Annotated in this window: 45 protein-coding genes, 1 other RNA gene and 2 pseudogenes (1 of these 48 running past the window's edge); 26 read left to right on the top strand and 22 right to left on the bottom strand. The window is 61.7% G+C overall.

Annotated features, from left to right (window positions below; genetic code table 11):
• Positions 1-1,884 carry the 3' portion of a response regulator gene (locus AC1KVG_RS14010; RefSeq protein ID WP_481094802.1) on the top strand. Its footprint begins 75 nt before the window's first position, so 1,884 of the gene's 1,959 nt are visible here — the last part of the coding sequence; the start codon falls outside the window, past its left edge; it ends in the stop codon at positions 1,882-1,884.
• Positions 1,885-2,217: 333 nt separating this feature from the next.
• Here the strand turns inward: AC1KVG_RS14010 and AC1KVG_RS14005 are convergent.
• Positions 2,218-2,293: non-coding RNA, sX9 sRNA (locus AC1KVG_RS14005), on the bottom strand.
• An 81-nt stretch (positions 2,294-2,374) separates the two neighbouring features.
• On the opposite strand from AC1KVG_RS14005, the gene AC1KVG_RS14000 reads away from it, so the two are divergent.
• Positions 2,375-4,744 carry a TonB-dependent receptor gene (locus AC1KVG_RS14000; protein WP_481094801.1) on the top strand — a complete coding sequence of 790 codons (2,370 nt, stop codon included), beginning with the start codon at positions 2,375-2,377 and terminating at the stop codon, positions 4,742-4,744.
• Between the two features lie 109 nt (positions 4,745-4,853).
• On the opposite strand, the gene trxC is transcribed toward AC1KVG_RS14000, so the two are convergent.
• The 6 genes from trxC to AC1KVG_RS13970 form a co-directional block, all read right to left on the bottom strand.
• A complete protein-coding gene (trxC, locus tag AC1KVG_RS13995; RefSeq protein ID WP_481094800.1) occupies positions 4,854-5,300 on the bottom strand; it encodes a thioredoxin TrxC in 447 nt (148 codons plus the stop codon).
• A gap of 181 nt (positions 5,301-5,481) precedes the next feature.
• A complete protein-coding gene (locus AC1KVG_RS13990) occupies positions 5,482-5,847 on the bottom strand; it encodes a DUF1428 domain-containing protein (RefSeq protein WP_176340687.1) in 366 nt (121 codons plus the stop codon).
• A 240-nt stretch (positions 5,848-6,087) separates the two neighbouring features.
• Positions 6,088-7,221: a hybrid sensor histidine kinase/response regulator gene (locus AC1KVG_RS13985; RefSeq protein WP_481094799.1), complete on the bottom strand. Its 1,134-nt coding sequence runs from the start codon at positions 7,219-7,221 to the stop codon at positions 6,088-6,090.
• Positions 7,218-7,802, bottom strand: coding sequence for a chemotaxis protein CheB (locus AC1KVG_RS13980; protein WP_481094798.1), 585 nt, complete (start codon positions 7,800-7,802; stop codon positions 7,218-7,220). The genes AC1KVG_RS13985 and AC1KVG_RS13980 overlap by 4 nt, the downstream gene beginning before the upstream one ends.
• On the bottom strand, positions 7,799-8,647 hold the full coding sequence (locus AC1KVG_RS13975) for a CheR family methyltransferase (protein ID WP_174705847.1): 849 nt from the start codon (positions 8,645-8,647) through the stop codon (positions 7,799-7,801). Before AC1KVG_RS13975 ends, AC1KVG_RS13980 begins: the two co-directional genes overlap by 4 nt.
• Positions 8,620-11,784: a response regulator gene (locus tag AC1KVG_RS13970; RefSeq protein WP_481094797.1), complete on the bottom strand. Its 3,165-nt coding sequence runs from the start codon at positions 11,782-11,784 to the stop codon at positions 8,620-8,622. Before AC1KVG_RS13970 ends, AC1KVG_RS13975 begins: the two co-directional genes overlap by 28 nt.
• A gap of 158 nt (positions 11,785-11,942) precedes the next feature.
• Between AC1KVG_RS13970 and AC1KVG_RS13965 the strand changes: the two genes are divergently transcribed.
• Both AC1KVG_RS13965 and AC1KVG_RS13960 read left to right on the top strand, forming a co-directional pair.
• Entirely contained in the window at positions 11,943-13,094 is a 1,152-nt protein-coding gene (locus AC1KVG_RS13965) for a two-component system sensor histidine kinase NtrB (RefSeq protein WP_481094796.1), read from the top strand.
• Positions 13,087-13,455, top strand: coding sequence for a response regulator (locus tag AC1KVG_RS13960; protein ID WP_006450601.1), 369 nt, complete (start codon positions 13,087-13,089; stop codon positions 13,453-13,455). Before AC1KVG_RS13965 ends, AC1KVG_RS13960 begins: the two co-directional genes overlap by 8 nt.
• Positions 13,456-13,486: 31 nt before the next feature.
• On the opposite strand, the gene AC1KVG_RS13955 is transcribed toward AC1KVG_RS13960, so the two are convergent.
• Positions 13,487-14,836 (bottom strand): glycoside hydrolase family 16 protein, encoded by a 1,350-nt coding sequence (locus tag AC1KVG_RS13955; RefSeq protein ID WP_481094795.1) that lies wholly within the window; start codon positions 14,834-14,836, stop codon positions 13,487-13,489.
• A 214-nt stretch (positions 14,837-15,050) separates the two neighbouring features.
• The gene (locus AC1KVG_RS13950) at positions 15,051-15,326 is read right to left on the bottom strand and encodes a DUF2798 domain-containing protein (RefSeq protein ID WP_023903163.1); all 276 of its coding nucleotides are present in this window, start codon (positions 15,324-15,326) and stop codon (positions 15,051-15,053) included.
• A 136-nt stretch (positions 15,327-15,462) separates the two neighbouring features.
• On the opposite strand from AC1KVG_RS13950, the gene AC1KVG_RS13945 reads away from it, so the two are divergent.
• Entirely contained in the window at positions 15,463-16,434 is a 972-nt protein-coding gene (locus tag AC1KVG_RS13945; protein ID WP_481094794.1) for a LysR family transcriptional regulator, read from the top strand.
• 255 nt (positions 16,435-16,689) lie between these two features.
• Here the strand turns inward: AC1KVG_RS13945 and AC1KVG_RS13940 are convergent, their stop codons facing one another.
• Positions 16,690-18,273 carry an alpha-N-arabinofuranosidase gene (locus tag AC1KVG_RS13940; RefSeq protein ID WP_481094793.1) on the bottom strand — a complete coding sequence of 528 codons (1,584 nt, stop codon included), beginning with the start codon at positions 18,271-18,273 and terminating at the stop codon, positions 16,690-16,692.
• A gap of 348 nt (positions 18,274-18,621) precedes the next feature.
• On the opposite strand from AC1KVG_RS13940, the gene AC1KVG_RS13935 reads away from it, so the two are divergent.
• Together AC1KVG_RS13935 and AC1KVG_RS13930 are read left to right on the top strand one after the other, a co-directional pair.
• Positions 18,622-20,301, top strand: coding sequence for a serine hydrolase domain-containing protein (locus AC1KVG_RS13935; RefSeq protein ID WP_481094792.1), 1,680 nt, complete (start codon positions 18,622-18,624; stop codon positions 20,299-20,301).
• A 493-nt stretch (positions 20,302-20,794) separates the two neighbouring features.
• Positions 20,795-21,844, top strand: coding sequence for an aldose epimerase family protein (locus AC1KVG_RS13930; RefSeq protein ID WP_481094791.1), 1,050 nt, complete (start codon positions 20,795-20,797; stop codon positions 21,842-21,844).
• Between the two features lie 52 nt (positions 21,845-21,896).
• Here the strand turns inward: AC1KVG_RS13930 and AC1KVG_RS13925 are convergent, their stop codons facing one another.
• On the bottom strand, positions 21,897-22,688 hold the full coding sequence (locus tag AC1KVG_RS13925; RefSeq protein ID WP_006451596.1) for a cytochrome C assembly family protein: 792 nt from the start codon (positions 22,686-22,688) through the stop codon (positions 21,897-21,899).
• A gap of 151 nt (positions 22,689-22,839) precedes the next feature.
• Here AC1KVG_RS13925 and ffh point away from each other — a divergent pair, with 151 nt between their 5' ends.
• The 8 genes from ffh (at position 22,840) to rplS (ending at position 29,746) form a co-directional block, all read left to right on the top strand.
• Positions 22,840-24,216, top strand: coding sequence for a signal recognition particle protein (gene ffh, locus AC1KVG_RS13920; RefSeq protein ID WP_023903200.1), 1,377 nt, complete (start codon positions 22,840-22,842; stop codon positions 24,214-24,216).
• 484 nt (positions 24,217-24,700) lie between these two features.
• Positions 24,701-25,531: a DUF2314 domain-containing protein gene (locus AC1KVG_RS13915; protein WP_481094790.1), complete on the top strand. Its 831-nt coding sequence runs from the start codon at positions 24,701-24,703 to the stop codon at positions 25,529-25,531.
• A gap of 7 nt (positions 25,532-25,538) precedes the next feature.
• Positions 25,539-26,630: an NAD(P)H-dependent flavin oxidoreductase gene (locus AC1KVG_RS13910; RefSeq protein WP_481094789.1), complete on the top strand. Its 1,092-nt coding sequence runs from the start codon at positions 25,539-25,541 to the stop codon at positions 26,628-26,630.
• A complete protein-coding gene (locus AC1KVG_RS13905; protein ID WP_481094788.1) occupies positions 26,621-27,418 on the top strand; it encodes an aminotransferase class IV family protein in 798 nt (265 codons plus the stop codon). Before AC1KVG_RS13910 ends, AC1KVG_RS13905 begins: the two co-directional genes overlap by 10 nt.
• 110 nt (positions 27,419-27,528) lie before the next feature.
• Positions 27,529-27,789, top strand: a complete 261-nt coding sequence (gene rpsP, locus AC1KVG_RS13900; protein WP_006449156.1) for a 30S ribosomal protein S16 — start codon at positions 27,529-27,531, stop codon at positions 27,787-27,789.
• A 41-nt stretch (positions 27,790-27,830) separates the two neighbouring features.
• A complete protein-coding gene (gene rimM / locus AC1KVG_RS13895) occupies positions 27,831-28,343 on the top strand; it encodes a ribosome maturation factor RimM (RefSeq protein ID WP_055818725.1) in 513 nt (170 codons plus the stop codon).
• A 77-nt stretch (positions 28,344-28,420) separates the two neighbouring features.
• Positions 28,421-29,191: a tRNA (guanosine(37)-N1)-methyltransferase TrmD gene (gene trmD / locus AC1KVG_RS13890; protein WP_481094787.1), complete on the top strand. Its 771-nt coding sequence runs from the start codon at positions 28,421-28,423 to the stop codon at positions 29,189-29,191.
• 147 nt (positions 29,192-29,338) lie between these two features.
• Positions 29,339-29,746, top strand: a complete 408-nt coding sequence (gene rplS, locus AC1KVG_RS13885; RefSeq protein WP_006449159.1) for a 50S ribosomal protein L19 — start codon at positions 29,339-29,341, stop codon at positions 29,744-29,746.
• A 161-nt stretch (positions 29,747-29,907) separates the two neighbouring features.
• Here rplS and AC1KVG_RS13880 read toward each other — a convergent pair whose 3' ends face one another.
• On the bottom strand, positions 29,908-31,383 hold the full coding sequence (locus AC1KVG_RS13880) for an MATE family efflux transporter (protein WP_481094786.1): 1,476 nt from the start codon (positions 31,381-31,383) through the stop codon (positions 29,908-29,910).
• Between the two features lie 320 nt (positions 31,384-31,703).
• Between AC1KVG_RS13880 and AC1KVG_RS13875 the strand changes: the two genes are divergently transcribed.
• Positions 31,704-32,111, top strand: coding sequence for an RNA-binding S4 domain-containing protein (locus AC1KVG_RS13875; protein WP_481094785.1), 408 nt, complete (start codon positions 31,704-31,706; stop codon positions 32,109-32,111).
• 316 nt (positions 32,112-32,427) lie between these two features.
• On the opposite strand, the gene katG is transcribed toward AC1KVG_RS13875, so the two are convergent.
• From katG to mutS, 3 genes are all read right to left on the bottom strand, one after another.
• Positions 32,428-34,674: a catalase/peroxidase HPI gene (gene katG, locus AC1KVG_RS13870; RefSeq protein ID WP_481094784.1), complete on the bottom strand. Its 2,247-nt coding sequence runs from the start codon at positions 34,672-34,674 to the stop codon at positions 32,428-32,430.
• Between the two features lie 372 nt (positions 34,675-35,046).
• A complete protein-coding gene (locus tag AC1KVG_RS13865; protein WP_481094783.1) occupies positions 35,047-35,664 on the bottom strand; it encodes a DUF937 domain-containing protein in 618 nt (205 codons plus the stop codon).
• A gap of 294 nt (positions 35,665-35,958) precedes the next feature.
• Complete coding sequence (gene mutS / locus AC1KVG_RS13860) at positions 35,959-38,514, bottom strand: DNA mismatch repair protein MutS (protein WP_481094782.1); 2,556 nt, start codon at positions 38,512-38,514, stop codon at positions 35,959-35,961.
• A 267-nt stretch (positions 38,515-38,781) separates the two neighbouring features.
• On the opposite strand from mutS, the gene AC1KVG_RS13855 reads away from it, so the two are divergent.
• Both AC1KVG_RS13855 and AC1KVG_RS13850 read left to right on the top strand, forming a co-directional pair.
• On the top strand, positions 38,782-40,695 hold the full coding sequence (locus AC1KVG_RS13855; RefSeq protein ID WP_481094781.1) for an integrase: 1,914 nt from the start codon (positions 38,782-38,784) through the stop codon (positions 40,693-40,695).
• Entirely contained in the window at positions 40,688-41,503 is an 816-nt protein-coding gene (locus AC1KVG_RS13850) for a nucleotide-binding protein (protein ID WP_481094780.1), read from the top strand. Before AC1KVG_RS13855 ends, AC1KVG_RS13850 begins: the two co-directional genes overlap by 8 nt.
• 207 nt (positions 41,504-41,710) lie before the next feature.
• Here the strand turns inward: AC1KVG_RS13850 and AC1KVG_RS13845 are convergent, their stop codons facing one another.
• Positions 41,711-42,733, bottom strand: coding sequence for a TauD/TfdA family dioxygenase (locus AC1KVG_RS13845; RefSeq protein ID WP_481094779.1), 1,023 nt, complete (start codon positions 42,731-42,733; stop codon positions 41,711-41,713).
• 101 nt (positions 42,734-42,834) lie between these two features.
• On the opposite strand from AC1KVG_RS13845, the gene AC1KVG_RS13840 reads away from it, so the two are divergent.
• The 4 genes from AC1KVG_RS13840 (at position 42,835) to AC1KVG_RS13825 (ending at position 51,352) form a co-directional block, all read left to right on the top strand.
• Positions 42,835-43,527: a hypothetical protein gene (locus AC1KVG_RS13840; RefSeq protein ID WP_156364938.1), complete on the top strand. Its 693-nt coding sequence runs from the start codon at positions 42,835-42,837 to the stop codon at positions 43,525-43,527.
• Between the two features lie 1,092 nt (positions 43,528-44,619).
• Positions 44,620-47,433, top strand: coding sequence for an RHS repeat domain-containing protein (locus AC1KVG_RS13835; RefSeq protein ID WP_481094778.1), 2,814 nt, complete (start codon positions 44,620-44,622; stop codon positions 47,431-47,433).
• 23 nt (positions 47,434-47,456) lie between these two features.
• Positions 47,457-50,945: an RHS repeat-associated core domain-containing protein gene (locus tag AC1KVG_RS13830; RefSeq protein ID WP_481094777.1), complete on the top strand. Its 3,489-nt coding sequence runs from the start codon at positions 47,457-47,459 to the stop codon at positions 50,943-50,945.
• Complete coding sequence (locus tag AC1KVG_RS13825; protein WP_481094776.1) at positions 50,942-51,352, top strand: hypothetical protein; 411 nt, start codon at positions 50,942-50,944, stop codon at positions 51,350-51,352. Before AC1KVG_RS13830 ends, AC1KVG_RS13825 begins: the two co-directional genes overlap by 4 nt.
• Positions 51,353-51,371: 19 nt before the next feature.
• Here the strand turns inward: AC1KVG_RS13825 and AC1KVG_RS13820 are convergent, their stop codons facing one another.
• Genes AC1KVG_RS13820 through AC1KVG_RS13810 form a run of 3 tightly spaced genes read right to left on the bottom strand, consistent with a single transcriptional unit; the run spans position 51,372 to position 52,870 of the window.
• Positions 51,372-51,752 (bottom strand): hypothetical protein, encoded by a 381-nt coding sequence (locus tag AC1KVG_RS13820; protein ID WP_481094775.1) that lies wholly within the window; start codon positions 51,750-51,752, stop codon positions 51,372-51,374.
• A complete protein-coding gene (locus AC1KVG_RS13815) occupies positions 51,749-52,063 on the bottom strand; it encodes a hypothetical protein (protein WP_104552748.1) in 315 nt (104 codons plus the stop codon). The genes AC1KVG_RS13820 and AC1KVG_RS13815 overlap by 4 nt, the downstream gene beginning before the upstream one ends.
• Positions 52,064-52,108: 45 nt before the next feature.
• Complete coding sequence (locus tag AC1KVG_RS13810; protein ID WP_481094774.1) at positions 52,109-52,870, bottom strand: hypothetical protein; 762 nt, start codon at positions 52,868-52,870, stop codon at positions 52,109-52,111.
• A gap of 51 nt (positions 52,871-52,921) precedes the next feature.
• Between AC1KVG_RS13810 and AC1KVG_RS13805 the strand changes: the two genes are divergently transcribed.
• The 3 genes from AC1KVG_RS13805 to AC1KVG_RS13795 all read left to right on the top strand — a co-directional run bounded on the left by AC1KVG_RS13805 (position 52,922) and on the right by AC1KVG_RS13795 (position 55,705).
• A complete protein-coding gene (locus AC1KVG_RS13805; RefSeq protein WP_228423395.1) occupies positions 52,922-53,323 on the top strand; it encodes a helix-turn-helix domain-containing protein in 402 nt (133 codons plus the stop codon).
• A gap of 160 nt (positions 53,324-53,483) precedes the next feature.
• Complete coding sequence (locus tag AC1KVG_RS13800) at positions 53,484-54,557, top strand: CHAT domain-containing protein (RefSeq protein WP_481094773.1); 1,074 nt, start codon at positions 53,484-53,486, stop codon at positions 54,555-54,557.
• A gap of 164 nt (positions 54,558-54,721) precedes the next feature.
• Positions 54,722-55,705 (top strand): hypothetical protein, encoded by a 984-nt coding sequence (locus AC1KVG_RS13795; RefSeq protein WP_481094772.1) that lies wholly within the window; start codon positions 54,722-54,724, stop codon positions 55,703-55,705.
• Positions 55,706-55,805: 100 nt separating this feature from the next.
• On the opposite strand, the gene AC1KVG_RS13790 is transcribed toward AC1KVG_RS13795, so the two are convergent.
• Positions 55,806-56,570 (bottom strand): hypothetical protein, encoded by a 765-nt coding sequence (locus tag AC1KVG_RS13790; RefSeq protein ID WP_481094771.1) that lies wholly within the window; start codon positions 56,568-56,570, stop codon positions 55,806-55,808.
• Positions 56,571-56,700: 130 nt separating this feature from the next.
• Positions 56,701-56,901, bottom strand: a pseudogene (locus AC1KVG_RS13785) (integrase); the annotation flags it as partial.
• Between the two features lie 75 nt (positions 56,902-56,976).
• On the opposite strand from AC1KVG_RS13785, the gene AC1KVG_RS13780 reads away from it, so the two are divergent.
• On the top strand, positions 56,977-57,246 hold the full coding sequence (locus tag AC1KVG_RS13780) for an EexN family lipoprotein (RefSeq protein WP_481094770.1): 270 nt from the start codon (positions 56,977-56,979) through the stop codon (positions 57,244-57,246).
• Positions 57,247-57,368: 122 nt separating this feature from the next.
• On the opposite strand, the pseudogene AC1KVG_RS13775 reads toward AC1KVG_RS13780, so the two are convergent.
• A pseudogene (locus tag AC1KVG_RS13775) lies at positions 57,369-57,671 on the bottom strand (hypothetical protein); the annotation flags it as partial.

Below are 57,671 nucleotides of genomic sequence, written 5' to 3'. Positions count from 1 at the left end.
CATCATCAGTTCGTGGTCGAAGAGGCCGGCACCGGCACCGATGGCCTGGCCAAGCTGGCCACGCACGCCTTTGCCGCAGTGGTGCTGGACGTCAACCTGCCGGACATGAGCGGCTTCGACATCGTGCGCAGCTTGCGTGCCGCCCCGCGTACCGCGCTGCTGCCGGTGGTGCATGTGTCGGCCGCATCGATCGCCACCGGCGACATGGCCACCGGGCTGGATGCCGGTGCCGATGCGTACCTGATTCATCCGGTCGACCCCAGCGTGCTGGTCGCCACGCTGCGCACGCTGTTGCGCGCCCGCAATGCCGAAGATGCATTGCGGATCAGCGAGGCCCGCTTCCGCGAGATCTTCGAGCACATCAGCGCGCCGATCGCCGTGGTCGATTCCAGGCTGCACACGCACGAAGCCAATGCGGCCTTCCAGCGCCTGATCGGCAGCGCCACACCCGGCGATGCGATCCAGGCGGCGGGGCTGGACCAGGCGACAACCGTGCACGCCCTGACCACCGCGCTGGCGCAACGCGCGCGCTGGAGCGGCACGCTGTCGATCATCCGCGATGGCAAGCTGTGCGAAACCGAGTGGCGGGTGTCGCCGTATCGCGAGCCGGATCTGGGCTTGTTGCTGGTCGAGGACGTGACCGAACAGCGTCTGCGCGAGCGCGAACAACGCCAGGAACTGGACACCGCCACCACCGAGCTGGCGCACCAGATCGCCGAGCGCCAGCGCACCGAAATCCAACTGCTGCAGGCGCAGAAGATGGAAGCGCTGGGAAATCTCACCGGCGGCATCGCGCACGACTTCAACAACCTGCTGACCAGCATCATTTCCGGGCTGGACATGATCCAGCTGGCGGTGGAATCCAACCGCATCGAGCGCGTGCCGCGGCTGGCGGAAATTGCCACCGGCTCGGCGCATCGCGCGGCCGCGCTGACCCAGCGCATGCTCGCGTTTGCACGCAAGCAATCGCTGGATGCCCAGGCGTTCGACATCAACGCACGCGTGCGCTCGCTGGAAGACATGCTGCACCGTTCGATCGGCGAGAACATCGTGCTGGAACTGGATCTGGCGCAGACGCCGCTGGTCGCGGTGGCCGATGCCAACCAGCTCGAAAATGTGGTGCTCAACCTGGTGATCAATGCACGCGATGCATTGAAGGGCAAGGGCACCATCCGCATTCAAAGCGCCGCCTACACCGCGCGCAACGATCCGGAACTGGACGATGGCGATTACGTGGCGGTGAATGTGATCGACAATGGCAGCGGGATCGAGCCGGCCATTCTCAATCAGGTGTTCGAGCCGTTTTTCACCACCAAACCCATCGGCGAGGGCACCGGCCTGGGCTTGTCCATGACCTATGGGTTTGCGCGTCAATCCGGCGGCACCGCGCGCATCACCAGCACCGTGGGCCGTGGTACCACGGTGGCCTTGCTGTTGCCGCGCGGGCTTACGGCAAGCGAGGTGGCGCCAGCACCGCCGCCCAGATCGCCGCGTCACCGTCACGAGCGCATCCTGCTGGTGGACGACACCGATGTGGTGCGCATGATGGTGAGCGAGGTGCTCAGCGATGCCGGCTACCACGTGACCGAAGCCGAAAATGCCAATGGCGCGCTGGAGCAATTGCGTGCCGGGGTGGAGATCGATCTGGTGGTGTCGGATGTGGGCCTGCCCGGCATGAACGGGCGCGACATGGCCGATGTTGCGCGCGCGCTGCGGCCCGGCTTGCCGATCCTGTTCATCACCGGCTACGCCGAAAACGCAGCCACGCGGCAGGAATTTCTGGCCGAAGGCATGGCCTTGCTGCCCAAGCCTTTCAGCCTCAACGATCTGCTCAACATGGTTGGGCAGATGCTCGACAGCAGTGTGCTTGCGGCCCGCGCGTAACGCCGGTGGTGTGCTTGTCCGCGCTCAGCGCGGAGTGTTTATTTCCTCGCGCCTAGCGCGACTTGTTTATTTTCCCGCGCTTAGCGCGAATGGGCATACGGGCCAAAGGTGGCGCACAAAAAACCGCCTGCCGTCAGCACACGGCCAGTGCGGGCATGCCGTTTCGCCATGCCACCCGCGTGCAACGGCATGGGAGTAGACCTAGCGGCATGTGCGCGGCGGCACGCTTGCCATAGAGCTGCAACATTGCTGACATATCGTGCGCGCGGCGCCACCTTGCGCCTTCGTCCGGCATGCCTGTGCCGACGGACGTCACCTCACTCTACTTAGAGCGGCTAACAAACGTAGCGAGCGGTCGTCAGGTGGGTGCAGACGGCGCGCAGGAACCGGAGTGTACGAGTGGGTACATGAGGATTCCGAGCACCGGCTACGCCCGTCTGGCGGCCGCGCAGTAGTTTGTTAGCCGCTCTTACTCCAAGGATCACCTCGTATGTCGTTGTACTTGTCTATCTCCGCGTCCCTGACGTCCGCCGCCACGCACGCACCTGCACGCCGTTGCGCCGCCTTGCAGCGCACGCCGCTGGCGCGCGCCTGTGCCGGCCTGTTGCTTGCTTCGATGGCCGCCGCCGCATCTGCGCAGCAAACGCCGACGACCCAGGGCGAGGGCAGCCCGACCGCGCTGGATACGGTCACCGTCACCGCCGAGCACCGCGAGCAGAACCTGCAGGAGGTGCCGGTGTCGGTGGGCGTGGTGCAGGGCGCGGCGATGCGCGAGTTCACCGCAGGCGGCGACGACACCTTGCTGGCACTGTCCGGTCGCGTGCCGGGCTTCTATGCCGAGACCACCACCGGGCGCATCTTCCCGCGCTTCTATATCCGTGGTCTGGGCAATATCGATTTCTATCTCGGCGCTTCGCAGCCGGTGTCCATCATCCAGGACGATGTGGTGCTGGAACACGTGGTGCTCAAATCCAACCCGGTGTACGACGTGGACCAGGTCGAAGTGCTGCGCGGCCCGCAGGGCACCTTGTTCGGCCGCAACACCACCGCCGGCATCGTCAAGTTCGACACGGTCAAGCCCGGCGACACCTATACCGGCCGCGTCGATGCCAGCTATGGCAGTTACAACACCGTGTCGCTGGATGGCGGCTTCGGTGGGCCGATCAACGACGTGCTGTCGTTCCGCGTCTCGGCCTTGTATCAACACCGCGACGATTGGGTGGACAACACCTTTGCCGGCAGCAGCGCCGATGGCACGCGCACGCCGCGCAAGGATGCGATGGGCGGCTACAACGACCGTAATGCGCGCCTGCAGGTGCTGCTCAAGCCCAATGACGCGTTCTCGCTGCTGGGCTCGGTGCATACGCGCGACTACGACGGCACTTCGACGTTGTTCCTGCGTAATGCGGTGACGCGCGGTAGCGACAAGGTCGACGTGCCGCGCGACCGCGTGGCCTACGACGAGGCGCACGACAACCCGCAGGCGTATCAAACCGACGGCGGCTCGATCAAGGCGATCTACGACTTCGGCGGCGTGTCGCTGACCTCCATCACCGCTTACGAAACCACCTCCGGCTACAGCCGTGGCGACACCGATGGCGGCGCAGCGGCCAACTACCCGGTCAACGGCGTGCCGAACGGCTTCGGCCAATCGATGGGGCAGATCCGCGATCTGGATCAGTACACCCAGGAACTGCGTCTGGCCAGCGAAGGCGACGACGCACTGCAATGGCAGGTGGGCGCGTTCTACTTCGATGGCCGCGACACCACCGATTTCTATCAGCGTGCGTTTTTTCTGCAGACCGCTGCGCGCAACCCCAACAACTGGGTGCGGCTGCGCAACACCAACACGTCATGGGCCGGCTTCGGTCAGCTCAGTTACAAGGCCACCGATGCGCTCACCCTGACCGCCGGCATCCGCCAGACCAAGGACACCAAGGAAACCCGTCTGCTCAAGACCGCCGACACCGTAGCTGGTGCGGTGACATACCGTGGCCGTCGCGACGTGCGCATGTCCGACACCCAGCCCAGCTGGGACCTCAGCGCGATGTACGAAATCAACCCCGAGCTGAGCGTGTATGCACGCGTGGCGCGCGGCTTCCGCGGCCCCACCATCCAGGGCCGCAGCGCGGTGTTCAATTCGGATTTCACCACCGCCGATTCGGAAACCATCCTGTCCTGGGAGGCCGGCATCAAGAGCAGCCTGTTCGACAATCGCCTGCGTCTGAATGTCAGCGGCTTCACCTACACCGTCGATGACATCCAGCTCAACGGCAACGATTCGGACGGCAACGGCGTGCTGTTCAATGCCGACAAGGCCAAGGCCTACGGTCTGGAAGCGGACCTGGACTGGCGCCCGATCTCCAACCTGTCGCTGACCGCCGGCCTGAGCCTGCTGCATAGCGAAATCCAGGACAAGCGCGTGTTTGCGCAGGCCTGCGCGCTCAACGGCGTGGTGGTGTGCACGGTCAACGACCCGACCATCCGCGTCGGCGCCAACACCTTTGCGCAGATCGACGGCAACCCACTGCCCAACGCGCCAAAGTACAACCTCAACCTGGCCGCGCGTTACGACATCCCCGTGGGTAACGACGGCGCGTTCTTCGTCTCCACCGACTGGAACAAGCAGGGCGAAACCAGCTTCGTGCTGTACGACTCCACCGAGTTCCGCGCCGACGGCAATTTCGAAGGCGGCCTCAAGCTCGGTTACACCGGCGGCTACGGTGCGTGGGAAGTGGCGGCGTTTGCGCGCAACATCACCAACGAAAAAAACGTCAAGGGTGTGATCGAAAACTACATGGCGGCGGTCTACAACGAGCCGCGCATCGTGGGCGTGTCGGTCAACGTCAACTGGCAATGAGTCGCTGATCGACTGACTGCATCACCGCATCACGGCGACCTGCGCGTCGCTGTGATGCGTGTGGCAACCACCAAGCCCGCGGCGTGCAGTACGCAGCGGGCTTTTTGCGTCAACGGCTGCGCAACACCGACTGCACCCAACTGACGATCTGCGTGCTGCTCACTGCACCGGAATGACGGCCCAGCTCGCTGCCGCCGCGGATGACCAGCAAGGTGGGAATGCTGCGGATGCCAAAACGCGTGCCCAGCGCCGGATGCAGATCGGTATCCACTTTTGCCAGACGGACCTGCGGTTCCAGCAGCGGGGCGGCTGCGGCGAATTGCGGCGCCATGCTCAGACACGGCCCGCACCACGGTGCCCAGAAATCCACCACCAACGGCAGCTCGCTGCGCACCGCATGCTTGTCGAAATCGATAGTGGACAGCGCTATCGGCGCACCTAGAAATAGCGGCTGATGGCAGCTGCCGCAGTTGGGCGCATCGCGCAGACGCGCTTGCGCGATGCGATTCATCGCAGTGCAGCTCGGGCAGGCCACCAGCAGCGGCGCAATGGTCATCGGCGATCTCCACAGGCAAGAGAGACGGTGCATCGCATGTCGCGCCGGTGGCGATCTGCGCGTGCGTGGGCGGTTGTCAGTGTAGCCATGGCGACGCAAGGCCTGCGTGCGGGGGCGATGACTGCGGGGCTGCACGCCTGATGGCAGGTGCGTCCATTCCTGCCGCCAGGCGGTGTAACGATCAGGCCGACCGGCCCAGGTCCAGCACCGGCACGAAGCCACCGAAGATCATGCGCTTGCCGTCGTAAGGCATCGGATTGACCGCAGGGTCCATGCGCGGGTCGTCCATCATCTTCTGCATGCCGGCATCGCGCGTGGCCTTGTCCGGCCATTCGATCCAGGAGAACAGCACGGTTTCGTCCGCGGCCGCCTCGACCGCGCGATAAAAGTCGGTCTGCTGTCCGTGCGGCACGTCATCGCCCCAGCACTCCACCACGCGCAACGCGCCGTATTCCATGATCATGCTGTCGCCCATGCGGGCGTGCTCCAGGAACTTGTCCTTGTTGGCAGTGGGCACCGCAAGGACGAAACCATCGATGTACGACATGAACCACCTCCGCTGGCATGACGCACGGCGTGCGCCTTGTAGAAACGACGAACAGGCGGGGCAGGGAGCGACACGCAGATCGGCGCGTGGCGCGGTCTACGTGAAAGCCTATCTGCACGGATGGGCTCGCTCGTCGTCACCGCCATGGATCGGACGATCCGTGCGCGCAACTGCCAGCGTGCTGCGTCCCCGCACCTGAGAGTGCCGACCCAGCATAGCGGGCCGACGCCCTCATGGCCGTTATGACGCAGCCAGGTTACGCCGTCGCAACGTCGCTTCGAACACCACATCGCCGTCTTCGTTGCGTGCCTGCAGCGAGCCGCCATGCGCCTTGACGAACTGATCTGCGATAAACAAACCCAGGCCCAAGCCCTGGCTTGCGTGGAAGCTGGCCTTGAATGGCTCGAACAGACGCGGCATCAGACTGTCGGGGATGTGGCCGGCGTTGCGCACCGACAAACGCAGTGTGTCGCGCTGGCGTCCGTCCAGGTGCACGCGCACCGGCTGGCGCGCGCCATGCAGCACTGCGTTGCCGACCAGATTGGAGACCACCTGTGCCAGCCGATCGCCGTCGCCGTCGCCGTGCAGATCGCCTTCGCTACGCAGGTCGATCGGCGTGTGCGGATTGGCCTGCGCCACCTCGTTCACCACGCTATGGGCCACCTCGCCAAGATTGCAGGGGCCGAACTGCATCGACAGCCCGTCGGTGCGTAGGCGCGAGAAATCCAGCAGCTGCTCGACCATGCGTGCCATGCGATGCGCGCTGTTTTCCAGATGTTCCAGCGTGCGTGCGGCCGAGCCTTCGGTGGCCACATCCAGGCTGAGTTTGTCGGCGCACAGCAGAATCACCGACAGCGGTGTACGCAAGTCGTGAGTCAGCACCGCCATCATTGTTTCGTTGAGGGTGAGCGCACGTTCCAGCGATGTATTGCGCGCCTTGAGCAGGCGCCGTTGCTGATACAACTCGATGAACACGTTGACCTTGCTCAGAATCACGTGCGGCTCGATGGGCTTGTGCAAAAAATCCACCGCGCCGGTTTCGTAACCTTGGAACGCACGCATCGGGTCGTTCGGCGAGGCCGTCAAAAAAATGATCGGCACATGCCGGGTGCGCTGCGAGCCGCGCATCAGTTCGGCCAGTGAAAAGCCGTCCATTTCCGGCATATGCACATCCAGCAATGCCAACGCCACATCGTGTTCGAGCAACAGCTCCAGCGCCTGCGCGCCGGAGGCCGCGCATAGTACCTGGATGCCGTCGCGCTGCAGCAGCGCTTCCATCGCCACCAGATTCTGCGGTACGTCGTCCACGATCAGCAGCTTGGCCGGTTCGGTGGTACTGCTGTCTGCAGCCAGGCCGGTCGCGGTGAGATTCATCGGTGGAAAGCCTCCAATCGGCTGCAGATCGCCTGCAAGGTGAGCACCGCATCGGCACCGGCGTGGGCGATGGCGGAGGCGGGCATCAAGGGAGACGCCGCATCGTCGGGCAGCTGGATCCAGGCGGTGCCGCCGACCGCGCGCACCGCCGCCACGCCAGCGCTGCCATCGCTGCTGGCGCCGGTGAGCAGGATCGCCAGCAGCCGTTGCCCGAAGACATCGGCGGCCGATTCGAACAAGGGGTCGATCGCCGGGCGCGAGAACAGCACCGGCGCATCCATCGACAACGCCAAGCTATCGCGGTTTTCTACCAGCAAATGATAGTCGGGCGGGGCGATGGTCACAGTGCCGGCGAGCAGCGGTTGCTTGTCCTCTGCCTCGCGCACCGGCAAGGCGCAGCGTGCATCCATCAATTCGGCAAGATGGCTGGTGCGGTCGCGTGGCAGATGCAGCACCACCAACACCGGCATCGGCAACTCCGCAGGCAGGCTGGACAGCAACGCCTGCAACGCCATCACACCGCCGGCCGATGCACCGACCACGATCGCCTCGAAGTGCTGCCACCCATGCGCGCCGCTCATGCCGCCTTCCGAAACAGACGTTGCTCGCGGGCCACGGTTTCGAAGGCCTGCGCATGCGCGCCGAACTGCAGCGATTCCTTGCTGCCCAGACCCAGAAAACCACGGTGCACCAGCGCGTCATGGAACAGACCCACCGCGCGATCCTGCAGGGTGCGGTTAAAGTAGATCAGCACATTGCGGCACGACACCAGATGCACTTCGGAGAACACCGTATCGGTGGCCAGGCTGTGATCGGCAAACACGATGTGGCGCTTGAGGCGGCGATCGAACACCGCGCCGTCGTAGGCGGTGGTGTAGTAATCGGACAAGGACCCGCGGCCGCCGGCCTCCAGATAATTGCGGCTGAACTGCGCAATCCGGTCGATGCCGAAGGCGCCGGCTTCGGCCATGCCCAGCGCTTCGGGATTGATGTCGGTGGCGTAGATCACCGCTTTTTCCAGCAGGCCTTCTTCGTGCAGCAGGATCGCCAGCGACCAGACTTCTTCACCGGTGCTGCAGCCGGCCACCCATAGTTTGATCGAGGGGTAGGTGCGCAATACCGGCACCGCATGCTCGCGCAAACAGCGGAAATAGGCCGGGTCGCGAAACATCTCCGACACCTGCACGGTAAAGAACTGCATCGCCTGCGCAAACGTCTCCGGCTCGTGCAGCAGGCGATGCTGCAGATCGGCCACGCGTGCGCAATCGAAGCGTCCCATGGCGTGGCGCATGCGTCGACGCAACGAGGACACCGCGTAATCGCGGAAGTCGTAGTGATAGCGCTGGTAGACCGCTTCCAGCAGCACCCGCAGCTCCAGATCGAACAGCTCCACTGCAGTCATTGCCGCGAGCACCACACCCGGCACAGCGACACCAGCTTGTCCACGTCGATGGGCTTGGCGATGTAGTCGTTGGCACCGGCCTCAAGACAGCGTTCGCGATCGTCGGCCATGGCCTTGGCGGTCAGCGCGATGATCGGCAGATCCTGCCACTGACGATTGGCACGGATCTGGCGCATCGCAGTGAGGCCATCCATCTCCGGCATCATGATGTCCATCAGCACCAGGTCCACTTCGTGCCTGGCCAGATGTTCCAGCGCCTCGCGGCCATTGCGGGCGATCTGCAACGTCACGCCCAGCGGTTCGAGCACGCTGGAGAGCGCAAAGATATTGCGCACATCGTCTTCTGCCAACAGCACGGTGGCGCCATCCAGCACCGCATCGCGGCGGCGCGCTTCGCGCAGCAGGCGTTGCTGGTCGCTGGGCAACGAGGCTTCCACGCTATGCAGGAACAGCGTCACTTCGTCGAGCAGGCGCTCCGGCGAGCGCACGCCCTTGATGATGATGCTCTTGGAATAACGGCGCAGGCGTTGTTCTTCGTCGCGTGTGAGTGCGCGCCCGGTGTAGACGATCACCGGCGGGAACGCGACCGCATCGTTGCCGGCCATGCGTTCGAGCAGGTCGTAGCCACTACCGTCGGGCAGCGCCAGATCGGTGACCATGCAATCGAAGGTGGAGCCGGCCAGTTGCTGCATGGCTTCGGCGATGCTGCCCACCGCGACGATTTCCAGTTGATCGCGCGCCAGCAGCAGTTCCAGATTCTCACGCAGCGCGCTGTCGTCTTCGACGATCAACAAGCGGCGCACGGCGCGTGCATTGGTGTCTTCCAGCTGGCGGATTGCGCCGGCCAGCAGCTCGCGCGTGGCCGGCTTGATCAGATAGCCCACCGCACCGAGTTCCAGCGCAATCTGGCTGCGCTCCATGGCCGAGACCACATGCACCGGGATGTGTCGCGTTGCCGGGTCGCGCTTGAGCCGCTCCAGTACGCTGAGCCCGGAGGCATCCGGCAGGCCGATGTCGAGCAGAATGCCGCTGGGGCGCAGGTCCGCCGCCAGCTGCAGCGCTTCTTCGGCGCTGGGCGCCACCACGCAATCGAAGTCCAGCTCATGCGCCAGGTCGACCAGGGCTTGCGCAAAACGCGTGTCGTCTTCCACCGCCAGGATCAGCCGGCCCGGACGGTTGCGTTGATCGCGATCGTCGTCGGCGCGCTGGAGCGGCGCTGCACTTGCTGCAGGAATCGGCAGCGGCAAGGCGCTGGACGCAACCACAGCCTGCTCACCAAGACGAGATGCCATCGCCATGCCGCTGGTGTGCTGCGCTGCTTGCGCGGCGTTAATCGACGCCGGCGGCGCATGCCTTTCCGCAACAGTCACACCCTCGGCCGGCGCGCCATCGGTCGGCAATTCCAGCGTGAAGCAACTGCCGCGTCCCGGCTCGCTGTCCACACGGATGCTGCCGCCCATGCGCTGCGCCAGATCGCGCGAGATCGACAGCCCCAGACCGGTGCCGCCATAGCGACGGCGCGTACTGCCATCGGCCTGACGGAACGCCTCGAAGATGATCTCGGTCTGTTCGCGCGCAATGCCGATGCCAGTGTCCTGGACCTTGAACAGCACGCGTCCCGGCGCCTGCGCCTGGATCGACAGACTGACGCTGCCGTGCTCGGTGAACTTGAGCGCATTGGCCAGCAGGTTCTTGAGAATCTGCTGCAGACGCTGACTATCCATGACCAGTTGCGTCGGTGCATCGGCGTCGGCCGTGATCTGCAACGCAAGACCTTTTTGCCGTGCCAGTGGCTCGAAGGTTTCGCGCAGGCGCTGCAGCACCGAGCTGGTGGCGATGGTGTCGTCGGCCAGTTCCACATGCCCGGCTTCGATCTTGGACAAATCCAGAATGTCGTTGATCAGCGCCAGCAGATCGTTGTTGGAAGAGAGAATCGCCTGCGCATATTTCACCTGCTCGGGACTGAGCGTGCCGTCCTTATTGTCGGCCAGCAGCTTGGCCAGGATCAGCGCGCTGTTGAGCGGGGTGCGCAACTCGTGCGACATATTGGCCAGGAATTCGGACTTGTAACGCGAGGCGGTGGAGAGCTCGTTGCTATTGCGCACCAGTTGGTTCTGCGCAATCAGCAAGGCCTGCTTCTGCGCCTCCAGTGCCTGGGTGCGTTCTTCCAGCTGCACGTTGGTCTGTTCCAGTTCGGCCTGCTGCTGTTCCAGATCGCTTTGCGATTGCTGCAGGCTGCGGCTTTGCTCTTCCAACTCTTCGTTGGTCACGCGCAGCTCTTCCTGCTGGGTCTGCAGTTCTTCGCTCTGGCGCTGGGTTTCTTCCAGCAAGGTCACCAGCTGCGCGCGCAGCAACGCGGTGCGCAAGGCCAGGCCGATGTTCTCGCCACAGCGTGCCAATAGTTCCTGCTCGCGCGAACCGGCAGTGCGCGGGTCGGTCACGCGGCCAAGTTCGACGATACCGATCACACGGCCATCGGCAGTGACAGGTGCCAGCAGCAGTTCCTGGCAACTGCTCTTGCCCAGGCTGGAGGCGATCTGCAGATGTCCTGCGTCCACGCCGCGCACGCGGCGCACCGCGCCACGCTGTAAGGCGTCGCCCAGTTGCCCGGTGTTGGTCGGCAGCGTCTTGGGCATGTCGGCCGGAAGCGCGGTGCCACCGGTCAAACGCAGGCGCTCGCCTTCGATGCGATACAGCGCGCCCACCTGCGCATCCAGCGTGTCGCACAGTGCGCTAACGGCAGCATCGGCCAATGCTTCCGGGCTTTGGTCGCCGCGCAAACTCGCTTCGACCGTGTTCTCTGCCTGCTGCAGCCACAGCGCGAATTCGGCTTGACGCCGCGCGCGTATCGCCTGCGTCACCACCAACGCCATCGCCAGGAACGACACGCCACCGATGCTGCGGTTGATCGAGGAAAAACTGGAATTGGTGCTGGACGGCGCCAGATTGAAACCCACTGCCAACAACACGCATGACAGCGCGCCCACAATCAATGGAACCTGCGTGCGGTTTTGAAACACCGTCACCCCAACCGCGACGAAGTAGGTCAGCCACACCGCATAGCCAAGCGGTGTGACCAATTCCACAGCGAGCGTCGCAGCCATCAAGGCCCCCGCGATGACCAACACCCAGCGGTCGCGTGTGGTCGAGATGTTCTGCATGAGGCGCGCGGACCTAAGTGGGAGGGCGGTCATGTTAGCCGATAACTTTCACGCGTAAATCGCCGGAAATTTGACGCTTTCCGGCCGGGTTGGCTTGCACATGGCCTTCACGTATCCGTCACTATGGTCGCGCGCTTTGCAGGGGGAAACATCGCGTGATGGATGCGGAAACGGCCACCGACACCGTCGGGCCGCTTTCTCACAACAGCCGGCAGTGCCAGCTGTTGCTCGAGAGCATGTGCGATTGCGTGATCTACACGCTCGATACGGGCGGCCACGTGCGTAGCTGGAATACAGCCTGCGAGCACGTTCACGGTTACGCCGCTGCCGAGGTCATGGGGACGCATTTTTCACGTTTTTATGCGCGCGAAGATGCGCCGCGCGGCGAGCCGGCACACCTGCTTGAGATCGCCAGGCGCGATGGTCGCGCTGCTGCAGAGGGCTGGCGCTTGCGCAAGGATGGCAGCCAGTTCCTTGCCCGCGTGGTGATCGAACCGGTATTGGAACTCGACGTGCTGATCGGTTTTGCCGTGGTGATCTGCGATATCAGCGAACGCCATGCAGCGCAGCAATCGCAGCAGGTGTTGTCGCAGGCGCAACGCAGCCAGGCGCTGGGCCGGTTGACGCGGGGCATGGCGCATGACTTCAACAATCTGCTGACCGTGATGGCGACCAGCCTGGATCTGATCTCGCGGCGTGCGGGCGAGGATGCGCGTCTGCGCACCTTGTTGGGTGCTGCGCAGACGGCAGTGGAGCGGGGCACCTTGCTGACCCACCACGTGCTCGCCTTCGCACGCGGGCAGCAATCGCCTCCGCAACGTCATGCAGTCAATGCAATCGTGACCGGCGCGTTGGAACTGCTGCTGCGTGCGTGCCCGGCCGGCATTGGCCTCTCGCTTGAATTGGCCCAGACACTGCCGGATGTGCGTATGGACCCAGGTCAATTGGACGCCGCATTGCTCAACCTGGTCTTCAATAGCTGCGATGCCATGCCCGATGGCGGTACGATCGTGCTGGCCACCGCCGTACAGCGGCGTGCCGCACCGTCCGACCCGCACGCTGCACAGCGCACTTACGTCAGCGTTGCGGTGCGCGATAATGGCAGCGGCATGCCGGCAGATGTAGCCCAGCGCGCTGGCGACGCGTTTTTCACCACCAAGGATGCGGGCACGAACGCCGGCCTGGGCTTGAGCCAGGTGTTCGGCTTCGCGACCCAATCCGGTGGTTTTGTCGAGCTTGACACCGCACCCGGACACGGCACCACCGTGACCTTGTTTCTCCCGGCCATCGAGGATGCCGAGCATGACTGAATCCCTGCGCTTGCTGATGGTTGAGGACCAAGAAGAGTTACGCGAACTGATCGGCGAGGCACTGCGCGATGCCGGCATCACCGTCGACACCGCCGACGATGGGCACAGTGCATTGCGCATGCTGCGCGAGAGCGGCCCTTACGATGTGGTGTTCAGCGATATCCGCATGCCCAACGGCATGTCGGGCATCGAGCTGAGCGAGCAGGTGACGCAACTGCTGCCGCAGGCGCGCATCATCCTGGCGTCCGGGTTTGCCAAGGCGCAGTTGCCGCCACTGCCGCCGCAGGTGGATTTTCTGCCCAAGCCCTACCGCCTGCGTCAGCTGATCGACATGCTCAAAGGCGTTGCAGCCAACGCGTAAACGTTGGCTGCATCCAGCTCGTGCGGCCGGTTCAACGGCTCTGGTAGTACACCTTGTCGATGGCGATCTCCACCGGCGCGGCCGGGGGATCGGCCACCAGCATGAACATCTGTTTGACCGCCTGCAGATCCAGATCGTAGAACGCGCTGAAGGGGATGCTGACTTCATGCCAGGCGCCATCGCGCACCAATCCGTACTGATTGCCGCCCGCGGCGAAGTCCACCCAGCTGTCGCCGAAACTGGTGTTAATGCCGATCTTGAAGGTCGAAGGCGTAGTGGTTTTAACGTGCAGTTTCAGTGCGCCGCCCGCATATGCAGCCATATTGCGATAGTCGGTCTGGATGCCCAAGCCGTACCAGGCACCGGCGTTGGCGCGGTACGCCATCACGTTGCGGCCTTCGAATGGGGTCTGCGCAATCGGGGTGAGGTTGTTCCATACGTACAGCTCGGCATCCTGGCCGAAGGTCAGCCGCGCACTGGTATCGCTTTGCTCGGTAAATACACCGAAGCGCCCCGCAGGCGCGGCATGTTGCGCGCCGATATACAGTTGTGCGCCGGGGTTTTGATACAGCCGGATGTAATCGATCTCCATCTTGCCCGGTAGCGGCGCCGTCACCGCAGCAGGCGAGGTAATGCCGGTATAGGTGCCGCCCACCGCAAGATTGAGCAGCAGATATTGCTGCTGGTGGAATTCGTGCAACGAGGCGCCTTGGATGTTGGAGATCGCAAATTCAAAGTACTGCTGGCCGTCGATCGACACGCGGATGAATTGCGGGTCCCAGGTCATCCGGTACACATGGAAGTCGTTGTGCAGATTTACCGGGCTGGTGTAGCTGGTGTCGTAGTCGGCTTGCGCGCCGTTGTAGTCCCAATGCACGGCCGCGCCGATGCGGCGGTTGGCGGTGCCGGCGGCGATTGCCGCCGCCATGCCGGCCTCCATCAGATCGATTTCGCCGCGGCCGGGCCACACGCCGATCGTGCCCAGCATCCAATACGCCGGCCATAGCCCGTTGCCGACAACCGGCGTCTTGATGCGCGCTTCCAACGTGCCGTATGTGAAGTGCATGCGGCCTTCGGTCTTGAGCCGTGCCGAAGTAAACGGCATGCCCTGAAACGCTTCGCGCCGCGCCTCGATCACCAGCCGGCCATTATCGATACGCGCATTTCCGGCACGGCTGGTGTAGTACTGCATCTCGCCATTGCCCCAGCCGCATAAACCGATCTGGCAGCCGTTACCGACGTCGTAGGTCCATTTGTTGCCGTCGATGGCCGGCCCGTTGAAGTTGTCTTCCCACACCAGGGTCTGCGCCTGCGCACTCGGCGCCAGGGCCATGCCCAGCACAACAGCGAACTGCACAGCGACACTGCGTAGCGTGTTCATGCGTGCTTCCCCAAAAGACGGACTCACGTCCGTGGAGAAGCGACGCTGCGCAGGTGCTGCTTCAGTGTCAAAGCAATTGTCGGGCGTGTTTCAGTTCCGTGGTGTTCATTACGGAATAATCCATCATTGGCATGACGGCGGTCGCAAACGCGGTCTGTGCCGTGCTGCGCGGCAGCACTTGTCTGCGACCGGCAGATGCACATCCACGCGCACTTCAATGCCCCGCGTGCACCGTCCACGCCACCAGTCGTATCACCAATGGCCGCACCACCAGCACGCAACAGAACGCGGTGGGCATCGCAATGCGGTAGGCGTCCAGCACGCGCCATAGATAGCCGGGTGCCAGCCCGGTGTTGGCGCCGGTGATGACCAGGCACATCAGCAAAGCCATGATCGCGGCCATGTAGAACGCGAAGACGAACGGGGTGGCGCGCACACCGAGTTTCCAGCGCGGTCGCGCCAACGGAGAGGAGGGTGGAGATGACGACATGGGGATGACCTCGACTGCCGCACAACCGCGGCGTGAAGGGAACTGTAGAGGCGCCACCGCGGCCGGGGTAGATCGCGTAGCCTTGTGGCTTACGTAAGAAAAACTTACGAATCGTTTGGTAATACTTGCCTCAACAATGAACATTCTTCAGTCCATCCGTAGTTTTGTCAGCACCGTCGATGCCGGCAGCATTGCCGGCGGAGCCAAGTTGCTCGGCGTCAGCGCGGCTGCGGTCAGCCAGAACATCGCGCGGCTGGAGCAGCATCTGGGCGTGCGCCTGCTGCACCGGACCACGCGCAGCCTGGCACTCACCGAGCGCGGCACGCTGTACTTCGAACAGGTGCGGCAGCTGGAGCGCGACCTGGAACGCGCGCGGCAATCGGTCGCCGGTCCGCAGCAGGCCCCGGCCGGGCGCTTGCGCGTGGCCAGCACCGCCGCTTTTGCGCGCCATGTGCTCGCTCCGATGTTGCCGGCGCTGCGCCAGCGCTATCCGCAACTGGAGATCGAGCTGTTGTGCACCGACCGCGCCGTGCAGCACGCGCAGGAAAGCGTGGACGTCAGCCTGCGCATCGAAGCACAGCTGGAAGACGGCCTGGTGGCGCGCTGCATCGCGCAGGTGCCGCTGGTGGTCTGCGCGGCGCCCGAGTACCTGGCCCGTTGCGGTACCCCGCAGACCCCGGACGAATTGAAGTACCACCACTGCCTGTTGCTGCGTTACCCGGTGGATGGGCGTTGTCTGCCTTGGAGCTTCGTCCGCAATGGCGTGCGCTTCCAGCCGGAGCTGGGCAAGGCGATGGTCAGCGACGATATCGATGCGCTCGCCACCATGGCCGCTGCCGGCGGCGGCATTGCACGACTGGCCGCGTATGTCGTGCAGCCGTATCTGCAGCGCGGTCAGCTGCAGCCGCTGTTCGTGCCCGAGACCCGCGGAACGACCCAGGCCGCGCCAGAACCGCTACGGATCTACCTGTGCGTCGCCGACCGCCGCGACTTCACTCCAAAGGTGCGCGCCTTTATGGACCACGTACTTGAACGCCTGCCGGCGGAGTGGCGCATTGCCGAGCCAGCGCTGACATCTGCGCCAGCTCAAGCAGCAACCGGTGCATAGCCAGCATCTGAGTTGCAACCCTTTGTGCCCTGCGCTCTGGTCAATAAGGCGCACAAAGGCGTGATGCGTTGACTCGCAAATGCGTGCCAAGTTGCTTGCAAGCGGTTCACTTTGAAAAGTGCAGCGCCCCAAGTCATCGTTCCTGATCAACTACAACGGCGGCAGCTACCGCCGCCGCTGTTGCTCATTCCACCTTGGACATGACAACCAAGCGCGCCGGCGGCTTTCAGTCAACGCGTCTGCCGTCACCATCGCTCACTCCAGCTTGAGCATCACAATCGAATGCGCCGGCAGCGCAACGCTCAACGCCTTGCCTTGCACGCGCGCTCCCTTGAACGCTTTCGGCTCCACCGCATGTGGCTGGGCGAAGGTGTTGTGCGCGGTGATCGCCGGCGCAGTGAGGATCTGCCCGTCTACGCTGCTCGGCGACAGGCCTTCTACCTGCACGCTCACGTTCGCCGCCGAGTTCGCATCCAGATTGGTCAGCGCGACATACACATGCCCATCCTTGGCCTTGACTGCCGAGCCGTGCACGGCGGGCACATGCACATCGCCGTGGCGGTACTCGGGCGTCTGCAAGTGCAGTGGCAGGTAGGTGGCGTCCTGGTACGGCTTGTACAGCGCGAACACGTGGTAGGTGGGCGTCAGCACCATCTTGTCGCCGTCGGTGAGGATCATCGCCTGCAGCACGTTGACCATCTGCGCGATATTGGCCATGCGCACGCGCTCGGCATGCGCACTGAAGATGTCGATATTCAACGACGCCACCAGCGCATCGCGCAGGCTGTTTTGCTGATGCAGAAAGCCCGGGTTCGCATCGGGCAGGCCGGCGTACCAGGTGCCCCATTCGTCCACGACCAGCGCCACTTTCTTGTCCGGATCGTAGCGGTCCATGATCGCGCTGTGTTTGGTGATCAGCTCGTCCATCACCAGCGTGCGCGACAGCGTATCGATCCAGGCGGTTTCGTCGAAATTGGTGGACGATGCGCGCGGCGGCCAGCCACCGGGCACGGTGTAGTAGTGCAGGCTCAGGCCGTCCATCAACGTGCCGGCCTCGCGCATCATCACTTCGGTCCAGTGATAATCGTCGTTGTTGGGGCCGGGCGCGATCTTGAGGATCTTCTGATTGGCCGGCGCCTTGACGAAGGTCTGGTAGCGCCGATACACGTCGGCCGCATATTCCACGCGCATATTGCCGCCGCAGCCCCACAGCTCGTTGCCCACGCCAAAGTAGGGCACCTGCCACGGCGCATCGCGGCCATTGGCGCGGCGCTCCTGGGCCAGGCTCGAGCGCGTGGGCGCGGTCATGTACTCGGCCCACTGCGCAATCTCGTCCGGCGCCGCATTGCCCACATTGCCGGCGATATAGGCCTGGGTGCCAAGCAGCTCGGTAAAGTTCATGAATTCGTGGGTGCCGAAGCGGTTGGACTCTTCCACACCGCCCCAGTGCGTGTTGATGCTGATCGGGCGTTTGGCCGGGGCCCCGACGCCATCGCGCCAATGGTATTCGTCGGCAAAACAGCCGCCGGGCCAGCGAATGTTCGGGACTGCGATCGCCTTCAACGCGGCCACCACATCGTTGCGATAGCCACGCGTATTGGGGATTGCCGAGTCCGCGCCGACCCACACCCCGCCATAGATGCCGGTACCCAGATGCTCGGCGAACTGGCCGAACAGCTGACGCGACACCTGCGCACCGGGCTGGTCCGCCCGCAGCGTACCGCTCACCTTGACCTCGGTAGCCGATGCGGTAAGTGCGTTCGTTATCAATGCAGCGGCGACGATTGATTGCAACATCCGCCTGCGCGGGATTTGCAACGCGAGGGAAATCCACTGCATCGGCTTGTCGCTCCTGGGCGGGTTGGTCGAGTCGTTCACGCACTGCCAGATCGGCAGGCGTGGCGCCAGCGTATTACGAGCAAGGACCGATGTCTGCGCCCATAGCTGCATCGCCGCAGCTCGCAGGAGCCCCGCCATGCACAGTTTCAAGGTCCAACTGCGTCGGCGCATCGCTGAAGAAGCGCCATCAGAGGGGCCTTTGCAAGCTCCCTTCTTGGTGCGTCTAATCCAATGCGAATATGGTGTAACAAAACGCACAACAATGCGTTTGATTATTTATGTACTGTAATGCACGGGAGACATCGGCTCCGATTCCGTTCGATCCAAGTCAGCTTCAGGAGCAATGCCATGCATTTGCACGCTGTTATCGCTACGGCATTTCTTGCAGTGGCTGCATCTGCTCAGATCGCGCAGGCCGAGCGGATCGACTCGGTTGTGGCCAGTCGCCACCACCAGGTGGACGCCATCCTCTCAAAATGGAAGGCGGGAGAAACGCCTGGGTGCGCTGTCGGTATCTCGGTGAACGAGGTCCTCGACTATGCCAAGGGCTTTGGGACTGCAGACCTCTCCAGCGCCACGCCAATCACTCCTGGAACCGTCTTCCATGCCGCGTCGATTTCCAAGCAGTTCACAGCCTTCTCCATCGGCCTGCTGGAGGAAAGAGGCCAGCTTTCCTACGACGACAGCATCCGAAAATACATCCCGGAATTCGCTGGCTATGCAGACGCGATCACAATCAGCGACCTGATACATCACACCAATGGCCTCAGAGAACAGGGGCAATTGCTCAACCTGGCCGGATGGCGCGACTCCGACATTTACACCGAGTCCGATGTCATCTGGGCGCTGACCCACCAGCATGGCCTCAACTTTGAACCCGGCGCTGAGGTGGTTTACAGCAACGCTGCGTATACGCTTCTTGGCGTCGTTGTCCAACGCGTTTCCGGCAAGACGCTCCGCCAATTCGCACAGGACGAGATATTCGTCCCGCTCGGCATGACCGACACCCACTTCAGCGACCGCTATACCGAGGTCGTCGCAAACAGGGCGCTGAGCTATGTTACGAATGGAAGCGCAACCTGGGACTTCGCCCCGCTTACGATCACCCACTACGGTTCGACCGGCCTTCTCACAACAGTCGGCGACTTATTGAAGTGGGAACGGAATCTAATCGACGGTCAGGTCGGTGGCCAGACCTTGATTGCCAAAATGAAGGAGTCAGGCACGCTCCGCGACGGGACCAGGATCAACTATGGCGGTGGACTGCGGCTTGACGAGTACCGGGGCCTGAAGCTCATCAGCCATGATGGCGCCGACGTGGGTTTTCGGTCGGATGCCTTGCTTTTCCCCGATCAGCGCCTGGCCATCGTCGCGCTCTGCAATGGCGCGACGACCGAACCGGCAAGCATTACCCGCGCAATAGCCGATATCTACCTTGAGCCTTTGAATCTGCCTGCACGCCTCGCCCCTGCTGTACGGATGGCTCCCGAGGCGCAGTCGGCCTTGGCCGGGACCTATTGGAGCCCACAGACCGATGAACTGATACGACTCGACTGGAAGGACAATGCGTTGAGGCCGGCCGGAGCCTCTGGTCTAGTTCCGATAGGCAGCGATGTCTTCCGCCCTAGCGACCAACCGCACGAGTGGATGTTTCACCGACCCTCAAGCCGGGTTGGCGATTTCCGATTGGTGGTGCGCGACTTTTGGCCGACCACACGGGAGTTCGTGAAGATCACCGAGCCCCTGCCTGCTCAGTCCGACTTGGTGGCACTGACCGGCACCTATCACAGCGAAGAGACCGACATGACGTACACCGTTGCGTTCGTGGATGGGCGATTGCGGCTTTCCTGGCCCCGTGGATATGAGCTCTCCCTCGATCCGGTGGGCGGCAACCGTTTCTCGAGCAGCCGTGGAACCATCACTTTCGTCAGCAATGGTAAGGGCCGTGTAGAGGGGCTGACCCTTAGCAACAGGAGGCTGCGCCGAATGATGGCGAAAAGAACGGACGCAGGGGAAGATGACACCTGAATCGCCACGCGCTCACTGCGTTGGGACTGGCGCTGACCTTGAAGTACTTGGCCTGCCGCAGCTTGCAAACATCCACGGGCGATGTCGTAGCCGCCGCCATCCTTCGCGGTCACCACCACGCGTTCGGGCAGCGCTACTTGATCGACAGATTCACGGCTCCGGTGCGTGCAGGTCGATCCAGTCCTGCAGCGCGCTTAGCTACGCGGCGGCGGTGTGGCAGCTGGTGTAGTGGTCGGCGACGGTACCGGCAATCCCGCGTCGACCAGGACGGTCAGACCGTTGTTTTGCCAGTGCGCCGCTGCACCCGTTGCACTTGGCTAGATCTGCAGTAGCAGACCCGGCTGCTCGTCCACCGGCAAGCCCGGTCTGCACGCCCATTCGGTGCTAGTTGCCGTGGAAAGCGAGTGCCAGCGTCAAGATGCGCGCATCGGCATGGTCGGCAACGGCGCTCTCCCGCTATGCTCGCCAGCTTCCAGTATCGGAGGGACGATCCATGCAGCGCGTATTCGGGCAGTTGCCAGACGGTGTCGAGGTCCACGCGCTTACGCTGCGCAGCGATGCCGGGCTGGAGGCGGAAGTGCTCACCTATGGCGGCATCCTGCATGTGCTGCGGCTCACCACCGCACATGGCGTGGTGCCGCTGCTGCTGGCCTTGCCGGACCTGCCTGCTTACGCGGCCGACGGCGACAGCCTCAATATTCTGGTTGGCCGCTTCGGCAATCGCATCGCCGGCGCGCGCTACACGCTGGATGGTGTGACGCACATGCTGGCAGCCAACGAAGGGCGCAACCAGTTGCACGGCGGCCTACGCGGCTTCGGGCGGCGTGTGTGGCGCGTGCTGGAGCACACCTCGGATCAGGTGTTGCTGGGTTACGACTCGCCCGATGGCGAAGAAGGCTATCCCGGCAATCTGCAGGTGCGTGCGCGGCTGCAACTGGAGGGACGCAAGCTGCAGCTGGACTTCGAGGCGCAGTGCGATGCCGCCACCCCGTTGAATCTCACCCATCACCCATATTTCAACCTGTCCGGCGACCCGCATCACAGTGCCGCGCGGCAGGTGCTGCGCGTGCCGGCCGATCGCTATCTGCCGGTGGATGCCGAATCGATTCCCACTGGAGAGATCGCTTCGATCGCCGGCACGCCGTTCGATTTCCGCCTTGCTGCCGCGTTGGCCGATAACACTGACCCATCTCATCTACAGGTGGTGCTCGGCAAAGGCTACGACCAATGCCTGGTGCTGGCCGCCGACGCCGATTGCGTTGCCGAGCTGTATTCGCCGCACAGTGGCGTGGCGCTACGCATCATCAGCGATGCACCGGCGGTGCAACTCTACGAAGGCCAGCACCTGGACGCACATCATCCCGGCCTGGGCCGGGGCGTGTGTCTGGAGCCGCAGGACTACCCGGATGCGCCCAATCACCCCAACTTCCCGTCGACAATCCTGCGGCCAGGCGAGATCTACCGCCGCCGCATCGCCTATCACTTCGCCAGCGCTGGCCCGGATCAGCCGTGGGCCACGGTGAGCGCTGCGCTGGATGCCTGAGCGCGGGTACCGCAACCACGGTGAGACCAGGAGGCTACTTAAGCCAACACCATCAGCGCGGCCCCAGCACCAGCTCGATCACGAACTTGCTGCCGAAGAACGACAGCACCAGCAGCGCCATCGCGGTCAGCGTCCAGTGCACCGCCTTGGTGCCGCGCCAGCCATTGCGCCAGCGGCCGATCAGCAGCGCTCCGAACACGATCCACGACAGGATGCTGAGCACGGTCTTGTGCAACAGCCGCTGCGCCAGAAAGTCCTGCACGAACAGCAGGCCGGTCAGCAGGGTCAGACTCAGCAGCACGAAGCCCACCGTGATCGTGCGGAACAGCAACGTCTCCAACTCGGTCAACGGCGGCAGCGCACGCAGCCAAGTATGGAAATCGCGTCGGCGTAGCGCGCGCTCCTGCAACCACAGCATGATCGCCAGCAGCGCGGCGATCCCCAGCGTGGCGTAGGCCAGCAGCGCCATCCAGGCATGCAGCTCCAGCCGCCAGCCCAGATCCGAACTCGGCTCATGGCCGTAAGCGTGATAGCAGGCCAGCAGAATCGCCGACAGCGGAAACACCACCACGCCCACCGCCGCCATGCGCCCGCGCCCGCCGAACACCGCCGTCAGCGCGGCCATGCCCAGCCCGCACAGCGATAGTGCCGCGAAGAAGTGCATGTCCGGCCCGCCGGCGGTGCGGAATGCCACCAGCACGTGGTACCCGGCGTGCAACGCCACTGCCGCCAGCGCCGGTATCAGCCAGCGTGCAGGCGCCTGGTTGCCATCGCGCAGCACCGAACGGGTGAGCAGCGCGGTGGCCAACAGATACAAGGCGAACGCGATGAGAACGATTGTCATCGTGGAAGTTTCGCACACTGGGGGCTGGCGCCGGAATCGGGAATCCGGGAATCGGGAATCGGAAGAGCGGGCATGCCCGGCCGGGCAGGGCGGCCGATTGGCCTGTGCCGCTATAATCGACGCCCGTTTCCCCTCACGCGGTCCTTTGCGCATGTTCGAGTCCCTTACCCAACGTCTCTCCGGCACCATGGAGCGCCTGCGCGGCCGCGGCCGCCTGACCGAGGAGAACATCCGCGAAGCCACCCGTGAAGTGCGCATCGCATTGCTCGAAGCCGACGTGGCGCTGCCGGTGGTACAGGCGCTGATCGAACGCATCAAGGTGCGTGCGGTCGGCCAGGAAGTGCTTAAGTCGCTGACCCCGGGCCAGGCGCTGATCAAGATCGTCCGCGACGAACTGACCGCGGTCATGGGCGCGGCCGCCACCGACCTCAACCTCAATGTGCCGGCGCCGGCGATCATCCTGATGGCGGGCCTGCAGGGCGCGGGCAAGACCACCACGGTCGGCAAGCTGGCCAAGCACCTGAAGGAAAAGCGCAAGAAAAAGGTCATGGTGGTCTCGGCCGACGTCTATCGCCCGGCCGCGATCGAGCAGCTCAAGACGCTGGCCGAACAGGTCGGCGTGCTGTTCTTCGCCTCCGACGCTTCGCAGAAGCCGGTGGACATCGTGCGCGCCGCCATCAGCGACGCGCGCAAGTCGTTCGTCGACGTGCTGCTGGTCGATACCGCCGGTCGCCTGGCGATCGATGCGGCGATGATGGACGAGATCAAGGCGCTGCACGCCGCGGTCAACCCGACCGAAACCCTGTTCGTGGTCGATGCGATGACCGGCCAGGACGCGGCCAACACCGCCAAGGCCTTCGGCGAAGCGCTGCCGCTGACCGGCGTGGTGCTGACCAAGACCGATGGCGACGCCCGTGGCGGTGCCGCGCTGAGCGTGCGCTACATCACCGGCAAGCCGATCAAGTTCGTCGGCACCGGCGAAAAGACCGACGGCCTGGACGTGTTCCATCCCGACCGCGTCGCCAGCCGCATCCTGGACATGGGCGATGTGCTGTCGCTGGTGGAGCAGGTCGAGCAGAGCGTCGATCAGGAAAAGGCTGCCAAGCTCGCCGCCAAGGTCGCCAAGGGCAAGAAGTTCGACCTCAACGACATGAAGGAACAGCTCGAGCAGATGCAAAACATGGGCGGCATCCATGGGCTGATGGACAAACTGCCGGGCATGGGCCAGATCCCGGACAACGTCAAGCAGCAGGTCACCGGCAAGGAAGTGCCGCGCATGATCGCGATCATCAATTCGATGACCAAAAAAGAGCGCCGCAACCCGGCGCTGCTCAACGGCTCGCGCCGCTCGCGCATCGCGCGCGGCTCGGGCATGCAGCCGGCCGACGTCAACAAGCTGATGAAGCAGTATCAGCAGATGGAAAAGATGATGGGCAAGCTGGCCGGCGGCGGCATGAAAGGCCTGATGCGCAACATGAAGGGCATGATGGGCGCCATGGGCGGCCGCGGCGGCATGCCGTTCCGCTGAGTTCAGTAATGCGCTGACGCGGCCAGCGCCGCGCCACACGGTCCCTGCGCTGGCAATGTAGGGCATCGCGCAGATGCAGCTGCGATTGCGTGGATGCAGTCAAACGCCCAGGTCAAACGCTGAGTTGGTCGAGCGCGCGGTGCCCTCACCGCTCGCGGGACACGCCGTGAACCCGTCCCTGGGGGCTCGGTGGCGGCATCCATGCCGCCACACGGTCCCGCAATCGGCGAGGACACCGCACCAGAGAGTGAGTCGGTTGCTTTGAGAAGAGCTACGCACACCGACCATCTTGACTTGTCCTTGCCCGCCCACCGTCGCGGGACCTTACGCGGCATGGATGCCGCGTAAGAGCCTACACGGACGTACTTGCGGCGTGTCCCGCGATGGTGGGCGGGCAAGGGCCCTGCAGCCTTGTCGCAGATCAGCCGGCCTGCATTAGACTGGCGTGAAGTAGTTTTGTAGGCGGCTCTTAGTCGAGGTAACCATGACCGATAACCGCATGTATTTCGCAAACGATGAAGACGCTGCACTGCAGGCGGCCTACGCCGCAGCGCGCGACACCTTCAAGTTTTTCTGGCGCGAACTGTCCTGGGAATATCGCCGCATCGTGCCGGGCCTGGAGATGGCGGCAGTGAAACTGCCTTTCGCCACCGATGCTTCCGCGATTGATGCGCCTTCGCACGAGCATATGTGGATCTCCGACGTGCAGTTCGATGGCGAGCAGGTCTCCGGCAGCCTGCTCAACGATCCGGAATGGATCGCAGGACTCACTGCCGGTGACGCCGTGTCTGCACCGCTCACCGACCTGGAAGACTGGATGTACGTGGTCGATGGCCAGGTCTACGGCGGGCATACCATTGCAGCGATGCGTCGCACGATGTCGCAGGGCGAGCGCGCCGAGCACGACGCTGCGTGGGGCCTGGACTTCGGTGAGCCGGGCGTAGTGCGCCTGGTGCCTGCACCTGTGCCGGAGCGCAAAGGTGGCTTGTTCGGCAAGATGTTCGGTAGCAAGCCGGCTCAGGTCGCTGCGACGGAACAGGCTCCGTCCGAGCGCGAGCATCCGATGAGCGAGAACATGGGCGCAAAGTTCGACGAAGGCCTGCGCGATCAGCCGGACATGGTGCATTTCCGCGATGACGCCGGTTGGACGCTGTTGCAGCGCGATGCGTTGGCGGGCAACTATCAGCCGGTGTCATTGCTGTTGAAGCATGGCGCGGATGCGTCGCTGCGCACGCCATCGGGCAAGACGGCATTGGATCTGGCTCGGCAGATGCAATGGCCCAGAATCGTGCAGCTCCTCAAAGGCGATCACTGAGGTGTCGGTGACACCGTCGCTTGCGTCGGATGGCCGGTACGCAAACGTCGCGCGTTTTTGCCGGCGTTTTGGCTTAGGCGTTCCCATTCTGCTCAGCCCCATGGCCGGCGCTTGCCCAGTGCCGTTGTCGATGGCGGTTGCCGAAGCCGGTGGCATGGGCGCGATGGGTGCGGTGTTGTCGCAGCCGCAGGAGATCGTGGCATGGATGATGGCGTTTCGTGACGCGAGCAGCGGGCCTGCGCAGATCAATCTATGGATTCCCGATCCTGCACCGGTACGCAACGCAGATGCAGAAGCGCGCATGCGGGAATTTCTATCGCAGTGGGGGCCGCCAGTTTCTGCAGCCGCTGGCGACGCAACGCCAGCCGACTTCGACGCACAGTTCGATGCCTTGCTCGCCGCACGTCCTGCGGTTGCCTCATCGATCATGGGGCTGTTTCGGCCTGATCAGGTTGCGCGTTTGAAGGCTGCCGGCATCGCCTGGTTCGCCTGCGCCACCACACTGGACGAAGCGCTTGCAGCACAGGCCGCAGGCGCCGATGCGGTGGTCGCACAAGGGGCCGAAGCCGGTGGCCATCGTGGCGCCTTCGATGCCAGCCAGGCCGAGCGCCAGACGACCGGGTTGTTCGCCTTGTTACCGCGATTGGTCGATCACCTGCACATCCCGGTGATCGCCGCAGGCGGCATCGCCAGCGCACGCGGCATTGCTGCGGCGCTCACACTGGGCGCAAGTGCAGTGCAGATCGGTACCGGCCTGCTGCGCACGCCCGAGGCTGCACTGCCGAGCGCCTGGGCCGACGCACTGACGCAGGCCGAACCGGAACAGACCCAGCCGACCCGCGCATTCTCCGGCCGGCTGGGTCGTGCGCTGGTCACGCCGTATCTGCGTGCCGCCAGTGCTGCAGATGCGCCGCCGCCCGCGCCGTATCCGGTGCAGCGCGCGCTGACCGCGCCGATGCGCCAGGCCGCCGCGCGCGACAACCGCCTGGATGCCATGCAGGCCTGGGCCGGGCAATCGGCCTGGATGGCACCCGCGCAGCCGGCCGCGCAGGTGGTAACGCAGTGGTGGGCTGACGCGCAGGCGCTGTTATGTCGGTGATCTTCTGCAATGGCGTACCCGCCAGCGCTGCGCAGCTCGGGGCTGCCGCGCTGATCAACTATGGGCACTTCACCACGCTACAGGTGCGCAGCAGTGCCGCGCTCGGGCTGGATCTGCATCTGCAGCGCCTACAGCAGGGCAGTAGCGCGCTGTTCGGCATGGAGCTGGCGCAGGAGGCATTGCGTCTGCAAATGCACGCCGCGCTGGAAGCCTCGACAATGGCCGATGCCAGCCTGCGCGTCACCGTGTTTGCGCAGGATTACGACTTTCGCGATCCCTTGCGCGAGGTCGCGCTGGACGTGCTGGTTGCGGTGTCGCCGCCAGCGGACATGCCCGAGACCGGGCTGCGTGTGCAGGTGACCAGCTATGTGCGCGATCAGCCCGAGCTCAAGCATGTTGGGACATTTCCGCTGTTGCGGCTGCGCCGGCTGGCCATGAATACCGATCACGACGATGTCGTGTTGCAGGATCCGCAGGGCAGGGTGCTGGAAGGCGCGTTCTGGAATCTGGGTTTGTGGGAGCGCGGCGGCGTGGTCTGGCCGCAGGGACCGGCCTTGCTGGGAACGCGTCAGCAATTGCTGCAGACCGGGCTGGAAACGCTGGGGATCAGCCAGATTCGGCGGCCGGTGCAACTGGACGAACTGGATCGTTTCGATGGCGCCTTCGCCTGCAATGCGCGCGGGCAGCAGGCGATCGTGGCGATGGGGCCGGCCCGCTGGGGCCCGCATGCGGCCCAGCTGCCGTTGCTGGAGCAGGCCCTGCAAACCCATGCCTGGCAAGCGATCTGAGGCTTGGCGTGGGGCGGTCGCAGGGTGACTTGGCTTCGCCGCCGGTGCCCGCTATAATCGCCGGCTTACCGCGCCACTCTGGCGACTGGGCAACTCAGGAAAACGACACCATGGTCAAGATTCGACTGACCCGCGGCGGCGCCAAGAAGCGTCCGTTCTACCACATCATCGTGACCGACGTGCGCAGCGCGCGCGACGGCCGCAACATCGAGCGTCTGGGTTACTACAATCCGGTTGCACAGGGCGCAGAACCGCGCGTCGTGCTGGATATCGCGCGCGTCGACCATTGGGTCGGCCAGGGCGCACAGCTGACCGACAAGGTGCGTAACCTGTATCGCGAAGCATCCAAGCCTCAGGCCGCTGCGGCCTGATTTGGGAGGGCCGAGCGCATCGCTCGGCCTAGCTGACGCAGATGAAACAGACCGAGCGCCGTATCCTGCTGGGCAGGGTTGCCGGCGCTTTCGGTGTCAAGGGCGAACTCAAGATCGAGTCCTGGACCGAGCCGCGTAGCGCAATCTTCCGGTACCAACCGTGGATTCTGCGTACGCCCTCGGGTGAGGAGTCGACACTGAGCGGAGCGCGCGGGCGCGATCAGGGCAAGCATCTGGTCGCAACATTCCCCAACGTTTCCGATCGCGACACCGTCGAAGCCATGCACGGGATCGAGATTTACGTCTCGCGCAGCGTGCTGCCGCCCCCCAAGCCCGATGAATATTATTGGGTGGATCTGGAAGAGCTGCAGGTGGAAACCGTCGAGGGCGTCAAGCTCGGCACGGTGTCGCATCTGTTCTCTACCGGCTCCAACGACGTGATGGTGGTACGCGGCGATCGCGAACGGCTGGTGCCGTTCGTGCTGCCGGATTTCGTCAAGTCGGTCGACTTCGAAGCCAACTTGATCGTGGTGGACTGGGATCCGGATTTCTGATCGGAATTTCTGTTCAGAGCAGCGCGTCCGCTCTGCTCTAGCGTTACCCATTTCCCACTCTCGATTCCCGATTCCCAGTGCGCATCGACGTCATCAGCCTGTTCCCCGAGTTCATCGCGCAATGCGCGGCTTTCGGCGTGGTCGGGCGGGCGCAGGAGCGTGGCTTGCTGGAACTGCAGGGCTGGAATCCGCGTGACCATGCGCAGGGTAACTACCGCCGTGTGGACGACCGTCCGTTCGGTGGTGGGCCAGGCATGGTGATGTTGATCGAGCCGTTGCGGGCCTGTCTGGCTGCGGTGCAGGCCGCAGACACGCGTCCTGCACCGGTGATCTACCTCAGCCCGCAGGGGCGGCCGCTTACCCAGCCGCTCGCACGCGAGCTGGCGCAGTTGCCACGCATGGTGTTGGTGTGCGGGCGCTACGAAGGCGTGGACGAGCGGTTTCTGGCGCAGGCGGTGGATATGGAAATCTCCATCGGCGACTACGTGTTGTCCGGTGGCGAGCTTGGCGCAGCGGTGCTGGTGGATGTGGTGACGCGGTTGCAGGAAGGCGTGTTGAACGACGCCGAATCTGCGGCCCAGGACAGTTTCGAAGGCCCGCAGGGTCTGCTGGATTGCCCGCACTACAGCCATCCCTCGACCCATGACTGGGGCGATGTGCCGGATGTGCTGCGCTCGGGTAATCACGCTGCAATTGCGCGCTGGCGTCGGCAGCAGTCGCTGGGCCGGACCTGGCTGCGTCGCCCGGATCTGCTCGACGAGGCCGGGTTGGACAAAAACGATCGCCGCTTGCTGGAGGAATTTCGTCGCGAACTCGCCTCAGACGAAGATAAACCCGGCGACAAGTAATAAGGGCTCACCCCTAGCTCTTGCAACATTGATTGGGGTACAATATGCGGCTTGCTGGCCAGCCTTGCGTCTGGCCCTCCTACGAACCTCGAGCAATCGCCGTGCGGCGACTGCCGGTCCAATATCACCAGACACGCGGTGCCCATCATGAGCAAACTCAACAAGACCATCCTGGCTGACTTCGAAGCCGCCCAGATTCAGCGCCAGCTGCCGGAATTCAACCAGGGCGACACCGTTGTGGTGAACGTCAAGGTGAAGGAAGGCAATCGCGAGCGCGTGCAGGCCTATGAGGGCGTCGTGATCGGTACCAAGAATGCCGGCCTGAATTCCGCGTTCACCGTGCGCAAGATCTCGCACGGTTTCGGCGTCGAGCGCGTGTTCCAGACCCACAGCGCCATCATCGACTCGGTCGAAGTGAAGCGCCGCGGTAAGGTCCGCGCCGGCAAGCTGTACTACCTGCGTGGTCTGGAAGGCAAGGCTGCCCGCATCAAGGAAGATCTGGCCGCCGCTGCGCAGGCCAAGGCTGCTCGCCAGGCTGCTGCCAAGGCTCAGTAAGTCACACTGGCAGGTTGTTTCTGCCACTGCCAAACGGCCGCCTTCGGGCGGCCGTTTGCGTTACGGGAATCGGGATTCAGGAATCGGCAGGTGGTGATCCCACAACGTTCGCGGGAACGTGTGGGCGCGCGAGCGTCTGTTCTCCGCACTGCCAGTCGACATCAGCGCTGGCGAGGCCTCGGCAATTCCGTCAACGGTGCCGTATCGGCGACCGGCGAGGCCGGGTGTGCCGGAACCTCCGCAGCGGCCGCCAGCTCTGCCGGATCCGCAGGTGTGGTCAACATGCGCGCCTTGCGCCAGCCGCCCCAGCGGTAATACGCCAGCGACAGCAGCATCGAGCAGACCGAACTGATCGGCAGACTCCACCAGATGCCGTCGGCTCCCAGATGCGGGATCAAGGCGTTTGCCAGCGGCACGCGCACACCCCACAGACCGAATGCCAGGATCAGCAGCGGCGGGATCACCGCGCCGGTCGCGCGCACCACGCCGGAAATCACAAAGCTCACGCCAAACAGCAGGAACGACCAGATGCCGATGTGATTGAGATGCCGCGCCACTTCCAGCGTCGGGCTGTCGGTCGGCAGGAACAGCGCGAGCGTCCAGTGATCGAACAGGATCAGCAGCACGATCAGAATGCCGGTCATCAAAAAGTTGGCGACGATGCCGGTGCGTGCGGTCGCATCCACGCGATTCCACAATCCCGCACCCACATTCTGCGCCGCCATCGTGGAGCAGGCAGCGCCCAGCGCCATCGCCGGCATCTGCACATACGTCCATAGCTGCAGCGCTGCGCCGTAAGCGGCTGCAGTGTCGGTGCCGAAGCCGTTGACCAGCGTCATCATCGCGATCATGGACAGCGAGATCAGCACCATCTGCAGGCCCATCGGCACGCCTTTGACGATAAGCGCGCGCAGGATCGTCGGTGAGATCCGGAACAGCTTCAGATCGCCGCGCCCCAACCAAAGGACGTGGCGTTTCTTGCGTAAATACAGCAGCAACCCGCCGAGTGCGACCACCTGCGCCAGCAGCGTGGCCCAGGCCGCACCGGCAATGCCGAGTGCCGGAAACGGGCCGAGACCGAAGATCAGCAATGGGTTGAACACGATGTCCAGCACCACCGACACCAGCAAGAAGCGGAACGGTGTGCGCGCATCGCCGGTGCCGCGCAGTGCCGCCGACAAAAATGCGAACACATAGATCAGCGGCATCGCCAGGAAGATGACGCGCAGGTACTCCTCGGCCAATGTCTGCGACGCCGGTGGTGTACCCATCGCGGTCAACAGATGCGGCGCCAGAAACCAGCCGAAGACCGCAATCGCTGCCGACAGGCCGCCGAAAAAACTGGCGCTGGTGCCCATGACCTTGCGTGCCTGCGCGATGTCGCGCGCGCCCATCGCCTGGCCGATCAGGATGGTGGAAGCCATGCCGATGCCGAACACCGAGCCGATCAGGAAGAACATGATGCTGTTGGCGTTGGCTGCGGCCGTCAGTGCCGCCTCGCCGAGGTAGCGGCCTACCCAGATCGCATTGATCGAGCCATTGAGCGATTGGGCGATGTTTCCCGCCAGGATCGGCAGTGCGAACAGCAGCAGATTCTTGCCGATCGGGCCTTCGGTCAGGACAGCGGATTTAGGCATCGCAGACGCGCCGTGGTGCGGAAGCTGCGAACACTAGCATTGGCGTGTGTGCCGCGTGCGGTCGCCTGGCGAATCTCAACAGCCGTGGAAGAGCGAGCTCGCCAGGCTGATGTCACGGGGCACCACACGTGCCATGCAGCTTTGCCTGTATCGGTCAGCCAGTGTGTGGCAGGCAGGCTGGATCTGGCCGGCGGTGGCGCTTGAGTTCCGGCGCGGTTGCCCAGATATTTCTCGCTCGATGCAGCCGGTTGCACCGCGCCGATGCAGCGAGATGACCACACCGGCATGCATCCCATGGACCCAACGGCAAGCACAACGCGATGACTCAATTGGTGGAACAAGCGACGACGGTCAGGCTGGATGTCTGGCTGTGGGCGGCACGCTTCTTCAAGACCCGCAGCCTGGCCAAGACGGCGGTGGACAACGGCAAGGTGGATGTCGCCGGCCAGCGGCCCAAGCCATCGCGTGCGGTACGCCAGGGCGAGCAGTTGCGCATCGACCGTGGCGGTGAAATCTTCGAAATCACGGTTGCCGCGTTGAGCGACGTGCGCGGCCCGGCACCCGTCGCGCAGGCGCTGTACGTGGAAAGCGACGCCTCACGCGAGGGACGCACGCAGTGGCGGCTGCAGCGCGTGGCCGAACGCACCGGCTATCGGGCACCCGTCGGCAAGCCGGACAAGCGCGCGCGTCGGCTGATCACTGCGTTGGGCGATATCGACGCGTTGTAGCGCTGCGTGATAGTCGTGCTGCGTCTGGAATGATGGAAACGCAAACGCCCCGGTGATTCGGGGCGTTTGCGTCAATGCGGTCATCTGTTTGCGTTGCGCTTGAAGCGTGGAAACCAACGTCGCCGCAACCGCCATCCGTTCTCGAGGGCCTGCTCGATGCAAGCTTCTCGATGCCACCTTGATTGGGCGGCAAAAGTAGCCAGCAATCGTCAGTGGCGCGCGGGCCGCGCATTCGGAAGAGCGCGCGTGGCAAGTGCCGCCCCGAGCAACGACGGCACCCGCCTGATGGCGAGTGCCGTCGTCCTGATCGCCGCTGTTACGCCAGATCAAACCGATCCAGCTGCATCACCTTGGTCCAGGCAGCGACGAAGTCGTGCACGAACTTTTCCTGTGCATCGGCGCTGGCGTAGACCTCGGCGACCGCACGCAGGATGGAGTTGGAGCCGAACACCAGGTCCACACGCGTGCCGGTCCACTTCTGTTCGCCGGTGCTGCGGTCGCGGCCTTCGTACACTTCCTTCGCTTCGGAGGTGGCTTTCCACTCGGTGCGCATGTCGAGCAGGTTGGCGAAGAAGTCGTTGCTCAGCACGCCGGGACGGGTGGTGAACACGCCATTCTTCGAGTCGCCGACATTGGCGCCGAGCACGCGCAGGCCGCCGACCAGCACGGTCAACTCGGGCGCGGTCAAAGTGAGCAACTGCGCCTTGTCGATCAGCAGCGCTTCGGCCGGCACCGCGTAGCTGCGCTTGGCGAAGTTGCGGAAGCCATCGGCCACCGGCTCGAGCACGGCAAACGATTCGACATCGGTCTGCTCCTGCGAGGCGTCGGTGCGGCCCGGCGCGAACGGCACGGTGACGCTGTGGCCTGCGGCGTGCGCTGCATGTTCGACAGCCGCGTTACCGGCCAGCACGATCAGGTCGGCCAGCGAGATCTGCTTGCCGCCGGCATGCGCGCTGTTGAACTCGGCCTGGATGCGTTCCAGCGTGCCCAACACCTGTGCCAGCTGCTCGGGTTGATTGGCCTGCCAATCCTTCTGCGGTGCCAGACGGAGACGTGCCCCGTTGGCGCCACCGCGCTGGTCCGAGCCGCGGAAGGTCGATGCCGATGCCCACGCGGTGGAGACCAGCTGCGCCACGCTCAGGCCGGAATCGAGGATGGTCTGCTTGAGAGCAGCGGCGTCCTGCGCATCGACCAGCGGGTGGTCGACGGCCGGCACCGGGTCCTGCCACAGCAGTTCTTCGCTCGGCACCTCGGTCCCCAGGTAACGCGAACGCGGGCCCATGTCGCGGTGGGTGAGCTTGAACCAGGCGCGGGCGAAGGCGTCGGCGAACTGGTCGGGGTGTTCGTGGAAGCGACGCGAGATCGCTTCGTAGGCCGGGTCGAAGCGCAGCGCCAGATCGGTGGTCAGCATGGTCGGCCGGTGCTTCTTGGAGGCATCGTGCGCATCGGGAATGATGGCGTCGGCATTTTTGGCCACCCACTGGTGTGCGCCGGCCGGGCTCTTGCTCAGCTCCCACTCGAACTTGAACAGGTGATCGAAGAAGTCGTTGCTCCACTGCGCCGGCGTGGTGGTCCAGGTGACTTCCAGGCCGCTGGTGATGGTGTCTGCGCCCTTGCCGGTGCCGTAGCTGTTGTGCCAGCCCAGGCCCTGGCTTTCCAGGTCGCTGGCTTCCGGCTCGGCGGCCACGTTGTCGGCCGGGCCGGCGCCGTGGGTCTTGCCGAAGGTATGGCCGCCGGCGATCAGTGCCACGGTCTCTTCGTCGTTCATCGCCATGCGCGCGAAGGTGTCGCGGATGTCGCGCGCGGCAGCAACCGGGTCGGGCTTGCCGTCCGGGCCTTCCGGATTGACGTAGATCAGGCCCATCTGCACGGCAGCCAACGGGTTTTCCAGATCGCGGGTGTGTGGCACTTCGCTGTCGTCGTCCTTCACCAGCACGCCGTGCGCTTCGTCCACGCCCGGCGAGCCGCGCGAGTAGCGGTCGTCGCCGCCCAGCCACTTGGTTTCGCGGCCCCAGTACAGGTCCTGATCCGGCTCCCAGGTGTCTTCGCGGCCGCCGGCAAATCCGAAGGTCTTGAAGCCCATGCTTTCCAGCGCGACGTTGCCGGTGAGGATCATCAGATCGGCCCAGGAAATCGCCTGGCCGTACTTCTGCTTGATCGGCCACAGCAGGCGGCGCGCCTTGTCCAGGCTGACGTTGTCGGGCCAGCTGTTGAGCGGTGCGAAGCGCTGCTGCCCACGACCGCCGCCGCCACGGCCATCGCCGATGCGATAGGTGCCGGCGCTATGCCAGGCCATGCGCACGAACAGCGGACCGTAATGGCCGAAGTCGGCCGGCCACCAGTCCTGCGAATCGGTCATCAGCGCGCGCAGTTCCTGCTTGAGCACAGCAAGATCGATGCGCTTGAACGCCTCGGCGTAATTGAAGGTCTGGCCCAGCGGGTTGGACTTGCTCGAATGCTGGCTGAGCAGGTCCACACGCAGCTGCTTGGGCCACCAATCGCGGTTGGTGGTTCCGGTACCGACGACGGCGTGATTGAACGGGCACTTTGCTTCGGTTGTCATGGCAATACCTGTGTGCGTGAGCACTTGGGGAGCTGTGTGCCGAAACTGCGGACACGTGCTGGTGGAGTCGAAGTGGTGGGCAATGCGTCAGCTATGGTGATCGATCGAAGGCGCACATGCGGCCGTGGGGTCATCGAGCATCGTCGCCGCGTGTGCCGATGCTAGCGCCTGCCCGCAGGGGCCGGTATAGGCCGGTATCCGGAATGTGACTGGCGGAGGTGCGCATCAGGCGGACTCATCGTGGCGGCGTGTGCACACGATAAGGAGCATCGATCGTTTGGGGAATTCGAATTATTCAACCATATCGATAGCGTGTCGCTATGGATGGCGAGGAGACACCCGGGCGAAACCCAGGCGCACGGCAGCGACCTGTCAGCGCTTGCCGAACAGGCTGCCGCCGAGTTTCATGACATCGCCCAGGCCCAGCTTTCCGTCGCCATCCTGATCCAGCACGCTGCTCAGCAGGCCGCTGACGCCGCTATTGCTGCCGACTTGCTGGCGTTCCTGCGCCAAGGCCGGGCCGAGTTGATTGCCGCCAGCCGCTGCATTGCCGCCGAGAAAGCGTTTGGCCAGATACGCCATCACGATGGGCGCCAACAGTTGCAGCAGTTGGCTGGCCTTGCTGGTTTCCAGCCCGGTGGCCTTGCCCAGGCCTGCCGCCGCCTGCGGTGCCTTGTCGCCGAACAGATGACTCACGATGCCGGCGCCATTGCCTTGCGCACCATTGGCCGAGCCGCCCAGCAGCGCGCCAAGCAGGCTGCCGATGTCCTGGCAGCCGGCGTGGTCGCGCTGCAGGGCGCCCAACAAGGCATCGGTGCCGCCGGCCTGCTGGCTGTTGCGGCCCAGTGCGCCCATCAACAGTGGCAGGGCGGTCTGCACCGCCGATTGCGCCTGCTCGGGCGCGATGCCGAGCCGGCTGGCGAGTTGCTGCAACTGCGGGCCCTGCAGTTGCGCGGCCAGTTGGTCGGTCAACGAGGCGGACGTGGTCATCGGTGTGCTCTCCGGTTGGACAAAACGTCGAGGCAGGGTGCGCCTGTCGCGGCAGCAGAGCAAACCGCGCGGAGCGTGATGCAGCGCGCTCTGCGCGATCGCAGGGCAGCATTCAACCGAACGCACAATCTGCAACTGCACTGGATTAGCAGGCCACGCAAGCTTCAGTCTTGCAGCTACGCCGTGACGAATCCCCCGAACCAGCATTCAAACGGCCACCCAACCCCGTTGCCGCAACGGATCCGCAAGCGCCGCTGTTACGAATCCCAAATCCCGACTCTCGAATCCCCGCACTCACAGCAACGCCTTCAGCCGATACAGCGCCTCCAACGCCTGCTTGGGCGTGAGTTCGTCCGGGTCCAGCGCCTGCAGTGCTTCTTGCGCGGCAGAGGATGGCGCAGTGAACAGGCCGAACTGCTGCGGCGCATCCAATGCGGCCGGGGCCATCTGCGCGCTGTGACTTTCGCCGCCGCGTTGTTCCAGTTCGGCCAGTCGGCGCCGTGCCTGGGTGACCGCAGCCTTGGGCAAGCCGGCCAGCGCAGCGACCTGCAGGCCGAAGCTGCGATTGGCCGGGCCGTCCTTGACCGCATGCATGAACACCAGGCGCTCGCCGTGTTCGACTGCATCCAGGTGCACGTTGGCAATGCCGCTGGTACCGCCGGCATGCGATTCGTCGGCCAGTGCGGTGAGTTCGAAATAATGCGTGGCGAATAGCGTGTAGCAGCGATTGGTGTGGGCCAGATGGCGTGCGACAGCGTCGGCCAGAGCCAACCCATCGTAGGTTGAAGTGCCGCGGCCGATTTCGTCCATCAGCACCAGCGATTGCGGCGTGGCGTGATGCAGGATGTAGCTGGTTTCGGCCATTTCCACCATGAAGGTGGATTGCCCGCGGGCCAGATCGTCGCCGGCACCGATGCGGGTGAGGATGCGGTCGATCGGCCCGATCACTGCACGGCTGGCCGGCACATAGCTGCCGATATGCGCCAGCAACACGATCAACGCGTTCTGGCGCATGTAGGTCGATTTACCGCCCATGTTCGGGCCGGTGATGACCAGCATGCGGCGGTCGGTGTGCAGGTCCAGATCGTTGGGTTCGAACGGTTGGTCGCGCACCGCTTCCACCACCGGGTGGCGGCCGCGTTCGATGCGCAGGCACGGCGCGCTGTCCAGTTCCGGTTGGGACCAATCCAGCGCCTGCGCGCGTTCGGCGAAGCCGGCCAATACATCCAGTTCGCTCAATGCGCTGGCGCAGCGCTTGAGGCCTTCAAGCTCGCCGCCGAGTGCGTCGAGCAGGCCTTCGTACAACAGTTTTTCGCGCGACAACGAACGCTCGCGCGCCGACAGCACCTTGTCTTCGAAGCTCTTGAGTTCCTCGGTGATGTAGCGCTCGGCATTGGTCAGCGTCTGCCGGCGGCTGTAGTGCAGCGGAGCTTTTTCGGCCTGGCCCTTGCTGATCTCGATGTAGTAGCCGTGCACGCGGTTGTAGCCGACCTTGAGCGTGGCGATGCCGCTGCTGGCGCGTTCGCGTTGTTCCAGGTCGATCAGGAATTGGTCGGCGTTGGTGGACAGGCGGCGCAGCTCGTCCAGATCGGCGTCGTAACCGGTGGCGATGACGCCACCGTCGCTGAGTTTGAGCGGCGGTTGTTCGGCCACTGCGCTGATCAGCAGATGCGCGGTGGCATCGTGTTCGCCGAGTTCTGCGTACAGCGTCTGCAGGCGCGGCGAATCCAGCGGCGCAAGGATCGTGCGCACCTTCGGCAGTAGCGCCAAGCCATCGCGCAGGGTGGAAAAATCGCGCGGGCGCGCCGAGCGCAGTGCCACGCGGGTGAGGATGCGTTCCAGATCGCCAAGCGCGCGGAAAGCCTCGCGCACGTCGGCATCGGCGCCGGTGTCGATCAGGCTGCCGACTGCGTGGTGGCGCTGCACCAGCACCTCGCGCAGGCGCAGCGGACGGTGCAGCCAACGGCGCAGCAGGCGCCCGCCCATCGGCGTGACCGTGCTGTCCAGCACCCCGAGCAAGGTGTTGCGGGTGTCGCCATCGACGCGCGTGTCCAGCTCCAGATGCCGGCGCGTGGCCGCGTTCATCGAGATCGCCTCGCTGGCCACTTCCATCGCGATGGAGGTCAGATGCGGCAAGCGCTGTTTCTGGGTTTCTTCGACATAGCCGAGCAGCGCGCCGGCCGCTGCAGTGGCACACGGCTTGTCGTCGATGCCGAAGCCGGAAAGGTCGTGCAGCTTGAAGAACGCCAGCAGCTGACGACGGCCGCTATCGGCGTCGAACAACCACGGTGGCCGGCGGCGCACGCCGACGCGTCCACGCAGGAATTCCGGCCAGTTGTCTTCGTCGGGCACCAGCAGCTCGGCCGGTTCCAGGCGCGCGATTTCCGCTTCCAGCGCATCCACGCTGTCCACTTCATTGACCAGAAAACGCCCGCCGGCCAGATCGGCCCAGGCCAGACCGTAGCCTTGCTTGCTGCGCGAGATCGCCATCAACAGCGTGTCGCGGCGCTCGTCCAGCAGCGCCTCGTCGGTGACCGTGCCGGGCGTGACGATGCGCACCACCTTGCGTTCGACCAGGCCCTTGGCCAGCGCCGGGTCGCCGATCTGCTCGCAGATCGCCACCGACTCGCCCAACGCCACCAGCCGCGCCAGATAGCCCTCATAGGCATGCACCGGCACGCCGGCCATCGGAATCGGCGCACCACCGGAACTGCCGCGCTGGGTCAGCGTGATATCGAGCAGCCGCGCGGCCTTGCGCGCATCGTCGTAGAACAGCTCGTAGAAATCGCCCATGCGAAAGAACAGCAGCAGGTCGGGGTAGTCCGACTTGGCGGCGAAGAATTGCTTCATGGCAGGCGTGTGTTCTTGAGGGGCCTTGCCAGGCTTGGAAATATCTGAGGAAACAGTCACTTATGAATTTGCTCTGTAACGGAACTGACGGTCAAAAGAGGGGTGTGGCGGGGAGTAACGGTCTTTTTGTTGCGACCGTGTTGCGACGATTCAAAGCGAGACCCAATTTGGCATGTTGCGACGATGTCGCATGGTAAGAAAAGCGAGCGTTGATGTTGCGACTTTGGTTGCAGCCAACGGCACTTACACGACAGCAATGGAGGATGCATGAGCAAGACGTCGGAGCTGCCAGACCTGCCAAAGAGGCGTGGGTCGCTCAAGTTTAAGCTGACCTACGCCCAAGTCCTGAGCCTGTCGGTGTATCGGATGCCCGTGATGGACAACGCGGGCAAGGTCAAGTTGGTGGAGAGGTCTCCTGAGGAGGCCGGCGAACCCTACCGCTTGGTGGACGGAAGCGACAAGGCTCCGTCCGGTTTTAGTTTTCGGGTAGGGAACACGAAGACCACATACGAGGTAGTCAAACGCGGGCCGACAGGCATCCGCCGTTTTTCCTTGGGCAACGTCACCGACATGGGGCTGGACGAAGCTTATGAGGTAGCAAAGGGCCACCTGTCGGTGCTCCGGCAGACCGGTGCCAATCCGGTCCACCAGGAGCGCGCACAACTCCGAGCCAAGCGTCGGGACGAACGCTCTGAAGACATCACGCTTCGGCAATGCATGGAGCTCTACATCGAGCGCATGGGAGAGCGGGCCAAGAAGAAGAAAGTGAAGCAGGTCAGTGTCGAGGCGGTCCGCAGCAGCTTGGCCCGTCTGGAGCGCCCCGAGGTGGGCCTGGCCGATCTGAAGATTCGGGATACGCGAACCGAGGACGTGGTGCGGGGATACGACGCGTTGCGCAAGAGCGCCATGCTTCGGTCCAACCGTATCCCGACTGCCATGCGTCAGGCCTTGGCGTCCCACGACGATTGGGCTGATCTCTCCACAGCCCAGCTTGGAGAGCTGGGAATTGCTGGCAAATACATTCAACGGGTAAGGGCCGCCGGACTTGCCGCTGCCGAGCACACCTTCACCGATGCCAAGCGCTCTGTGGACCTGTTCAACGAATTAGAGCAAGAGCAAGCACACGAGACTCGGCGGGAGCCCAAGACGATCTACAACCCATTCCAGGCCATCTACAGCAAGGATTTGCTTCGCGGGGCTCAGGACCTGCGCAACCACTACAGCCGGGCTGAGGTGCGCAATCCATTGGGGGATGGCACGCTGCCGAAGGTGTTGAAGGTCATCCTGGCCCGCCGGGACGAGCAAGGCGGCTTGAATGCAGCGGGCGCCGATTACCTGTTGTTGACCTTGTTGTGGGGCACCAGGCGCAGCGAAGCAGCGGCATTGCGGTGGTTTGACCGCTGCACGCCGGGCGAGCTGAGTCAGCGCGAGGTGTCGTGGGTGTCGTTGACGCCGCCGGGGCAGGTCAATCCTTTCACTCGTCGGGAGGGATCGCAGGTCTATCTGTTCGACACCAAGAACGGAGATGAGCGCTATTTGCCTGTGACCTATTTCGCCGAGCAGGTGCTTCAGCGGCGTCTGGATGACCGCTTGGACGACACCGAGGCAAAGAAGGACGTGGCGACTACGGAAGGCTTGCTTCGAGCCGCCAAAGCCAAGGGCGCCAGCCGGGAGTTGGTCAAAGGATTGGAGGTCGAGTTGGAGAAAGCCCGCCACACCCTTGACCGAACCCGCTACGTTTTCCCCGCGCGTTCGGGGCGCAGCCGCTCGGGGCACTACTCAGACAGCAAGAGCATCATGGCCAATGTCCGGCGCGATGCGGGCTTGTTGAACCTCAGCGAGGACATCGACATCGGGCTGACCCCACACGATCTCCGTCGGACGATGGGGCGCTACGCGGCGCATTTGTTCGGAGAAAGCCGCATCGTCTCGCAGCTCTTGCACCATCACACCCGCGGGCAGGGCCAGGACAGGATGGCCGCGGTGTCGGAGCGCTACACCGAGCAGGAGTGGTCCAAGTTGCGAGAAGCGATGGGGCGAGTTGAGGAGGCGATGGTCGCCAAGAGTCCGCGGGTGTGGAACCGACTGAAGGGGACGGACAAGCCGAGGCTGGACGAGGCCAATGACCCTCCGGTTACTATCTTTGCTCAAAGGAACCAGCGGACCGCATTGGATGATTGAGGTTGTTCGCAGTGAAGAGGACTACCGCGCGCTGTTAGATGCGGCGTTGGACCAAGAACTGGAGCGGGCTAGGGCTGGGCTGACGCAAACGGTCAGCAGCAAAGCCGCGGCAAGGTTCTTGGGAGTCCACTTCGACACGCTGGGGGAGTGGCGTCGCCGCTCCCCACCGTTGGGGCCGCCCTTCCAGAAAGGCGCCGGACTCACGGGTGGCGGGGCCAATCAGCACGTGCGTTACCTCTACGAGGACTTGATGGAGTGGCAGAAAGCCAGGGCCAGCAAGACGCCCAAAGAGCGACGTCTTGTAGACGAGTTAGAACGGCTGAGGCAGCAGGCTCGGGAGTTGGAGCTTCAACTCGAATTACAGGCGGTCAAGGACCAAGTCGCCCGCATGACGAGGAAGGCGGGCAGGGTGCTCGCCCTCACCACGGTGAAAGAGTGTTTGACCATCCAGCACGACTGGGTATTGGTCGGAGGTCGCTTGGTTGGTCATGTCTTGACCGTGCCGGACGATGTGCTGGCTGCTGTGACCGCTTTGGATGGAGCAAACGAAGCGAACGACACAAGGGAAGCGAATGTTGCCCATACCGGAAGTGGTCCAGAGGTTGGCGAGGTGTGGACGGCTACCCTGGAAGAAGCGCTTCGGGAGCCGTGGGCCAACAATGAGGCTCGAGACCCTTTCAGTGAAGCGATGGATACGGCACTGGGGGAGCTGATGCGACACCTTGCGCAGGAACGCTCGGCGCAGCGAAGCCGCGACCTTGAAGATAGGCTGCCTCCGGCGATAGTGCTTCCCCGCACTCCGTTTTAGAGGTTCGCCGGTCCACGCCGAAGCCCTTTTTCCGGTGCATATGAGTTGCCGAACGATGAAGAAAGTAGCGCCGCCATATCCCCTCCGAGCATGTTCAACGGGGGGGAGGGGCAGGGCGTCAAGAACAACCGACTATTCGGCCTGAAGGCCAGCCGATGACGGACTCAGGCTTTCTGAATTACCTCGATTCAGCACGGCTACGTATTGTTAAGGGTAAATTTGAAAATCATTTCCAGGGTAACGATCATTTTCGCGGATGAATTCAAGCTTTAGTCCATAGGTGCGCATTATCCAGCGTGAGTCCCCGCCATAGGCGTCACCTGGGGACTGACGTCCATGAAGGCATTTTCTGTTGTTCACAATTAGTATGGAGCCAGGCTCTATTGCAATAGAATGCCTGGTCGTTAGTGCTTCCGTAAATTTCTTTAGTGCATCATCCGCACCATCTATCTCGGGATTTGCCGCTACTTTGCTGTGACTAAATCTGATTGAAAGGTCATTTTCAGAACCCGATACCAATTCAGCAGACAGTGCGATATGTTCCTGCGATAGTATCAGTTTCGTCCCCTCCTTGAATGTTCCCTGGCACTCAATAAAGAAATTTGGCCCGCGAAGAATAGCTATCTCTTTAGGATCTAAATTTTTTAGAGCTTCGATGACATCGATGATGTGTGTCTTCTTCAAATCTTCATTTCTTAAGCCTATTAGCGTGACTATGTCCGGTGAGGGGGAGATTTTTGGAAATTGAGAGTCAAGCATTTTAGGAAAAGGAAAGCTGGCAGCGTCGGTGTGGCCTCGCATGGGGCCTCGTGATTTTTTAGCTAATGCGCCAGCCCCAGATCTAGCTACTAAGTTAACGAAGAGATTTCCATTATTTTCAGATCTGTATGAAATGGTCTCGAAGCCGAGGAGGCCATGAATTGCTAGCGCAGACAGTCGGGCCTTTACTGTCATTTCGCACTCAGGTATGGGTGAAAAATCTATTGGGGTGTCAGGCAGGGAGGATAAATCGAACGCTTCTTTGAAGAAAATGTAAGGCTGCGATTTTGCTGCACTAAGGAAAGCGTTCGATCTGCCGATATCGTCTACCTTTGCTAAGCAATCTCTACCCAATCGGGTAGCAAGATCGTTTGGTTCTGAATCTATGAGGCGGAGGATCTCTGAAGGGGAGCTTTGGCTATAAAAATCATTTGTGACGATTTTCACGGCTTGTGCGAAGGTCTCTTCCATGGAATTTCCTAACTTGTTGATCTTGAAGACATCTATTTGCTTGACATGAAGTTGATATGGATCTAGATTTATCGAACACTAGTTCAATCAGGAAAGATCTCATGACCCGGCGCAAACCTCAAGCTGAACGCTCAGTCATCTCGAAAGATCCCAATCCGGTTGTGGTTGCCTCAGCTCTGTCCAAGTTGTTAACTACTTCTTCTTTTATCGAAGAGCCTGGGTCGCTGCATCGCATTTCTTTAACGCTACCGGATGGTCGAGAAATAGCCGGCGAAGGCACTGATAAGGTGATGATGATTGGTTCGCTTTGCGTTGAGATAATGAAGTCTTTTCCAGAGAATTCCAGTTTGGAGAAATTAAAGAGGCTTGGTCTTGTTGAGCCTATTAGCCCGCCTGGAACTGGTTTGAAGAAGATATCTAATGCCAAAGTTCCGCAGAAAACCATTGGTGTGGTTTCCACGGTATCGTTGCTAGATATGTTGAAAGCTGCCGGACGTATCGCCGGTGAGGACAAGGCTTCAGTGGCTCGTCGATACTTTTTGAGCGGATTTGAAGCGCTTGATAAGCGGCTTGATGACGAGGACCGAGACGGTGTTTTCAAGGATTTTTTGGGTTGTCGAGAGGTTTTTATCGATAAAGAAAAGTCGGAACGGAAAGTGCGTCCAAACGTGCAGTGGCCCTTGCGACTAGACCCCAGAGCCTACGGCAGAGCTGTCGTTAGGGCGCATGAGCACGGTCAATCATTATCTGGTTTAGCTGTGATGTGTTTGTCATATGCGCTAACTAGGTCGTGAGGCGGCTTGGTAAGAAAAAGATATTCAGGTAAATATTGATTGCGGTTAGGAAATGAGGAATTAAGGGCTGGCATATTTTTTCTGTTGTGCGTGAAGATCTAGCGCGGCAATGTGACATGGCCTGTTTCGGTTGTAGGGCCTTGCAAATTGCCAGTGTTGGGGCGGCCCGCACGGTCATAGTCAGGGACAGAGGTGTCATGACCGATCATTAGTCCATGGCTGAGCCTTGGTCACGCCGTTGAGCTGCGCATCCTGTAGATAATGAGCCGTTCCGCTATCCAAAGGGCGCGTTGGGCCATAAGCGGGCCAGCGGTGAAGCCGAGCAGGCCCCCAAGAACAGAAGGCTGAGCGAGGACCACCAGACGAATTGATTGAGGTCATGACCTTGTGAGAGGCGTGGCGCAGCGCCATTCTCGCGGAGACCACCCACAGTGCCCGCAAGCGCTGTACAAGGCCCTTGCCTGTTGAATAACGTGCGAGTTGATGGAGTTGAAGCAGACAGCCGATGGCAGCCCAGCTGGGCGAGTGGTGGGGTTACGCCGCGCCCCTGTCGCCACGATGTGGCGCGCGGTCATCATTTGTGTCTGACAAACGAGTTGTAGCGTCAATCTTTAATTTCGGAAGGTGTGACCAAACGCCTTGAGCCGAGGTTCGCGGGCCTAGCTGCGCAACAGGGGAACCGGCGGGCTAGCCGTGTCGTCAGCGCGTCTACAGACATCGCCATGCCGTGTCAGGTATCCGCTGGAAACAGCGTCAGAATTTTCTGAATCTAGCGTAGGGAGATCGCTCATTGGGCCGCCTTTCGTGCGCCATTCCTCATAACGTCAATAACTTGTCGTTTTGCCTCACTGCTCCTGCAGCGGCAGGCAAGCACGGGTGGGTAGTTGACATCGAATTGGCGTCGCGCAAGCTTAGGTGGCGTGGGGGTATTGGGGAATGACCTCGTGGTCGCGCTTCGCGCACCCTCCGGATTCTTTGAACACGAACACCTGCCAATGGCTTGGCTGGGCATGCGTTGCCATGCCTTGTCTTTGCATGAGCGCGAGTTCGTGGGAGCGATGAGGTCTACCCGGATCTCGGTCAGTCATCAACTTGGAAGATGCTATGGAATCGGGCACAAAGCCGCGCCAGATGCGCGCGTTTGGATTGGCACTGGCTGCTTTGGTGGGGCTATCTCCTGCATTGGGCGCCGCCGAGGATGTCTATGACGACTACGGCAAGCTGATTCAATCCGGAGCTGTGGTTACAAGTCCGGGGGACAAGCTCTTCGGTGACAACATCAACCTCTACACCGGGTCGATGGAAATCACGCAGACCGACGTCGACTTGAAGGGCAACAACGCCTTGCAGGTGCGCATCGGTCGTCGTTTCTCGGTAGGGAGCCCCACCAAGGGGCACTTCAAGCTCTGGGACTTGGACATTCCCTACATGCATGGCGTCTTCGGTTTCCCGGGCGGGAACATCGCGCCAGATGGCTGGGTGGTCAACGGGACCAGGGAGACGGCTTACAGCCGATGCAGTCGCTACAGCGTTCCTCCGGCCTTCGAGAATCAGGGCGGGTTCTTCGATCCTTCTGAGTTCTGGCGGGGAAGCTTTCTCTACCGGCCTGGAAGCGGCGATCAAGAACTTCTGGCAGCCTCGGCCCAGGCGCTCAGGCCAAACGATGGGCGAGCCTATCCCATTGTCTTGAAGGATGGCTCCGCAGTGCGTTGCTTGGCGTCGCTTGATGGAGCGAGCGAAACGAGTGCTCGAGGCGAAGGGTTTGAACTGGTCGATACCCAAGGCAGCGTGTATGCGTTCAACCACATGGTGTCACGCAGCTATCCCCCTTTGAGCAAGTCGTCGCCTGTTCCGCAGGCCAATTCTGTTGGCACAGCGTCTGCTGGCGGGGCTGCAATGACCACCGCAAGCATTGGTGGAATCGTTCCGATGGTCGCTAACAACTACATCCTGGTTCGCAAGGAGGTCTTGATCTATCCCACGCGAGTGACCGATCGCTTCGGCAATACGGTGGTTTACAACTGGAATCCAGGTGCTCCGTGGCAACTTCTAAGCATTGTTGCCAGCGATGGGCGCCGCATTGATCTGTCGTATGCAGGCGGGGACGGCAACACCATCACCTCCGTGACCACCGGAGGTCGAACATGGTCTTACGGCTACAGCGACACTGTGGATACGGTGACCTTGCCGGACGGCAGTAGCTGGACGTTCGATTTGCTCGCGTTGTCGCGTGCACGCGTGACTTACGGCCAACCGCCCGGCTGCGACAACATCCGCCCGTGGTCACGCAGCAACGTGGTCGGGAGCATCACCGCCCCGACCGGCGCCCGCAGCGATTACACCGTCAACTCCATGCTGATGGGGAGGTCGTGGGTTCCCAGAATGTGCAATGTCCAGGAAGCCTACTCGGAAATTCCCTATCAGTTCTACGTCATGGCTGTCACCAGTCGGCGCATCTCTGGCCCCGGGTTGCCGTCGCAGGGACTGACTTGGTCCTACGACTACGGTAGTCCGAACAACTGCTGGAAGCCGGACACCAATCCGAACCCAAGCGATCCGGCAAAGTATGTCGCGTGTAACGCGAGCTCGCCCATCACCCGGGACATCACGGTTAAGGACCCTGCGGGCCAAACCACCCGCTACCGGTTCGGTAACCGCCACTGGGAGAACGAGGGCTTGCTGCTGCAGCAGGATTTTGGATGGAACGGTTCGACGGCCAAGCGCACCAAGGTGAGCGATTACGCGGCATTTGATGCGGCACCTTATGCAGCGAGGACCATGTATCCGGTCGGCAACTACGGGGACAACACCGTGGCAGCGAGGCAGCGGCCCGTGCGTCAAGTGACGACCATCGACAATGGTGATCAGTTCGTTTGGCGCATAGCGGACTGCAGTGGCCAGCTGTGCTTCGATGAATTTGCTCGTCCGTTGCGCATCGAGCGTTTCAGCCCTTGGCATAGTCGCACGGATGAAACGAGCTATTACGACGAACGCGGCGTGTGGGTCTTGGGGCAGACCGCCGTGGCTCGCAACATCAACACGGGTATTGTCACCTCCCAGGTCGACTACGGCAGCAATGCGTTGCCCCAGACGGAACGGCGCAACGGAAAGGTAGTCGCAACCTACACCTACAATCCTGATGGCACTCTTGCTCAAATCAAGGATGGCTTAGGAAATGCAACGACCCTGTCTGGTTGGAAGCGCGGTATTCCCCAGACGGTTGCGAATCCCGATGGCACAGCCAAGTCCGCTTCTGTGGACGACAACGGTTGGATCCGTCAGACCAACGATGAGAATGGATTCGCAACGATCTATGGCTATGACGTGATGGGGCGGTTGAATGCCACGAACTATCCATCGGGCGACAGCACCGCTTGGAACTCAACCGCACAAGCGTTTGAGCGAGTGGGCAGCGACGAATACGGCATTGGTGCTGGCCATTGGCGCCAGACCGTGACCACTGGAAACGCACAAAAGATTACTTACTTTGACGCGCTGTGGCAGCCACTGTTGATCCGGGAATACGATGCGGCCAACGGCGCGGGAACCTTGCGAGCCAAGCGCTTCGTCTATGACCATGAGGGGCGAGCCATCTTTGCGTCATACCCCAGCAGTAGTGAAGCTGCGAGCACCGGGGTCTGGACAGAGTTTGATGTGGTGGGCAGGCCTACGGCAGTGTCACAGGACAGCGAGCAGGGGCTTCTAACGACAGTCACTCAATACCTTCCTGGTGCCCAGACACTGGTCATCAACCCGCGAGGTGCTCAGACCCGAACGGGCTATCAAATGTTTGACCAGCCGGTCTACGACGCACCAGTGCGGATGTTACTCCCAGAGTCCACCCAAACGAATATTGCTCGTGATGTCTTCGGTAAAGCTCTAAAGATTGAGCGGGGCGCGCAATGAGCGATCGTAAGGAATCATCAAGGATGAAAGCTCATTCCATGTCTATCCTTAAGCGATCCAAGCGCTTTTTGCCGATGATTTGGGGAGGAATGGCTTGGCTAGCATTTTGCTCCATAACTGGTGTAGCGGAGGCAGCACGCAAGTGTCCGGATGGGTCGCCTGCTGGGACGGCCAATGAGTGCCCCACACCCGTAGAGACCAAGGAAAACGATTCCAAATACATTGGTGGCTCGGTGCCGACGACGATGGTCGTAGGCCAGACTTACAGCGCGAGCATCACCTTTCAGAACACCGGCTGGAAAACGTGGACGACACAGGAGCTCTATCGTCTTGGGAGCCAAGGGCCAACTGACAACTCCACGTGGGGGACCGGGCGAGTAGATTTGCCGTCTAGCGTCACCTACGGTGCTAACGCAACCTTCAACTTTACTGTCCGTGCCCCGCTGACGGCTGGCAGCAGGCTATTTCAATGGCGAATGGTTCGGGATGGCGTTGCTTGGTTCGGTGGGCTGGGCTACCCGGTTTACATCAATGTTCTTCCGTCCGTTATCAAGGGCGGCATCGACGGTATCAACTCCACGGTGATTTCCGGCTGGGCATGTTCTACCAATCTGCCTCAATCCATTGATGTGCATATGTATCTCGGAGGTCCTGCCGGCTCAGGCAACTTCGGGGGCGCCACCACAGCGAATCTCGCTAGCGAAGCCGGGGTAGCCGCTGCCTGTGGAACCTCTGCAGCAAATTACCGCTTCTCGTTCCCAATCGACGAAAACTTCATCCTACAAAACGGTGGGAAGGCAATTTTTATCCACGGGTTGTCGCCAGTGGGTGCGTCGAACGATACGATCGCAGGGTCTGGAAGCCTCAGTGTTCCGGCGATTGACCGTGGTTCTGCATTTGTCAGTCAGTCCGTGCCGGCGACGATGACCATAGGTCAGTCTTACCCTGTAGAAGTCACTTTCCGCAACACCGGAAACGTCACTTGGCGTAGGTCTTCAAACTACCGCTTGGGTTCTTTTAATCCATCTAATAACGGGACATGGGGCGCCGGTAGGGTTGAGTTGCCTAATGATGTGCCACCTGGTCAGTCCGTGCGGGTTGCATTTAATGCTGTGCCTCAGGTGGCTGGCTCGCTCAACTTTCAATGGAAGTTGCTGCAGGAGAGCGTGGCTTGGTTTGGCGAAGCCAGTCCTAACCAAGTGATAAATGTTCAAGCGGTCAACCGCCCGCCTCAGGTGTCACTGACCGAGCCAGTCAATGGGAAAACCCTCTATGCGCCTGGCACTGCTGTGGTGCGGGCCAACGCCAGCGATCCAGAAGGCGGTCTGGCGAGTGTTTCGTTCTATTCCAACGATGCGCTCATTGGAACAGTCACATCCGCTCCTTATCAGGTGGCTCTCAACAACTTGGCTGTGGGTAGCTATCGTCTCAAAGCCGTGGCGCGTGACGTCAATGGGCTGACCGCTGATTCTGGCCAAGTTGTGCTGACGGTCAAGCCACCGCAGGGACCTGCATCGACCGCTCGCAGTTACGTCTACGACGCAAACCAACAGCTCTGCAAAGTGATTGAGCCCGAAAGCGGTTCAACGGTGATGGCCTACGACGCAGCCGGTAATTTGATTTGGTCGGCCAGTGGGCTTGACCTCCCAAGCACGACCAGCTGCGACCTGGATGCCGCTGCTGCCAGTGGCCGCCAGGTCCTGCGCACCTACGATACTCGCAATCGCCTCAAGACCCTTCGGTTCCCTGACAAGAATGGCAATCAGGACTGGTCTTACACCCCGGATGGGCTTCCAGCCCAAGTGACGACTGTAAATGACGCGGGCGGCTCATCGTTCGTCAACGGTTATAACTACAACAAGCGTCGGATGATGACGTCCGAATTGTCGGGCCAGACCGGTTGGTATAACTGGTCCATCGGTTATGCCTACGACGCGAACGGAGCGCTGGCGAGTCAGACGTATCCGACAGGGTTGGTCATCAGTTATGCACCCAATGCTTTAGGTCAGCCGACAGCTGTCCGCGACCAAGCAGGGGGCAACTACGCTACGGGGATTGGTTACTACCCCAATGGAGCTGCGCGCCAGTTCACGTATGGCAATGGCGTCAGTCACTCTCTCGTGCTCAACGGGCGGCAGATGCCTCAGCAGGTTCGCGACTCGAACGTTACGTCGCTCGAGTATCAATACGACGCGAATGGGAACGTCACCACTATCCTCGATCAGCAGATGGGGTCGGTTTACAACCGGCACATGTCTTACGACGGTCTTGATCGATTGACAGATGCTGGTTCATGGCGTTTCGGCGGCGATGCTTGGAACCGATACGCCTACGACGTATTGGATAACCTCCTCAGCGCACAGCTGCCGGGGGTGATGGAAAAGAACTACTGGTATGACGCCAAGAACCGTCTGACCAATGTTCAGAACAATGCAGGCGCCACAACGGTTGGCCTGAGCTACGACCCGCAGGGCAACCTCAAGAACAAGAATGGCCAGGTCTATACCTTTGACTACGGAAACCGTCTGCGAGATGTCACCGGCAAGGAGAGCTATGCCTACGATGCCTACGGCCGCCGCACCGTAGCGGGTCGCCCGACAACACTGACGACTCAGGTCTACACCCAGAGCGGTCAGTTGTTCTACACAGAGGCGTCGGGCAAGGGCAACACGGAATACGTCTACCTCAACGGCAGCCTGCTCGCCACGCGCAACGCAGGGGCCATCAAGTTCCAGCACACAGACGCGCTGGGCAGCCCGATCGCTGTGACGGATCCCGCTGGTCAAGTGGTCGAGCGGACCGACTACCAGCCGTATGGCAGCCCCATTGGCAAGACGGTCGATGGCATTGGCTACACCGGCCACGCCATGGACGGGGCGACCGGACTGACTTACATGCAGCAGCGCTACTACGACCAGGACTTGGGGCGGTTTTTGAGTGTGGATCCGGTGGCCGCGGACTCGGTGACTGCGGTCAACTTCAATCGCTACTGGTATGCGAACAACAATCCGTATCGTTTCACTGACCCGGATGGGAGGCAGACAATCCCAACAGAAAACAAGCTTGGCTCCAGCGATCCGGCGCTCATCAGCGACTTCCACCAAGCCCAGGGTGAGGATGCCAAGATTACACTTCGAGTCTCCCTAGACCTTTTCCTGTCGCAATTTGGAGATGGTCCTGGCGGGGCGCTTGCCTCGGCTCCTGCTGCCTTGGTAAGGGGAGTTGTTTCGGAAATTCGTGTTCTTGATGCGATAGGAGAGGTGAAGAATACGGAAAAAGTTATCACTTCTCATGGGCCAACAATCCCAGATTTTAAAAATGTCAGACAGGTTGGAGAGATCAAGGATACAAAGCGCGTTAGCGATACGGCACAATTAAGGGCGCAGCGTGAATATGCGCAGAGCACAGGTCGAGAGCACGTTGTCGTAACGGGAGAGAACACAAAAGTGAGCAAGACGGTAGAGCAGCAGTCGAAAGTGGTTCGGCGTGATGATTTGGGACCTCTGAAATGAGTGAGAAAGATGATGCTGAAAAACTGATGGGCGACTTGCTAGGGTTTGCTAAGGAAATGCTTAAAAAGCATGGCGAGTTCCATCCTTTCGGGGGCTATTTGACTGATTTGGATGAAATCGCTCAAGTTGGAGTCGAGGGTGGAACTGCGCGAGAGAAAATTGATCGCATTGAGACATCCTTTCGTGATCTAGCAGCCAAGGGCAAGATTAGGGTGTTCGGTGTCGTCTCAAATGTAGATTTGGCTGCTGAAGAAGGTCAGGTGAGTGACGCGATCAAGATATTTCTCGAACATCGCGATGGCTACTGCGCGGACGTCTTTTTCCGCTATGAGTCAGAAGGAGGGGTGGCGATTGTAGAAACGACCGCTCAACGAGGCGATAAAAGGCTCTTTGCCTCGACCCATTAGCGTGTGCTTTAAGCAAGTTTCAAGCCGTCAACTGCAGCCACAACACAAGCAGCACCATGGGGAGTGCGCTGAGCACCGAGTAGATCCAAAAAGCTCCCATCACGGTCAGTGGCGTCATTACCCACCACTGGCCCCAGCTGAAGCCCGGGTCGCGCCGTCGCGCTGCGTAGGCCTCTTGCGGGTAGAGCCGTTCCGCCTTTCGCAGGCCCCGTCGAGCCATGAGTGGCCCAACGATGAAGCCGAACGGGCCCAGGAAGAGCAGGGACAGCGAATACCACCAGAAAAAGCGCTTGTGCGGGGTGGTCACCTTTTTAGGGGCAGCGCGCAGTGCGCCGTCTTCGCGGAAGCCGCCCACGTCGCCGACTGTCGTTCCCACCATCGAATTGGGTTGGGTCTTCATTTGGCGTAGGCCCTCCAAGTGCCGTCGGCCTTCGCATAGCGAAGATTTTTGCTGACCGGGATGGGCACCTGCCGGCCCTCGATGTTGAGCACCGCTTGGCCGCGGGTATCGCAGCGGTAGCCCTCGGCGCCTTCCGCTTCAACGCAGCCGGAGAGCTCGAATTGCTGGACGTCGGTGACCTGTCCGGCGCCGCTGTCCTTCAGCAGTTGGACAAAGGCTTCCTTGGCATTGTCAGACGAAGGCTTGCCGCCGCAGGCGGTCAGGCCCAGGGCCATGGTCAACGCGACCAGGCCGATCCTTGCGTGTTTCATGTCTGTCCTTTGATAGCGAGAGGGATTGGGAAGTAGGAGGCAGGGTTACTTGTCGCGGTTCCCGTCGGGCTTGAACCCCGCTATCCACATCCGTGTGTCCTTGAAGGGGGTCAGCAGGCCGCTGGGTCCTGGGTGCAGGTCGGCGGTCTGGATAAAGCCGGCTACCCAAGCGATGCGCAGCGACACGTCCACGGCACGGTCAGCGACGCCAGGGCGGCTCACGTTGACCACGAACGGCTGTGCAGGCGGGTTGGGACCTGCGGACCGCTGTGCGCCCGTGTTGGGCTTGCTGGGCGGCACGCGAATGCCGTTGAGGGCGTCCCGGCCTTTCCACAGCGCCGCGTTGTTGAGCTCAGCGGTCTCGCCCAAGTCGTCGGTCTCGGTCACTGCGGCATCAAAGCAGGTGCGGAAGGTCTCGACGCTCGATGCCGTCGGGCTGGTCCAGATGCGGGCCTCTGCGGTCCAGCAGGGCAGGGCGGCGCCCCACTCGGTGAACGTGAGCGCCACTCGGGGCCAATCTAGGCGTCCGGCTTGGGCGGCCTGGTGGTTGTCGCCCTTGAAGAGTCCGGGCACCTTTCCTGCACCGCTGATGGGCGTGTAGATCGAGCCAGTTCCCTGGTTGCCGGCCTTGCTGCCCGAGTTCGGCTTGATGCCGACCATCTGCTTGCCCGTGTCGGCCAAGCCTTTGCCCAGCTGACGGAAGAAGCCGGTCTTTTGTTCCGGCACGTCTTGAGCGTGGGCAGTGAACGGCGAGATGAGCGTCAACGCCAAGAGCGCAGCGAACGCTCCTTGTCCTGTGTGCTTCATACGAAAAGCCCCTGTAGACCGCCGGTCTGGCAGCATTTACGATAATCGCAGATGAGTCGCCCGCTTCCAAGCGGCACACTGAGGGAATTCAGCTTTCGTGCAATCTTCTCGATGCCCAAACCCAAGACACCGGCCACGGTCTATGGCACGCGTCTGCGCCATGCGCGGATGGCCATGGGCTGGACACAAGCCGAGCTGGCGGAGCGCATTGGGATGGTCGACTCGGTGTCGGGAGCCACGCGCGTGAGCCGCTACGAGACGGGGCAACATGACCCGGACCCCGCAACGGCTGAGGCACTAGCGAAGGCGTTGAATCTGCCTGTGGCTTATTTCCACGCTACGTCCGACGTGCTGGCCGACATCATCTTGATTGTGTCGCGGTTGCCCGTCGCGAAGCAGAAGGAGGCCTTGGAGCGACTCAAGGATCTTGCAGGCAAGCACTCCGGCGAATAACGGAGATAGTTGAGCCTGTGATGACCGATGCTTGGCCGAATCTCAGGCAATGAGATAGTCCAAGCCTAGGATTAGGAATAAGGGATATTGCCGCACCGGACACCAACGGGTGTTCCGACTTGGTGCGCGCACTGCCTCTAACCTGCATCGAGGAAATCCAATGTCAGTCGACCAGCGCCGTAGGGATGTCGAAAGACATCAAAAGGAAATAGCCCGGCTCCAGACCGAAAAATCTCGAGAAGAGACCAAGGCCGTTGGGGAGAAGAAGAAGGCGTTCGATGCGTCGGCGGCCGCAACTCGGACAAAGTCTGTTTCCACACAGCAGTCGAAGCTGCGCGAGGCCCAGCGCTACGAAGGCAATGCCGTCGCAATTCAAAAGAAGATAGCTGACCTTGAGACGAAGATAGCCCGGGAGTATGAGCGATTAGGAAGTGCCAACCGGCAACTTTCCGCAGCGCAAGCTCAGGAGCAAAAAAAGCAAGTCCAGGAGGAAAAGAAGAGAGATGCTGAGCGTAAGCGGGCAATGGTAGCGAGCGCGCAAGAGCTCTCTAGGGTCCAAGGCCGTCTTACGCACCACGACCATTTACACCGAAGCACTGAGGCTACTTTGCAGCGGTTACAGGAGTTGCCAGAGCTGTTAACGGTGCTGTTCCTGGCCTCCAATCCCATTGACCAACAGCAGCTTCGGCTTGACGAGGAGGCCAGGTCCATCCACGAAATGGTGCGGAAGTCCGAACACCGTGATGTGGTGAAATTGGAGTCCAGGTGGGCGGTCCAGCCATTGGACGTGCTTCAGGCCATCAACGAATGCAGGCCGGGCGTTGTGCACTTCAGCGGTCATGGGTCGGAAGAAGATGACATCTTGTTCCAAGACAGCGTTGGCCGGTCCAAGCTGGTCAGTAAGGAAGCCATAGTGCAAACGATGATGGCGGGGTCTGGCGATATCCAGCTTGTCTTCTTCAACACTTGCTTTTCCCATGGCCAAGCCGCTGCGATCGTGGAGCATGTGCCCTGCGCGATTGGGATGAATACGTCCATCGGCGATCAGGCCGCTCGCGTTTTCGCCGCCCAGTTTTATTCGGCGGTAGGGTTTGGGCTATCGGTAGCGGGGGCGTTTGAGCAGGCTAAGGCGGCCCTGATGCTTGAAGGGATTCCTGAGGCGCATACGCCCGAACTCTTCGCTGGGCCCGGAGTGGATCCATCCCAAGTGTTTCTGGTCAGGCCCCCGGGTTAAAACTACGTCCCAAGCGCAGAGGCGGGTCCCATAAATCCTACTTGGCTCTTCAGAGATGGATAGCTACCCCAGCCGCTCCGCTCACGACCTCAACAGCGGGCCACGCGGGATGCTACGTTTGTTTAAGAATCCGACGTGCGCGCCGATAGGGACAGTGCCTGCTGATGCGTGAGGACAAGGATGTGAGGAAGACGCTTATATTTGGAAACGGGCTAGGAATGGCTCTTGACCCAACCCTGTTCTCGCTCGACGAGGCGATCGGACGGGCATGGGAAGGCGAAGGGATCTTTGATCCAGAGACGCGGGCCTTGGTTCGCTGCTGCCTAATGGATGATGGCGATACAGAGCGACCTCACGGAGAGGGCGACCTAGACGCGCTTCAACTGGTGGTCTCGTCATGTGACTTCTTGGATCGGATGAGTCAAGGCGGTGCACATTGGCTCAGCGACCATGGGCAAAGATTTCCTGCCGCAGTGCGCAAGTTTCTTTATCAGACGGCACTCCAGTTCCACCGGAGGGATGTGCTCCTTCCGCTAGAGTTCGCTCAGCCGCTGGCCGCCTTTCTTCATGAGACCCACTCGCACGTCGCGACCCTTAACTACGACAACCTGCTGTATCAGCGAATGATTGAGGCGCATGTCCTCAGCGGATACGACGGCGCGTTGGTTGACGGTATGCTGGGACGTGGCTTCTCGCCGGAGAACCTGGAGCGGAAATGGGGGCGAACTTTCGGCTACTACCTTCATCTACATGGTTCCCCACTGTTCATCGACCAGGACGACATCGTCCGAAAGTTGCAGCAGGGAGAGCTTGGTGGAGACGATGATGTAGTTGGCTCCCACATCGTGCTGACTCATGTCAAACACAAGCCCACGGTCATCGCCGCATCAGCGCTCTTGCAGAGCTATTGGCAGCACCTGGAGTCGGCCTTGGAGGAGTCCAACGAGGTCATATTGTTTGGCTATTCCGGACTGGATACCCATCTCAATGAGCTGTTGGAGCGACGGTCACCGGAACGCATCCGCGTGGTGGAATGGGATGGTTCCGGTGAACAGGCAAAAAGAGAGGTCTTTTGGAAAAAAGCGCTAGGCAAGGAAACAGCTGTCACGCGAATGGAGAGCATCCTGGCGTTCGCCGATTGGGGCTGAGAGGTATTGTCCAAAGTCGGCGTGAATGCCTAGGCGGCGGTGGCGCTGGCCGCGCGCTGCGAGCCGGAGGGTTGCAACCTCTTGCAAATCTAGCCTTCCCTCATAGTGATTTTCTTGGATCAAATTGTGGGTCCACATCCACTAGGTCAAATTTGATAATTTTAGCTTTAGGGAATAACCGTCGCCCAATTTCTCTAATCTCTTTCTGCAAGACGGGGATTGACTCATCGCTTTGATAGACGTGATACCGCATAGTGGTAACGAGATTTACCGCGGATTCCAGGACTTGCTCACCCAGATTTTTTTTCAGATCTTTGTAACTGTAGGCGGCCCCTCTTGCCAGGGTGGAAGCTGCAAATGCAGGCTGTAACTCATCTAAGCAGTGCTTTGCTCTCAAGCGAGTAGCGACAAGTGTTTGGTCGAATCGTAGTTGCTCAATGTGAATTTTAAAAATGAGGTTCGGATCTGATGAATCGATTAGGAAATCCAAATCATCGATTTTTTGAGAAAGCCCTATGGTATCCGGAGGAACAAAGGCGTTCATTCCGAGGGCGCAGTCCACGTCTTTTTCGAACTTGTCTAGTTCTTTTTTCATGGTTCTTATTTCGTTGTGTTGAGCGCCTAAAACCAGTAGCGATCGATTAATTGCCGAAATTCGTCGCTGAACCTCCTTTTCCAACTCGCGACGTTCACCTAGTCGGAAGGCAAACTGCGCGCCGAAAAACGTGCTTAGAAGCGCAAGGAGCGCTAGGGCGAGGTCTTTTGATTGGATTTCCCCTGCCCATGCGAGAGTTGCTATGCAACCGGAGGCAGCCACGACGGCAAGGACATAGATCCAAGGTGCAAGTCGTGACTGTCTATTCATTTCTCTATTTTCTGGGGATGGGCGCATCGGAGTTGAAGCTGCATGAGGTTTATTCTCATGATGTGGAAAAATTGGTCAATAGTCTAATGCTGAGTGACCGCAGCCCTTATATTTTTTCTGAGCCCTTGGACTAGGGATAAAACTTGCTGGGATCGGCCAAGCACTTGGTGAACTGTCCCCGCTGGTAGCGCGGCAGCTCCACGTTGGGCTGATACAGCTCCAAAGCGTTGATCTGCTTGCTGCGCGTCACCTGCGGCCTCTTGTGGAGGTAGTGCCTGCGTAGCACTTGGACGCGGCCCCGTGGGTCTGTGCTGTGGCCTGTGACGAGCGCATCGTCCCTGAGCCGTTGAACTCCTCATGGAGCCGCGATACGTTGATCATTCCTAACAACTAGGGAGTGGCGGCGATGAACCTTCACAGATGGCTAGCGGCCCTGGCATGCGGCCTTGCCGTGAGCAGCCAAGCACCCGCCGCGACACCGAAGACGGTGACTTATTACGCTGAGCACAACGAAGAACGGAAGGCCGTTCTGGCTCGGTGTCGCGACAACCCTGGCGAGCTTCGCGAGACGCCGGATTGCGTCAACGCAGAAAGGGCGGATGCCAAGAAGGCCTTGGCTCGCCGTGGGCACTTGGACCTCAAGCCACTGACCGCTGAGGATTTTAAGAAGCCGTGATTGGGGATGACAGGCGAGCCATGACAGGGTAGCCGTGCCTGAGTAACAGCAGACCTATAAACACAAGAGAAGGTCGCTCTTCCTGTGTTCACCATAGTGCGAAACGAATTAGGTAGCACAAGCTAGGGTTCCGCTCTTTTGCGATCTGCTTCGCTTTTTCTGAGGCTGGAAGAGTCACCGTAACGGGCAGCCCCATGCGTGCGCACAAGCACCTGGTCGCCCATAAAGCGTGGCAAGGTCAGCCCACCACAGGAGATCTTATTCAGCGATTTTTTTAGGCTACTCATCCGACAACTTGGGTAAAAGAACCACGTAAAAGCCGGGAAGTGGCGCTCTGACGCTCGGGCCAACTCCCTTTTATCAGCCCAGCTGATGTCAGCATCCATCAAGCGCTCTCCGAAGGTCTGGCGTAGCGCTGAGAATCC

Source organism: Xanthomonas sp. NCPPB 3959 (assembly GCF_056675575.1).
The sequence above is the reverse complement of the archived record's forward strand: the minus strand, read 5'-3'. Positions and strand labels throughout refer to the sequence as shown.

Bases quoted from the DNA above. Each gene is read 5' to 3' on its own strand.
- AC1KVG_RS13955 (WP_481094795.1), bottom strand. From the start codon at position 14,836: ATGAACACGCTACGCAGTGTCGCTGTGCAGTTCGCTGTTGTGCTGGGC.
- AC1KVG_RS13915 (WP_481094790.1), top strand. From the start codon at position 24,701: ATGACCGATAACCGCATGTATTTCGCAAACGATGAAGACGCTGCACTG.
- AC1KVG_RS13825 (WP_481094776.1), top strand. From the start codon at position 50,942: ATGAGTGAGAAAGATGATGCTGAAAAACTGATGGGCGACTTGCTAGGG.
- AC1KVG_RS13940 (WP_481094793.1), bottom strand. From the start codon at position 18,273: ATGCAGTGGATTTCCCTCGCGTTGCAAATCCCGCGCAGGCGGATGTTG.
- AC1KVG_RS13985 (WP_481094799.1), bottom strand. From the start codon at position 7,221: ATGAATCTCACCGCGACCGGCCTGGCTGCAGACAGCAGTACCACCGAA.
- katG (WP_481094784.1), bottom strand. From the start codon at position 34,674: ATGACAACCGAAGCAAAGTGCCCGTTCAATCACGCCGTCGTCGGTACC.
- AC1KVG_RS13880 (WP_481094786.1), bottom strand. From the start codon at position 31,383: ATGCCTAAATCCGCTGTCCTGACCGAAGGCCCGATCGGCAAGAATCTG.
- AC1KVG_RS13905 (WP_481094788.1), top strand. From the start codon at position 26,621: ATGTCGGTGATCTTCTGCAATGGCGTACCCGCCAGCGCTGCGCAGCTC.
- AC1KVG_RS13815 (WP_104552748.1), bottom strand. From the start codon at position 52,063: ATGAAACACGCAAGGATCGGCCTGGTCGCGTTGACCATGGCCCTGGGC.
- AC1KVG_RS13960 (WP_006450601.1), top strand. From the start codon at position 13,087: ATGACTGAATCCCTGCGCTTGCTGATGGTTGAGGACCAAGAAGAGTTA.
- AC1KVG_RS13990 (WP_176340687.1), bottom strand. From the start codon at position 5,847: ATGTCGTACATCGATGGTTTCGTCCTTGCGGTGCCCACTGCCAACAAG.
- AC1KVG_RS13845 (WP_481094779.1), bottom strand. From the start codon at position 42,733: ATGGAAGAGACCTTCGCACAAGCCGTGAAAATCGTCACAAATGATTTT.
- AC1KVG_RS13790 (WP_481094771.1), bottom strand. From the start codon at position 56,570: ATGAATAGACAGTCACGACTTGCACCTTGGATCTATGTCCTTGCCGTC.
- rplS (WP_006449159.1), top strand. From the start codon at position 29,339: ATGAGCAAACTCAACAAGACCATCCTGGCTGACTTCGAAGCCGCCCAG.
- AC1KVG_RS13970 (WP_481094797.1), bottom strand. From the start codon at position 11,784: ATGCAGAACATCTCGACCACACGCGACCGCTGGGTGTTGGTCATCGCG.
- AC1KVG_RS13810 (WP_481094774.1), bottom strand. From the start codon at position 52,870: ATGAAGCACACAGGACAAGGAGCGTTCGCTGCGCTCTTGGCGTTGACG.
- ffh (WP_023903200.1), top strand. From the start codon at position 22,840: ATGTTCGAGTCCCTTACCCAACGTCTCTCCGGCACCATGGAGCGCCTG.
- rimM (WP_055818725.1), top strand. From the start codon at position 27,831: ATGAAACAGACCGAGCGCCGTATCCTGCTGGGCAGGGTTGCCGGCGCT.
- mutS (WP_481094782.1), bottom strand. From the start codon at position 38,514: ATGAAGCAATTCTTCGCCGCCAAGTCGGACTACCCCGACCTGCTGCTG.
- AC1KVG_RS13965 (WP_481094796.1), top strand. From the start codon at position 11,943: ATGGATGCGGAAACGGCCACCGACACCGTCGGGCCGCTTTCTCACAAC.
- AC1KVG_RS13805 (WP_228423395.1), top strand. From the start codon at position 52,922: ATGAGTCGCCCGCTTCCAAGCGGCACACTGAGGGAATTCAGCTTTCGT.
- AC1KVG_RS13840 (WP_156364938.1), top strand. From the start codon at position 42,835: ATGACCCGGCGCAAACCTCAAGCTGAACGCTCAGTCATCTCGAAAGAT.
- AC1KVG_RS13780 (WP_481094770.1), top strand. From the start codon at position 56,977: ATGAACCTTCACAGATGGCTAGCGGCCCTGGCATGCGGCCTTGCCGTG.
- AC1KVG_RS13850 (WP_481094780.1), top strand. From the start codon at position 40,688: ATGATTGAGGTTGTTCGCAGTGAAGAGGACTACCGCGCGCTGTTAGAT.
- AC1KVG_RS13795 (WP_481094772.1), top strand. From the start codon at position 54,722: ATGCGTGAGGACAAGGATGTGAGGAAGACGCTTATATTTGGAAACGGG.
- AC1KVG_RS13875 (WP_481094785.1), top strand. From the start codon at position 31,704: ATGACTCAATTGGTGGAACAAGCGACGACGGTCAGGCTGGATGTCTGG.
- AC1KVG_RS13855 (WP_481094781.1), top strand. From the start codon at position 38,782: ATGAGCAAGACGTCGGAGCTGCCAGACCTGCCAAAGAGGCGTGGGTCG.
- AC1KVG_RS13865 (WP_481094783.1), bottom strand. From the start codon at position 35,664: ATGACCACGTCCGCCTCGTTGACCGACCAACTGGCCGCGCAACTGCAG.
- AC1KVG_RS14000 (WP_481094801.1), top strand. From the start codon at position 2,375: ATGTCGTTGTACTTGTCTATCTCCGCGTCCCTGACGTCCGCCGCCACG.
- AC1KVG_RS13800 (WP_481094773.1), top strand. From the start codon at position 53,484: ATGTCAGTCGACCAGCGCCGTAGGGATGTCGAAAGACATCAAAAGGAA.
- AC1KVG_RS13930 (WP_481094791.1), top strand. From the start codon at position 20,795: ATGCAGCGCGTATTCGGGCAGTTGCCAGACGGTGTCGAGGTCCACGCG.
- trxC (WP_481094800.1), bottom strand. From the start codon at position 5,300: ATGACCATTGCGCCGCTGCTGGTGGCCTGCCCGAGCTGCACTGCGATG.
- AC1KVG_RS13925 (WP_006451596.1), bottom strand. From the start codon at position 22,688: ATGACAATCGTTCTCATCGCGTTCGCCTTGTATCTGTTGGCCACCGCG.
- AC1KVG_RS13830 (WP_481094777.1), top strand. From the start codon at position 47,457: ATGAAAGCTCATTCCATGTCTATCCTTAAGCGATCCAAGCGCTTTTTG.
- AC1KVG_RS13820 (WP_481094775.1), bottom strand. From the start codon at position 51,752: ATGAAGACCCAACCCAATTCGATGGTGGGAACGACAGTCGGCGACGTG.
- rpsP (WP_006449156.1), top strand. From the start codon at position 27,529: ATGGTCAAGATTCGACTGACCCGCGGCGGCGCCAAGAAGCGTCCGTTC.
- AC1KVG_RS13945 (WP_481094794.1), top strand. From the start codon at position 15,463: ATGAACATTCTTCAGTCCATCCGTAGTTTTGTCAGCACCGTCGATGCC.
- AC1KVG_RS13935 (WP_481094792.1), top strand. From the start codon at position 18,622: ATGCATTTGCACGCTGTTATCGCTACGGCATTTCTTGCAGTGGCTGCA.
- AC1KVG_RS13980 (WP_481094798.1), bottom strand. From the start codon at position 7,802: ATGAGCGGCGCGCATGGGTGGCAGCACTTCGAGGCGATCGTGGTCGGT.
- AC1KVG_RS13950 (WP_023903163.1), bottom strand. From the start codon at position 15,326: ATGTCGTCATCTCCACCCTCCTCTCCGTTGGCGCGACCGCGCTGGAAA.